At 57.7% G+C, this 56,731-nt stretch carries 56 protein-coding genes (1 of these 56 cut by a window edge); 28 read left to right on the plus strand and 28 right to left on the minus strand.

Translation table 11 applies throughout. The features are described from left to right. Positions 1-344: 344 nt before the first annotated feature. Positions 345-635, minus strand: a complete 291-nt coding sequence (locus tag GOV89_RS14060; protein ID WP_171093500.1) for a hypothetical protein — start codon at positions 633-635, stop codon at positions 345-347. Between the two features lie 221 nt (positions 636-856). On the opposite strand from GOV89_RS14060, the gene GOV89_RS14065 reads away from it, so the two are divergent. Then, a complete protein-coding gene (locus tag GOV89_RS14065) occupies positions 857-1,285 on the plus strand; it encodes an excinuclease ABC subunit B (protein WP_171620930.1) in 429 nt (142 codons plus the stop codon). A gap of 18 nt (positions 1,286-1,303) precedes the next feature. Here the strand turns inward: GOV89_RS14065 and GOV89_RS14070 are convergent, their stop codons facing one another. Then, on the minus strand, positions 1,304-1,726 hold the full coding sequence (locus GOV89_RS14070) for an excalibur calcium-binding domain-containing protein (RefSeq protein ID WP_171179312.1): 423 nt from the start codon (positions 1,724-1,726) through the stop codon (positions 1,304-1,306). A 119-nt stretch (positions 1,727-1,845) separates the two neighbouring features. Between GOV89_RS14070 and GOV89_RS14075 the strand changes: the two genes are divergently transcribed. After that, positions 1,846-2,322, plus strand: a complete 477-nt coding sequence (locus GOV89_RS14075; protein WP_171179310.1) for a pyridoxamine 5'-phosphate oxidase family protein — start codon at positions 1,846-1,848, stop codon at positions 2,320-2,322. Between the two features lie 3 nt (positions 2,323-2,325). Here the strand turns inward: GOV89_RS14075 and GOV89_RS14080 are convergent, their stop codons facing one another. The 5 genes from GOV89_RS14080 to GOV89_RS14100 all read right to left on the minus strand — a co-directional run bounded on the left by GOV89_RS14080 (position 2,326) and on the right by GOV89_RS14100 (position 7,719). Beyond that, positions 2,326-2,733 carry a universal stress protein gene (locus tag GOV89_RS14080; protein WP_171179308.1) on the minus strand — a complete coding sequence of 136 codons (408 nt, stop codon included), beginning with the start codon at positions 2,731-2,733 and terminating at the stop codon, positions 2,326-2,328. 73 nt (positions 2,734-2,806) lie between these two features. After that, complete coding sequence (locus GOV89_RS14085) at positions 2,807-3,124, minus strand: antibiotic biosynthesis monooxygenase (RefSeq protein WP_171179307.1); 318 nt, start codon at positions 3,122-3,124, stop codon at positions 2,807-2,809. A 143-nt stretch (positions 3,125-3,267) separates the two neighbouring features. Continuing rightward, complete coding sequence (locus tag GOV89_RS14090) at positions 3,268-5,556, minus strand: glycosyl hydrolase family 28-related protein (protein ID WP_171179305.1); 2,289 nt, start codon at positions 5,554-5,556, stop codon at positions 3,268-3,270. 138 nt (positions 5,557-5,694) lie between these two features. After that, complete coding sequence (locus GOV89_RS14095; protein WP_171179302.1) at positions 5,695-6,096, minus strand: DUF4864 domain-containing protein; 402 nt, start codon at positions 6,094-6,096, stop codon at positions 5,695-5,697. A gap of 48 nt (positions 6,097-6,144) precedes the next feature. Further along, entirely contained in the window at positions 6,145-7,719 is a 1,575-nt protein-coding gene (locus tag GOV89_RS14100) for a lysine--tRNA ligase (RefSeq protein WP_171179450.1), read from the minus strand. 380 nt (positions 7,720-8,099) lie between these two features. Here GOV89_RS14100 and GOV89_RS14105 point away from each other — a divergent pair, with 380 nt between their 5' ends. The 3 genes from GOV89_RS14105 (at position 8,100) to GOV89_RS14115 (ending at position 9,732) form a co-directional block, all read left to right on the plus strand. After that, positions 8,100-8,837 (plus strand): class I SAM-dependent methyltransferase, encoded by a 738-nt coding sequence (locus GOV89_RS14105; protein WP_171179300.1) that lies wholly within the window; start codon positions 8,100-8,102, stop codon positions 8,835-8,837. Continuing rightward, on the plus strand, positions 8,834-9,208 hold the full coding sequence (locus GOV89_RS14110) for an EamA family transporter (RefSeq protein ID WP_171093518.1): 375 nt from the start codon (positions 8,834-8,836) through the stop codon (positions 9,206-9,208). The genes GOV89_RS14105 and GOV89_RS14110 overlap by 4 nt, the downstream gene beginning before the upstream one ends. Before the next feature lie 101 nt (positions 9,209-9,309). Further along, positions 9,310-9,732 (plus strand): tellurite resistance TerB family protein, encoded by a 423-nt coding sequence (locus tag GOV89_RS14115; protein WP_171093520.1) that lies wholly within the window; start codon positions 9,310-9,312, stop codon positions 9,730-9,732. A 26-nt stretch (positions 9,733-9,758) separates the two neighbouring features. Here the strand turns inward: GOV89_RS14115 and dacB are convergent, their stop codons facing one another. From dacB to GOV89_RS14130, 3 genes are all read right to left on the minus strand, one after another. Continuing rightward, the gene (gene dacB, locus GOV89_RS14120; RefSeq protein WP_171179298.1) at positions 9,759-11,237 is read right to left on the minus strand and encodes a D-alanyl-D-alanine carboxypeptidase/D-alanyl-D-alanine-endopeptidase; all 1,479 of its coding nucleotides are present in this window, start codon (positions 11,235-11,237) and stop codon (positions 9,759-9,761) included. Between the two features lie 66 nt (positions 11,238-11,303). Continuing rightward, on the minus strand, positions 11,304-11,924 hold the full coding sequence (locus tag GOV89_RS14125; protein WP_171179448.1) for a nicotinate-nucleotide adenylyltransferase: 621 nt from the start codon (positions 11,922-11,924) through the stop codon (positions 11,304-11,306). Positions 11,925-11,956: 32 nt separating this feature from the next. Beyond that, a complete protein-coding gene (locus GOV89_RS14130; RefSeq protein ID WP_171179296.1) occupies positions 11,957-12,427 on the minus strand; it encodes an MOSC domain-containing protein in 471 nt (156 codons plus the stop codon). 138 nt (positions 12,428-12,565) lie between these two features. Here GOV89_RS14130 and ettA point away from each other — a divergent pair, with 138 nt between their 5' ends. Both ettA and GOV89_RS14140 read left to right on the plus strand, forming a co-directional pair. Next, entirely contained in the window at positions 12,566-14,233 is a 1,668-nt protein-coding gene (gene ettA, locus GOV89_RS14135) for an energy-dependent translational throttle protein EttA (RefSeq protein ID WP_010442471.1), read from the plus strand. Positions 14,234-14,286: 53 nt separating this feature from the next. Then, a complete protein-coding gene (locus GOV89_RS14140; protein ID WP_171179294.1) occupies positions 14,287-14,775 on the plus strand; it encodes a hypothetical protein in 489 nt (162 codons plus the stop codon). A 583-nt stretch (positions 14,776-15,358) separates the two neighbouring features. Here GOV89_RS14140 and GOV89_RS14145 read toward each other — a convergent pair. Beyond that, positions 15,359-15,748, minus strand: coding sequence for a hypothetical protein (locus GOV89_RS14145; protein WP_171238479.1), 390 nt, complete (start codon positions 15,746-15,748; stop codon positions 15,359-15,361). A gap of 462 nt (positions 15,749-16,210) precedes the next feature. Here GOV89_RS14145 and GOV89_RS14150 point away from each other — a divergent pair, with 462 nt between their 5' ends. Both GOV89_RS14150 and GOV89_RS14155 read left to right on the plus strand, forming a co-directional pair. Then, positions 16,211-16,417 (plus strand): cold-shock protein, encoded by a 207-nt coding sequence (locus GOV89_RS14150; protein WP_050604132.1) that lies wholly within the window; start codon positions 16,211-16,213, stop codon positions 16,415-16,417. 163 nt (positions 16,418-16,580) lie between these two features. Then, entirely contained in the window at positions 16,581-17,135 is a 555-nt protein-coding gene (locus GOV89_RS14155; RefSeq protein ID WP_171179290.1) for a L,D-transpeptidase, read from the plus strand. Between the two features lie 6 nt (positions 17,136-17,141). Here the strand turns inward: GOV89_RS14155 and GOV89_RS14160 are convergent, their stop codons facing one another. Beyond that, positions 17,142-17,804, minus strand: coding sequence for an arylesterase (locus GOV89_RS14160; RefSeq protein ID WP_371810644.1), 663 nt, complete (start codon positions 17,802-17,804; stop codon positions 17,142-17,144). A 27-nt stretch (positions 17,805-17,831) separates the two neighbouring features. Between GOV89_RS14160 and GOV89_RS14165 the strand changes: the two genes are divergently transcribed. Both GOV89_RS14165 and GOV89_RS14170 read left to right on the plus strand, forming a co-directional pair. Beyond that, positions 17,832-18,527 (plus strand): ABC transporter ATP-binding protein, encoded by a 696-nt coding sequence (locus GOV89_RS14165; protein ID WP_171179288.1) that lies wholly within the window; start codon positions 17,832-17,834, stop codon positions 18,525-18,527. Next, positions 18,524-21,052, plus strand: coding sequence for an ABC transporter permease (locus GOV89_RS14170; RefSeq protein WP_171179279.1), 2,529 nt, complete (start codon positions 18,524-18,526; stop codon positions 21,050-21,052). The genes GOV89_RS14165 and GOV89_RS14170 overlap by 4 nt, the downstream gene beginning before the upstream one ends. Positions 21,053-21,054: 2 nt before the next feature. On the opposite strand, the gene GOV89_RS14175 is transcribed toward GOV89_RS14170, so the two are convergent. Next, positions 21,055-21,501 (minus strand): Rrf2 family transcriptional regulator, encoded by a 447-nt coding sequence (locus GOV89_RS14175; RefSeq protein WP_171179277.1) that lies wholly within the window; start codon positions 21,499-21,501, stop codon positions 21,055-21,057. 93 nt (positions 21,502-21,594) lie between these two features. Here GOV89_RS14175 and GOV89_RS14180 point away from each other — a divergent pair, with 93 nt between their 5' ends. Then, complete coding sequence (locus GOV89_RS14180; RefSeq protein WP_171238480.1) at positions 21,595-22,206, plus strand: gamma-glutamylcyclotransferase family protein; 612 nt, start codon at positions 21,595-21,597, stop codon at positions 22,204-22,206. Between the two features lie 26 nt (positions 22,207-22,232). Here GOV89_RS14180 and gltX read toward each other — a convergent pair whose 3' ends face one another. Then, positions 22,233-23,558, minus strand: coding sequence for a glutamate--tRNA ligase (gene gltX / locus GOV89_RS14185; RefSeq protein WP_171238481.1), 1,326 nt, complete (start codon positions 23,556-23,558; stop codon positions 22,233-22,235). A 139-nt stretch (positions 23,559-23,697) separates the two neighbouring features. Here gltX and GOV89_RS14190 point away from each other — a divergent pair, with 139 nt between their 5' ends. Further along, a complete protein-coding gene (locus GOV89_RS14190; RefSeq protein ID WP_171238482.1) occupies positions 23,698-24,630 on the plus strand; it encodes an MBL fold metallo-hydrolase in 933 nt (310 codons plus the stop codon). A 4-nt stretch (positions 24,631-24,634) separates the two neighbouring features. On the opposite strand, the gene GOV89_RS14195 is transcribed toward GOV89_RS14190, so the two are convergent. From GOV89_RS14195 to GOV89_RS14205, 3 genes are all read right to left on the minus strand, one after another. Continuing rightward, positions 24,635-25,966, minus strand: coding sequence for an FAD-binding oxidoreductase (locus GOV89_RS14195; RefSeq protein WP_171179269.1), 1,332 nt, complete (start codon positions 25,964-25,966; stop codon positions 24,635-24,637). Between the two features lie 138 nt (positions 25,967-26,104). After that, entirely contained in the window at positions 26,105-26,380 is a 276-nt protein-coding gene (locus GOV89_RS14200) for a hypothetical protein (RefSeq protein ID WP_171179267.1), read from the minus strand. Between the two features lie 264 nt (positions 26,381-26,644). Then, the gene (locus GOV89_RS14205) at positions 26,645-28,303 is read right to left on the minus strand and encodes an NAD+ synthase (protein WP_171179265.1); all 1,659 of its coding nucleotides are present in this window, start codon (positions 28,301-28,303) and stop codon (positions 26,645-26,647) included. 154 nt (positions 28,304-28,457) lie between these two features. On the opposite strand from GOV89_RS14205, the gene GOV89_RS14210 reads away from it, so the two are divergent. Further along, positions 28,458-29,939, plus strand: coding sequence for an MORN repeat-containing protein (locus tag GOV89_RS14210; protein WP_171179262.1), 1,482 nt, complete (start codon positions 28,458-28,460; stop codon positions 29,937-29,939). Between the two features lie 4 nt (positions 29,940-29,943). On the opposite strand, the gene GOV89_RS14215 is transcribed toward GOV89_RS14210, so the two are convergent. Next, positions 29,944-30,609, minus strand: coding sequence for an SDR family NAD(P)-dependent oxidoreductase (locus tag GOV89_RS14215; protein ID WP_171179260.1), 666 nt, complete (start codon positions 30,607-30,609; stop codon positions 29,944-29,946). Between the two features lie 291 nt (positions 30,610-30,900). Between GOV89_RS14215 and GOV89_RS14220 the strand changes: the two genes are divergently transcribed. Then, positions 30,901-32,469 carry a 2-isopropylmalate synthase gene (locus tag GOV89_RS14220; protein ID WP_171179258.1) on the plus strand — a complete coding sequence of 523 codons (1,569 nt, stop codon included), beginning with the start codon at positions 30,901-30,903 and terminating at the stop codon, positions 32,467-32,469. Between the two features lie 105 nt (positions 32,470-32,574). On the opposite strand, the gene GOV89_RS14225 is transcribed toward GOV89_RS14220, so the two are convergent. After that, on the minus strand, positions 32,575-33,360 hold the full coding sequence (locus GOV89_RS14225) for a 23S rRNA (adenine(2030)-N(6))-methyltransferase RlmJ (RefSeq protein ID WP_171179256.1): 786 nt from the start codon (positions 33,358-33,360) through the stop codon (positions 32,575-32,577). 155 nt (positions 33,361-33,515) lie between these two features. Between GOV89_RS14225 and GOV89_RS14230 the strand changes: the two genes are divergently transcribed. From GOV89_RS14230 to GOV89_RS14255, 6 genes are read left to right on the plus strand one after another with little or no spacing between them, the layout of a single operon-like run. Continuing rightward, on the plus strand, positions 33,516-34,562 hold the full coding sequence (locus GOV89_RS14230; RefSeq protein ID WP_039523195.1) for a rod shape-determining protein: 1,047 nt from the start codon (positions 33,516-33,518) through the stop codon (positions 34,560-34,562). Between the two features lie 58 nt (positions 34,563-34,620). After that, a complete protein-coding gene (mreC, locus tag GOV89_RS14235; protein ID WP_171179254.1) occupies positions 34,621-35,523 on the plus strand; it encodes a rod shape-determining protein MreC in 903 nt (300 codons plus the stop codon). Continuing rightward, a complete protein-coding gene (locus GOV89_RS14240) occupies positions 35,516-36,052 on the plus strand; it encodes a rod shape-determining protein MreD (protein ID WP_171179252.1) in 537 nt (178 codons plus the stop codon). The genes mreC and GOV89_RS14240 overlap by 8 nt, the downstream gene beginning before the upstream one ends. Next, on the plus strand, positions 36,049-37,998 hold the full coding sequence (gene mrdA / locus GOV89_RS14245; RefSeq protein ID WP_171179250.1) for a penicillin-binding protein 2: 1,950 nt from the start codon (positions 36,049-36,051) through the stop codon (positions 37,996-37,998). The genes GOV89_RS14240 and mrdA overlap by 4 nt, the downstream gene beginning before the upstream one ends. Beyond that, entirely contained in the window at positions 37,995-39,134 is a 1,140-nt protein-coding gene (rodA, locus tag GOV89_RS14250; RefSeq protein ID WP_171179247.1) for a rod shape-determining protein RodA, read from the plus strand. The genes mrdA and rodA overlap by 4 nt, the downstream gene beginning before the upstream one ends. Before the next feature lie 15 nt (positions 39,135-39,149). Beyond that, entirely contained in the window at positions 39,150-40,082 is a 933-nt protein-coding gene (locus GOV89_RS14255) for a glyoxylate/hydroxypyruvate reductase A (protein ID WP_171238483.1), read from the plus strand. 2 nt (positions 40,083-40,084) lie between these two features. On the opposite strand, the gene GOV89_RS14260 is transcribed toward GOV89_RS14255, so the two are convergent. The 6 genes from GOV89_RS14260 to GOV89_RS14285 form a co-directional block, all read right to left on the minus strand. Continuing rightward, entirely contained in the window at positions 40,085-42,100 is a 2,016-nt protein-coding gene (locus tag GOV89_RS14260) for a M3 family metallopeptidase (protein ID WP_171179243.1), read from the minus strand. 75 nt (positions 42,101-42,175) lie between these two features. Continuing rightward, positions 42,176-43,225, minus strand: coding sequence for a molybdopterin-synthase adenylyltransferase MoeB (locus GOV89_RS14265; RefSeq protein ID WP_171179241.1), 1,050 nt, complete (start codon positions 43,223-43,225; stop codon positions 42,176-42,178). Then, on the minus strand, positions 43,225-43,680 hold the full coding sequence (gene dut, locus GOV89_RS14270; RefSeq protein WP_171179239.1) for a dUTP diphosphatase: 456 nt from the start codon (positions 43,678-43,680) through the stop codon (positions 43,225-43,227). The genes GOV89_RS14265 and dut overlap by 1 nt, the downstream gene beginning before the upstream one ends. A 15-nt stretch (positions 43,681-43,695) precedes the next feature. Further along, the gene (coaBC, locus tag GOV89_RS14275) at positions 43,696-44,892 is read right to left on the minus strand and encodes a bifunctional phosphopantothenoylcysteine decarboxylase/phosphopantothenate--cysteine ligase CoaBC (RefSeq protein WP_171179237.1); all 1,197 of its coding nucleotides are present in this window, start codon (positions 44,890-44,892) and stop codon (positions 43,696-43,698) included. Positions 44,893-44,955: 63 nt separating this feature from the next. Further along, positions 44,956-45,780, minus strand: a complete 825-nt coding sequence (locus GOV89_RS14280; protein ID WP_171179235.1) for a ChaN family lipoprotein — start codon at positions 45,778-45,780, stop codon at positions 44,956-44,958. After that, entirely contained in the window at positions 45,777-46,655 is an 879-nt protein-coding gene (locus tag GOV89_RS14285; RefSeq protein WP_171179233.1) for an RNA polymerase factor sigma-32, read from the minus strand. Before GOV89_RS14285 ends, GOV89_RS14280 begins: the two co-directional genes overlap by 4 nt. A gap of 100 nt (positions 46,656-46,755) precedes the next feature. On the opposite strand from GOV89_RS14285, the gene cobU reads away from it, so the two are divergent. The 4 genes from cobU to GOV89_RS14305 are packed head-to-tail and all read left to right on the plus strand — an operon-like array spanning position 46,756 to position 50,357. Next, positions 46,756-47,277 carry a bifunctional adenosylcobinamide kinase/adenosylcobinamide-phosphate guanylyltransferase gene (gene cobU, locus GOV89_RS14290; protein ID WP_171179231.1) on the plus strand — a complete coding sequence of 174 codons (522 nt, stop codon included), beginning with the start codon at positions 46,756-46,758 and terminating at the stop codon, positions 47,275-47,277. After that, positions 47,274-47,852 carry a histidine phosphatase family protein gene (locus tag GOV89_RS14295; RefSeq protein ID WP_171179229.1) on the plus strand — a complete coding sequence of 193 codons (579 nt, stop codon included), beginning with the start codon at positions 47,274-47,276 and terminating at the stop codon, positions 47,850-47,852. Before cobU ends, GOV89_RS14295 begins: the two co-directional genes overlap by 4 nt. A 58-nt stretch (positions 47,853-47,910) precedes the next feature. Then, positions 47,911-48,795, plus strand: coding sequence for a glutathione S-transferase (locus tag GOV89_RS14300; RefSeq protein ID WP_171179227.1), 885 nt, complete (start codon positions 47,911-47,913; stop codon positions 48,793-48,795). 47 nt (positions 48,796-48,842) lie between these two features. After that, entirely contained in the window at positions 48,843-50,357 is a 1,515-nt protein-coding gene (locus tag GOV89_RS14305; RefSeq protein ID WP_171179225.1) for a YifB family Mg chelatase-like AAA ATPase, read from the plus strand. Here GOV89_RS14305 and gshB read toward each other — a convergent pair. From gshB to rsmI, 3 genes are all read right to left on the minus strand, one after another. Next, the gene (gene gshB, locus GOV89_RS14310; RefSeq protein WP_171179223.1) at positions 50,354-51,286 is read right to left on the minus strand and encodes a glutathione synthase; all 933 of its coding nucleotides are present in this window, start codon (positions 51,284-51,286) and stop codon (positions 50,354-50,356) included. The two genes, GOV89_RS14305 and gshB, sit on opposite strands and share 4 nt — an antisense overlap. Positions 51,287-51,347: 61 nt before the next feature. Continuing rightward, the gene (locus GOV89_RS14315) at positions 51,348-51,719 is read right to left on the minus strand and encodes a YraN family protein (RefSeq protein ID WP_171179221.1); all 372 of its coding nucleotides are present in this window, start codon (positions 51,717-51,719) and stop codon (positions 51,348-51,350) included. A gap of 4 nt (positions 51,720-51,723) precedes the next feature. Next, complete coding sequence (gene rsmI, locus GOV89_RS14320; RefSeq protein ID WP_171179218.1) at positions 51,724-52,578, minus strand: 16S rRNA (cytidine(1402)-2'-O)-methyltransferase; 855 nt, start codon at positions 52,576-52,578, stop codon at positions 51,724-51,726. Positions 52,579-52,666: 88 nt separating this feature from the next. Between rsmI and GOV89_RS14325 the strand changes: the two genes are divergently transcribed. The 3 genes in view from GOV89_RS14325 to murJ are tightly spaced (each overlapping or abutting the next) and all read left to right on the plus strand, a layout consistent with a single transcriptional unit that may run on beyond the window. After that, positions 52,667-53,839 (plus strand): penicillin-binding protein activator, encoded by a 1,173-nt coding sequence (locus GOV89_RS14325; protein WP_171238484.1) that lies wholly within the window; start codon positions 52,667-52,669, stop codon positions 53,837-53,839. Beyond that, a complete protein-coding gene (locus GOV89_RS14330; RefSeq protein WP_171238485.1) occupies positions 53,799-56,618 on the plus strand; it encodes a [protein-PII] uridylyltransferase in 2,820 nt (939 codons plus the stop codon). Before GOV89_RS14325 ends, GOV89_RS14330 begins: the two co-directional genes overlap by 41 nt. Next, a protein-coding gene (gene murJ, locus GOV89_RS14335; protein ID WP_171238486.1) for a murein biosynthesis integral membrane protein MurJ crosses the window boundary here: on the plus strand, positions 56,615-56,731 show its beginning. Its footprint extends 1,425 nt past the window's final position; only the first 117 of its 1,542 coding nucleotides appear in the window; it begins with the start codon at positions 56,615-56,617; its stop codon lies beyond the right edge, outside the window. The genes GOV89_RS14330 and murJ overlap by 4 nt, the downstream gene beginning before the upstream one ends.

Here is a 56,731-nt window from a genome sequence, read left to right on the forward strand (position 1 = left end):
GTTTTTCGGCCCGTGAATCACGCAACCAAACGGAAATCAATGGGTCCTGAGCCTAGTCCAATTGGCCCGTAAGTAAGAAATCTCTCTAATGCCGAAATCTGATCAACTGGCACGATAATCTCCTTTAAAAAAAGAAAAAGTTTATCACAGACTGAATTTATTTCCAAATTGTGGAGCAAGCTTAAATTTAGGACTCAATAAATTCCACCAATTACGTATATGGGAGCACCAAGGGTAGGGTAGGTTTCCAAACCATTGCTCCGAAGCGACCCAAACGCATGATGTGTTAAAACCCCATTCTGCACTACACAAAAAAATGGGCGGGTAACTCCCCGCCCTAACCTTTACCCCTTATCCCAATGGGCAATCACATCGTATCCGACCGGTGAGGGCGGGCCTTCCATGAATTCGGCGAAATGGCCCCACAGCTCGGCCACTTTGGGCGCGTTTGCGTTCGAGGTCTCTTCGCTTTCCACCACTGAGATCACATAGCCCGATCCGTCCTCGTTCATCACGTTGGTAAAGCAATGCATGCCGGGCATGCCCATGATCTCGGATTTCAATTCGTTCATTTTTGCCGTGGCGGCCTCGCGCGTGCCAGGCTTCATTTTGAATTGGGTAATACGTGCAAACATTACTTTCCTCCCTCACGTGACAGAACTGTCATGCGGCGCACCCAGAACGGCCACGCCGCGCGCATCCTAGCACAGGGGACTGGAATCTCAGATTGATACGTGGGATTTTCGGCCATTTTCAACCAAGCGCCTCACTGCGCGCAAGCATCTGACACTTCAGGGTTGCAACCTAGAGCCCCGCGGAACTTGCCTTGCCCTGTTCGGCGGCTATGTCCCCTCTCATGCGTGCAATCCTGACCTCTCTGATCTTTGCCACCCCAGCCTTGGCATGGGAGGCGACGGTGGGCGATATCTGCACGCTTTCGCATGACACAGGTGCCGCGACGATTTTCCTGACCTATGACCCGTCTGCGCCGCTCTACACGCTGACGGTCACTCGGAAAGATCAGGTCTGGGCCCAATCCCCGTGGTTTGCCATGCGGTTCGAAGGACGAAACCCCATCGAAATCGCCACCCCACGCCATGTCTTGTCCGACGGAGGGTCCGCGTTGACGGTGACAGATACCGGCTTTGGCAATGTGCTGGATGGGCTGGAGTACAATCAGGTCGCCTATGCGTTCACGCAAGACGGGATCGCAGAGTTTCCCCTGAACGATGCAGCGCCGCAGGTACGTATCTTTCGCACCTGTGCAGGCGCACAATTGTCCTGAATGCGTTGAGTAAATCCACTAAGGACGCACAAACTTGGCATTGCCGACCGCACGTTGTTGCGGCTCTGGGCGGCTTTCTGATTGCGCGGCCTGAGGTGCAGGCGTCTCGGTAAACCCACAGGCAACGCCGTCTCCGTCCGGGTCATTGCGCGTGTGGTACCCCGGCTGGCCTTCACGGAACGGCCCGATTCCCATGGCCTGCGTCGCGTCGCACCCCGCCAGCGCGATCAGGTGTATCACGGCCTCGTCCCTATTATACTCGGACACCCGTATGAAAACGCCCACCGCGATCAGTACAGTCGTAAGGGGCAGCAATAGTACCATAACCAGAATGCGCACCGGGGACAGTGCCTGTCGGCGCGCGGCCTCGGCCCGCTGGTGCCGACGGGTTGATCTTGGGTTGAGGTCAGGCGCGCCCTGCGTGGGTTTCTTGAACAGCATGACTGGGTCTTACGATGGATATGTGGCAAAGCCGAGGCAATCGGATCGAAAGGTTGGCGGGCCGCCGACTTACGCTCTAGTGTCACTGCGAAACCCTGACTGTGAGGTCTAGCCAAACCGTGACCAGTCCCTACCAAACCCCAGACGAAACGGTCCGCGCGCAGGCCAGAGAGCTTTTGGAGCAGGCGCGGTTTGCTGCGTTGGCGGTTTTGCACCCTCAGACGGGTTTGCCAACACTGTCCCGTATCGCGCTGGCTACGGATACGGATGGCCGCCCAGTCACGCTGATCTCGTCACTGGCCGAACATACTCAAGCCCTGAATGCCAATCCAAACTGCGCCCTTCTGGTCGGAGAGCCCGAAGAAAAGGGTGACCCGCTGACACACCCCCGCCTGACACTTCACGCGGTGGCGCTTTGGGTACACCGGGACATGCCAGAGTATGCTCCGCTGCGTGAGCGGTATCTAAGCCTGCGGCCCAAGGCAAAGCTGTATATCGATTTCGCCGATTTCAGTTTTGTCAGGTTCACCATCAAGGATGGTTTGCTGAACGGCGGTTTTGGCAAAGCCTATCGCCTAACAACGGTCGATTTCTGATGGTCAACGAACCACGTGGACAGCGCAACTTGCATGTCGCACGACGTGGGAAGCCGTCGAGCCCAGCAAAAGATCCTGCATCCCCGGACGGTGCGACGCCATGATGATCAGGTCGGGTTTATTGGCTTCGGCCCAGTCCAGAATGGTCCGACCAGAATGCCCTTCGATCACCAATCCGCGTGCATTCGGAACCTGCGACGCCAATTCATCCAGCTCGGCCTGAATCGCCTTTCGCGCTTCGGTCAGGTATTCGGGTGGCATGTAGGAAATCGCATAGTTCGGAATATGCTCAACCACATGCAACAACGTCACCTGGGCGTCTGGCGTGGCCAACAGCTGAGCCAGTTTCAAAGGCCCGGATGTGTCTCTTTCAGCGTCGAATGAGATCGGGACAAGAATGTTGTGATACATAGCGTGAGCCTCCGTTTTGCAGGCTCACTTTGAAACATATTGTTGTTGCAGGCTTTGATTCAGGTCAGGAATCTCAGAATGTCTCGGCCACGTCATACATGACCGGCTCAAAGCTTTTGCACAATTCGTTGATCTTGCGATTGCGGTCGCGCATCTCCGGCGTCCTCAACATGGCAAGGAAATCGTCACGACGCTCCCATTGCGAGTAATTGGCGATACGGGTTTGAGCATCGTTCACATGCAACCCTGCAGACACAAAGCCCGGCTGTTTTGAGATGAAATCGGCATAGGCTTCAGTGAGGGCTTCCAACAGATCCTGACAGGTGCCTGGCGTCATTTCAAAGGTTGTGATTACGGTTTGAACACTGGCGTTTTTGGCGATTTTCGGCATTGGGATTCTCCGTTTGTTTTCCTCAGACTAGCACACCCAACAAAAAGGTCGCCTATTTCCTGCCAGCGCAGTAAAGCAACGCCAGTTGTGCCTGGCATAGCACTAAGAATTGACCGCCCTATTCAGGGCGGCCACTGATGTCTTTATTTGTCCATCCGAATCAAAGCAGTGACTTCGCCCTTAACTTGCTCAGGCCATTTAAGGGTCAAATTAACACCAAGAGACCCCTGCTCGGGTAAAACGTGAGGTGCCGCAAAAACCTGGTTATTGAAAACCCCTGTAAGCCCACCGAGCACTGTAACACTATCGCAACTGCGCGCTTTGCCGTTGAACGGCAGTTCGCCATTTGACAAAACCGGCCAAAAACTTGCGGCCGAGTTTTGCTGACGCCGGACTCTCAGAGGATGCGCGGTCTTTTTTGTGACACCGTGATAGGTGTTGTTCTGGAACGTCACATTCGCGTGCTTGTTGTTGTTCAAATCCGCTAAAGACGTGTCGATCCTTTCCGCCCGATCTATTGAACCGCTTGTGGCCCTAAACTTGTTTCCAGTCACAGCCAAACCATTCAGGAAATGCCCGGCCCCATAGGGACGCACAATGAAAAAACTGAACCAGGACGGCGCTTGACTTGAATAAAAGATATTATCGGTGATGCTCATTGCGCTGAACGAGAATCCGCTGGTGAAAGCGGGTGAGGCATCCCGTTCGTTGGTCCATTCGATGAAACAATTGTCGACATAGTTTTCGGCAATAGTGGAACTGTTATACGTGCCGATCATGATCAACCCAGCCGTGCGAACGCCCTGCGGTATGCCATCGCCCTGGAAAAAATGGTTGCCCAAAACCATGTTGTTGTCGCCGCCCAGAACGGCAAAGTGCTTGAAACGCACTGCCTGGTTGTGACGCAGTTTTACGTCATTTGAATTGGTGTTCAGCCCAATCGAAGAACGATCCGTCACATCGAAGGATTCTTCCGCTGACAGGAACTGACAATTGTCGATCAACATCCCCTTGCACCCTGTCGCAATCGAGGTGATCCCCCGGTCTTTGGGGCGACTGACAAAACAATCCTTCAACTGAAATGTGCTGCCCGACGCCGCAAGACGGATGGCGCTGCACCTGCTGTTGCACTGGAATTCAATCTGCTCCATGCCGAACTTGCGCAACGTGTTAAATCCGCTGAAGTCCAGTAGGTATTTGAACGCGTGGAACGTGAAGGTTTGCGTACCCGACGCATCATAGATTGGTGCGTTCAGGATGATCTCACCAGCACCAACGTTTTTTGACCGCACGTAGATTTCGCGGCCAACACCACTGCCCTGCACCAAAGAGCCCACAGGAATATTCGCAACATTGGCGACATTGGTCAGTCGTGTTTTGTCCGTAGGATCATAGGTTGCCACCGATGTGAATGTCTCGGTATCCCAAGCGCTACTGCTTTTGACATCGAACTGACCGTTGCGGATCACGCGGCGTGTGGAAAACCCGCCTTGTTTGTTCGGAACCGTTGCAGCCATGTCAATCGGAGCTGTCACCGAAATTTTGCGACCGCCCAGATCCAGTGATTCATGATCGGTGTTATTCAGCAGCGCCTGAAACGCCTTTTTGAAAGCCAATTCTTCATCGCCAAAGGCCGCTATATAGCTTGGCAGATGGAAGTCTTTGGTCAGCAACAGCATCTTGTCATCTGGCATCGTGACTGTGCCTTCAAATTCCATCTCAGAGGCCATGCTGGTGTTTTCCCCAAGATGATAGGTACCTTGCGGCACATAGACTCGACGACCACCAGCTGCCTGATCTGCGGCCTCAAATGCGGTGGAATCGTCGGTTACACCGTCTCCCACAGCGCCGTAATCCCGAACGTCCACCAGGCTGATCATTTCACGAAGGAAAACACTGGTGACGTCGGTGATCTCAAGATCATCAACACGCACCAAAGCACCATTGGCCCCTTCGATGTCCAGACCGAAATGCCCGTAAAGCGCAGCAAGCTCCCAGGGCATATCAACGCCCGGACGCTGGCCGGTGCCCACAATGGCCGTGATCTCATGTACCGAGCCATAGCCCGATAGCTGCGTAGCCGGTCCTTGCTCGACAACGCCCGCAACGTGCGCGTCCCCCGCACCGCCTGCCCATGCTGCGACCCGTACAGACGGTAACGGGCCGCTAATTGCTTTCACTCGGGCTTTGACCTGCAAATAGCAGCCGGGCAATATCGGCGTCTGCCCCATAAAACGCAGCTGCTGCGTGGTGTTCACCTTCAGAATCTCAAGACATCCGCCAAAATCCGCATCTGATGGTACAAATACGCCGGTGCCGGACCCGCCGTAGGTAGGCGAACCGGGCGTCCCGTCCCCCGCAGACCAGACCGTCAGGCCATTCGCAAACTGAGGTGGCATGAACACGATGCCGTCGGTGATTGCCTTGTTCATAGAAAACCCTTTCTCAATCGCGCCGCGCCAATTTGGCGACGCGTCCAAACCTCGTGTTCAGGTCCGTCCCGAACGCGCCAGTTTGAATACCGAAAGGGGATTAATCACGGTTCATCGCACCGTGACGGTGGTGTTGCGTCAGACCGCAGGATCCGAGTTGCTCAAAAGCTGAACCCCGTTGATCTTCCAGCCACTCTCCAACGGAACCATCTGATAGTCCAGAATATGAACCAGCCCGTTTCCGTCGGTGATCATTACCTTCTGCCACAATGACCCGGCAATCTCGCGCAGTTCCAGAAAGCGTACATCAGCAGGCCGCCAAACCATTGGATACCCATTGCGTACCATCGCTCCGAAATTGTCCGGGTTTCCGAAGAGACGCTGGATATTGGGGCTGGCAAAGGTAAAGGCCGTGGCGAAATCATCCGCCTTGAAGGCCTGCATCTGGGCCGCGATATTGGCCTCGATCTCGGCGCTCTGGGCAAACGCACCTGAGGCCAGACCGGCACTCAAGGACAGGGCAAGTAGTAAACGACGCATGGGGCTACCTCCTGACGGAACGGTAGCCCCTTGCGGGATCAGGTCAAATCAGACCAGCTCTCCGGCCAGGGCCTTGTCGATCAGCGCAATCGTTTCCGGCACGCCATAGAGGGCAATGAAGCCACCAAAACGCGGGCCTTGCGAGGCACCCAACAGCACCTCGTAGAGTGCGGTGAACCAGCCACGCATCGGGTCGAACCGCTCGCGGCCGATCGAGTAGACCACCGACTGCAGCGCCTCATCCTCGGTGGGGCCATCATATGCTTCAAGCGCTGCCTTCAGTGCCTCCAGCGCCTCACGTTCCTGATCTGTAGGCGCGCGATGCTTGCGTGTCGGTTTGACGAAATCGTTGAAGTAGCGCACAGCAAATCCTGCGGCCTGATCCAAATCAGGATGGCTTTCCGCCGTCGCTTCTGGCGCATAGCGGCGAATAAAGCCCCACAGCGTCTCTTTGTCTTCCGCGCCAGACACCGATGCAAGATTCAGCAGCATCGCAAAGGGCACGATCAACGTCGATTCAGGAACGTCACCGCCGTGGATGTGCCAAACCGGGTTGTTCAACTGCGCCTTCAGATCCTGCCCCGGATAGGCCCGCAACTGCTGATGATACTCATCGTAAGCTTTCGGGATCACATCAAAATGCATCCGCTTGGCCGTTTTGGGCTTTTGGTACATGAAATACGCCAAGCTCTCGGTTGGCGCATAGGTCAGCCATTCGTCAATCGACACGCCGTTGCCGGACGACTTCGAGATTTTTTGACCGTTTTCATCCAGGAACAGCTCATAGCTGAAATGCTCGGGCGCACGACCACCCAGCGCACGGCAGATCGAGTCATAGATCTTTTCGTTCGTCGCATGCTCTTTGCCGTACATCTCAAAATCGACGCCCAACGCCGCCCAACGCGCGCCAAAGTCCGGCTTCCATTGCAGCTTCACATGGCCCCCAGTGACGGGAACGGTCCATTCCTTGCCGGTCTCATCGTCAAAGGTCACGGTGTATGTTTCTGCACAGACCTTTTTCATCGGTACATACATGACCCGCCCGCTTTCAGGGTGCAGCGGCAGGAAAATCGAATAGGTCTGCTGGCGCTCTTCACGCAAACTCTTGAGCATGATCGCCATGATCTCATCATAGCGTTCAACCGCACGCTTGAGAATTTCGTCAAACTGCCCGGACTCGTAGAACTCTTTGGCCGAGTAGAACTCGTACTCAAACCCAAATGTGTCCAGGAACCGCCGCAGCATCGCGTTGTTATGCGCACCAAAGCTGTCGTATTCGCCAAATGGATCCGGCACCGAGGTCAACGGGCGTTGTAAATGCTGCTCCAGAATCTCCGGGTTCGGCACATTGCTGGGCACCTTCCGCATCCCGTCCAAATCATCCGAGAAACAGATCAGCTTGGTCGGAATGTCAGAAAGCGCTTCGAACGCACGCTTTACCATTGTGGTCCGAGCAACCTCACCGAAGGTACCGATATGCGGCAGACCCGAAGGGCCATAGCCGGTTTCAAACAACACATACCCCTTTTCCGGAGCACTTTTCTGATAGCGTTTGAGCAACCGGCGCGCCTCTTCAAAAGGCCAGGCCTTGGACGACATCGCGGTTTCACGCAGTTCAGACATTTCAATGTGCTCCATAGGGAAAGGTGCTCTGGTTGCCCCATGCAACCGGACCGGCCCCTCCTATTGTGCCAGTGCAGCATGAGTCAATAAAGCAGTCGCCCGTTTCCTGCCATAACTGACCAGAAACCGGTGTTTCCCCATGCTCAAAGAGCTAAAGTCTCTTGCACTGCTCCGAATACTCGAACGCTTTCTTCAATAGGCCCGAGACGCAGGTTTCACAGCTAAGCCTTACTGAAGCCACAATGCTGGGACGATTGTGCTCTCCGAAACAAAAAAGACACGGGCCGCACGCTCTGGCTTGACCTGCATATTTCACGGGCTTCTCAGGCCATGTATGACTAAGGCAAGATCAGGAAGCTTACCGGACCAGAGGACAGAAGATGCGACGCGAAACCACCAATCTGATCCGCTTTGTGCTTGAGGACATCGTACCGCCAATCTTGCGCGACAGCGCCGCGTTTCACTGGCTCGCACGTCGGGTCTGGGGTGAACATATCACCCGGCTAGCGGCATTCCGCGAACGCGCGCCTTTTCTGACAGACGAAGAATACGAAACCCTGTATCGCGACCATCCGCGCGTTCATGACGGAACCGACAATTCCGAAGCCTGCATAGATCGGATTGCCAAAGACATCATCGGCGACAGCATCTGCGATGTCGGTTGCGGCACCGGCGTTCTTTTGCAGCGTATCCGTGCCCAGCGCCCAGACATAACCGCCATGACCGGCGTGGATTTTGTGGTCGACGACGCGGAAGCTCTGGACAACATCAGCTATGTCGCCGCACGGATCGAGGATCTGCCCTTTGAAGACAACAGCTTCGACACCGTTATCTGCACCCATGTGATCGAGCACCTGTTGGATTATCGCCAAGCGATTGCGGAACTGCGGCGGGTCGCGCGCAAGCGCGTCATCATTGTGGTCCCGCGTGAGAGGGAATACCGCTACAGCTTCAATCCGCACTTTAACTTCTTCCCCTACACCCACAGCTTTTTGCGCGCTGTACATCCCAGCCCGAGCGTACATGTCTGCGAAGATATCGGGCGCGACATCTATTACTGCGAAGACCGCCCTGTGGATCAAAGCAACGAAAAGCCCGTAAAGGATCAGGCGGCATGAGCGCCACCGCGCCAACGGTTCTGATCTGGACGGGCTTGCTGTTGACGCCTGTCATGATCTCCGCCGGTCAGGTGTTGTTCAAGCTTGCAGGCGGGCGGATCGACGGGCGCGACGCCACAGGCTTAGTGGGCGTAGTACACACCCTTTTTGACCCTTTTTTGCTTGTCGCACTTGCGATCTACGGGTCCGCGACGATCCTTTGGATTTACGTCCTCAGACATGTGCCTTTGTCGCAAGCTTATCCGTTCATGGCGCTTAGCTTTGTGCTGGTTCCCCTCGCCTCGTGGCTGTTCTTTGGCGAAACGCTGGGGCTGCGCTATTGGATCGGGGCCGGGCTTTTACTGAGCGGAATGGCGGTGATGAATACCTGACCGGTTTAACCTGCCACACAAACGCGGCAAACAAGATGTTGAACCTGCCCTGCCCCCCTTCTATCCTGCGCCTTTGAAGAACCCCAAGCAGGATGCACCGAATGACCGAGCAAGTTCCCCACCCGATGTCCCCACAGGATTGCCTTGTGGCGATCATGGTTGCGATTTCGGCATCTGACGAAACGATCCGAACCGCTGAACTGGTCAAGATAGAAGTTGCGGTGAACATGCTGCCGGTCTTCGCCGGGTATGACATCGACCGGATGCGCCATGTGTCACAGATCGTTTTTGATCTGTTCGAACAAGAAGACGGCTTGGATGCTCTGTTTGGGCTGATCCGCGACAACCTTCCTGAACGGCTGAACGAAACAGCTTATGCGCTGGCCTGCGATGTTGCCGCCGCAGACGGATCGCTGGCCGAGACCGAGCTGCGTTTGCTGGAAGAAATCCGGTATGAGCTCAGCATCGATCGCTTGCACGCTGCCGCAATCGAACGCGGTGCCCGCGCGCGTCACGCCGTCTGACAACAGGCGTCGTCGGGTTTCACAGCTTAACTGCCATATAGCGAGCCCCACCGTTCAAGCAGTGCGCGTTGCAGCTTTCGCGACCTTCGGTTCCAGCTGCGCGCGCCATCCGGACGTTCACGCTGAGCACGCGGTATTTTCGCGCGTTTCGCCACGTCTGCCGTGAAGATAGCAAAGGCCAGGTCGACCCCGTCTGCTGTTGTCAGGAAACCGCCCAGCCCGGAAACAAAGTTCAGTGTCCCGGTCTTGGCGTCAACCTTAACTGGGTGGTTCTTGACGACTCGACCATTCCGATCGGTCAAGGCAAAAGGTTTCATCAACGGGCGCAATATCCCCGACTTCTGTGCGACCACCAAGGCCGAAACCAGATCTGCGGGTACAATGCGCGAAGCATCACCAAGACCGGAATGATCGACCATGGCGATACCGTTCACACCAAAGCTCTCCAAAGCCCATCGGTTCATCTCGGCCGCCGACTCTGCCAAGTTCCTGGGATAAACACCCCGTGCCTTTGTCGCCGCCAGTCCGACCATCTCAGCCGTCAGATTGGTCGAGTATTTCAGCATCCCACGCAGAATACTCTCCAGCGGATCACTGCGATGCACCACAAGATCCAAGCTCTGCGGGCGCTCTCGTGTCACCTGCACCCGTCCCAGCACGATCCCGTTTGACCGCGCCAGGGTTCGGAACACATCCCCTGCATAAAGCGCGGGTTTACGTACTGGCAACCAGCGGGCTCCGCCATTCCCCAACGCACCTTTGGCCACGGTCCAGCGATCCTGGCGCGCGCTTGGTTGATAGGTATAGATCGGCAGGCTTCGGCTCTCGACGCGCATCGAGGCTACATCCACCGCAGGCACATAGCGCGCGCTGCGCGCGTCCATGCTTACGTCATATCCTTTGCCCGCGCGCTTCCACTCAAAGTGCACCCGGTTGAAATTCAACGAAATCCCGCTGATGGCAGGACTGTACCCCACATGATCGGGCTGTCCAGGGTCGATGCTGAAAACAAATGGCAGTGCCCCGTCGTAGACCTTGAACGCACCACGCACCTCGGTAATCCCAGCCTCTCGCAGGTTGGCCGCCATCGAGGCTAGTGCATCAGTATCCAACAGTGGATCCCCACCGCCCGCCAGGATTAAATCGCCATGCAGGATGCCGTTTTCGATCGGTCCATCCGCCACCAGACGGGTTTCAAATCGGTGATCCGTGCCCAAAACGTCCAGGGCATAAAGCGCGGTCAACGCCTTGCCAACGCTGGCGGGGGGCAAGGCGGCCCCTTCTCCAAACACCTCCAGCTGCGCTCCGGTCGCTACATCCGCAACCGCAAACACAACCTCGCCTTTTAACCCGGCCGCAGCCACCAGGCGTTCGGCCCCGCTTAGCGGCACACCGCGGATCTGCGGCCTGAGAGAAACTAGCGGGGCCTGTGCAAGACCTGCTGCCGGGATTAGAGATGCCCCTAATCCCCCCAGAAACACACGACGTGAAAAACGATCAGCCATAGCTGAATTAAAATCCCACAGAATAAAATCGCACAACCTCTCGCTGAGATTATGCGCCCATAGGGGCTATTCCGGCAACACTTGTGCGCGCCACTCTCCGCGCGTTCGGATTTCGGTCGAGCTGACATCAACCATTGGCACGTTCACGAAACACCAGGCCGGGGCTTGCGCCTGACCCAAAAGATGTCGCGCCTGCCCATCGATGCGATACTTTGCATAGACCCGAGCCGCAGGTGACATCCGCGCCGAAATCCGATCCCCCGGCCGCGCGACGACGCCGACTGGCACGCTATCCATGATCAGCCGCCAATCTTTCCAACGATGAAACTGCGCCAGGTTATCCGCCCCCATCAGCCAGACAAACCGAACCTGCGGGTACAGCCGCCGAAGTGCTGCCAGAGTATCCGCTGTCGCCCGCGTGCCCGTCATCGCCTCGATATCCGTCACGTCGACCTTCGGGTGCTGCATCACGGCTTTCGCGGCTTGCAACCGCCGCGCCATCGGGGCTGGTCCATGCTCCTTCAACGGATTGCCCGGCGAGACCAGCCACCACACCCGATCCAGCCCAAACGCCTTCATCGCCTCGCGCGTGACGTGCACATGGCCTTTGTGCGGAGGATCAAAAGACCCGCCGAACAGCCCGATCACCTGCCCGGGTCGCGCATATGGAATATGATAACGCTCCATCCCCTGCTGATGTTCAGAACTCAAGGGGGTTGTCAATCAACAGGTTGCACCGCATCACCCAGCTTGACACGCCCCGGGCGGAGGACTTCGGCACACCAACCCCCATGCCCGCGCACGGCAGAGTAACCGCCCTGGCCCAGAGCCTCTTCCATCCGACTGCACGGCGCGCAGATCACGGTAAAGCGCAGGATGGCCTCGCCCACCTGCACCTCACGCCCCTTGAGGGCCGCCAGATTGATCCCCGACACCACCAGATTACGCCGCAGGATTTCCGGTGCCACGGGCCTTTGCCCCAGATAAGTGCCAATCGCCGCCAGATGTTCGTGCTGGATCAGAGTCACCGCCCGCGTGCCAGCGCGGCCACGGTCGCCGTCGAGCCCGCCAATGGAGATCACGGCCTCATTCACCTTGACCATTTCCACCCGCCGCTCGGGTCGTAGCCCGATCCATTCGACACGTCCCGGCTGCGCCCAACCGGCAATCAGCTTTGCCAATTCAGACAATTTATACCCCTTGTTTGATCAAGCCTTTTTAGGTGAAGCCGGCACTAAGCGAAATTCACAAAACCACCAGCTTGCCCCGCACGCCGCGCTCAGATATCCAGCGTTCCAACTCAATTTCCCCGACCCAGAGGACGCGACATGGCCGCCTATCAATATGTCTACCACATGCAGGGTGTCTCCAAGACCTATCCCGGTGGCAAGAAGTGCTTTGAAAACATCCACCTGAGCTTTCTGCCCGGTGTGAAAATCGGTGTCGTCGGCGTCAACGGCGCGGGTAAATCGACGCTGATGAAAATCATGGCCGGCCTCGATACCGATTTCACTGGTGAGGCGTGGGCGGCTGAGGGTGCCAAGGTCGGCTATCTGCCGCAGGAACCGCAGTTGGATGAATCGCTGACCGTCCGCGAAAACGTCATGCTGGGCGTGGCCGCGAAAAAGGCCAAGGTCGACCGCTTCAACGAAATCGCCATGGAGATCGCCGAGAATTACTCGGACGAGCTGATGGAGGAGATGACCACCCTGCAGGACGCGATCGACGCGGAAAACCTGTGGGATCTCGACAGCCAGATCGACGTCTCGATGGAGGCACTGCGCTGCCCGCCGGACGATGCCAACATCGCTAACCTCTCGGGTGGTGAGAAACGCCGCGTGGCGCTCTGCAAGCTGCTGCTCGAAGCGCCCGACATGCTGCTGCTCGATGAACCGACCAACCACCTGGACGCCGAGACTATCGCCTGGCTGCAACAGCACCTGATCGACTACAAAGGCACCATCCTGATCGTCACCCACGACCGGTACTTTCTGGATGACATCACCGGCTGGATTCTGGAACTCGACCGCGGCCGCGGCATTCCGTATGAGGGCAACTATTCCGCATGGCTGGAGCAAAAGGCCAAACGGCTGGAGCAGGAAGCGCGCGAGGACAAGTCCAAGCAGAAGACCCTGCAGCGCGAACTGGAATGGATGCGTCAGGGTCAGAAGGCCCGTCAGGCCAAATCCAAGGCCCGGATCAATGCTTATAACGAACTGGCCGAGCAGTCCGAACGCGAAAAGCTGACCCGCGCTCAGATCGTCATCCCCAACGGCCAGCGCCTTGGCGGCAAGGTGATCGAGGTCGAGGGCCTTTCGAAACACATGGGCGACAAGCAACTGATCGAAGGGCTGGACTTCGCCCTGCCCCCCGGCGGCATTGTCGGCGTCATCGGCCCCAACGGCGCGGGTAAATCGACCCTGTTCAAGATGCTCACCGGTCAGGAACAGCCCGACAGCGGCACCATCACGCTGGGCGACACGGTCGAACTGTCTTATGTCGACCAATCGCGCGACGACCTGAAAGACAACGACACCGTGTGGGAAGCGATCACCGGCGGGGCCGAGATCATTCAGCTGGGCGATGCACAGGTCAATTCCCGCGCCTACTGCTCGTCCTTCAACTTCAAAGGCGGCGATCAGCAGAAAAAGGTCTCGCTGCTGTCAGGGGGTGAGCGCAACCGCGTCCACATGGCCCGCTTGTTGAAAGAGGGCGGCAACGTCCTGCTGCTCGACGAACCGACCAACGACCTGGACGTCGAAACCCTGCGCGCACTGGAAGACGCGCTGGTCGATTTCGCCGGCTGCGCCGTCGTTATCTCACACGACCGCTTTTTCCTCGACCGGATCTGCACGCATATTCTGGCCTTCGAAGGCGACGCGCATGTGGAGTGGTTCGAGGGCAACTTCGAGGACTACGAAGAGGACAAAAAGCGCCGTCTGGGACCGGATGCGCTCGAGCCCAAGCGGTTGAAGCATAAGAAGTTTGCAAGATAGACGTTTCTATAGGCGGCAATTTTGCCGCCTTTTTTCCAACCAAAGAAACAGAAATGCAGAAAAAACTTACAGAACTTCGATTTTGGCTGAAACAAGCCCTTTGGTTTGTTCCCTTTGCCTACTTTCTCAACTTTATTTATGCTGTTTACTCCGATCAATCCGGCGGAACTTTTGGAGACACCTTTGGCGCGGCAAACGCCCTCTTCTCAGGAACAGCTTTACTCTTGTTAGTGCTTGCGGTCAGCCTTCAACGAGAAGAGCTCGAACACGTCAAAAAGGAACGAAATGACACTCTAAAACTCCTTGAAGGGCAAGAAGGTATCAATGAAGCGCAAAGAGTTGCTTTAGAAAAGCAATTGTTTGAAAGCTCCTTTTTCTCTCTATTTTCCATGATCAACGAGGAGAAAGCCCGGTTGCTAGAACAAGAGGGCGCAGCCGGAAAAGAAACAGTTCGCTTAGAGCAGTACCGCAGAGCATCCGAGTGTCTCCTCGAAAAAAAGCCATTGAAAGTGAGTTCCATCCCAGTCAGCGGCACCACTTAGATCTAGAAGCAAACAAGATTTTCAACCTCGTTAACTTAATTTCCGCAGCAGTTGCACTAGTCAAAAGCGCAGAAAACAACGAACGCGACACCGAATTTTATACTTCGTTGATTCGAGGCACAGTAGACTACGATACGGCAATTTGCTTCGCTTGGTTTCACGCTTCGATAAATGACAAAAAATCAACCGTGTCATTGGCTTACGAAACTCTTGATATTGAGCAGTCGTTAGCTCCTCTCCACACGAAATGCGTTGACCAAATTTTACGAAAGGAAGAACCGTAATCACATAGTCAGCGAGCGTAGGGTGGGTACTCGCACTCGTCACTCCTCAATTTCCGATAATTCAACCAAATCAAATGACGGGTGAAATCACCCATCTTGGGGTTCTCCGAACGCCCCTTCGTTCACGCCACTGCTCCACTCCGGCCCTACCCAACCCGAACGAATATCTCGATGGTTTGATAAACAGGGTTACGTCGCTGGACGCCATCCAGCCACTTCGAAATGCATCAAGCCCCCTCGAAGCGACCAAACTCCGGCGTCTCAGTCAAAACTCTAATGGATGATAGCAGTTGCAGGCTTTAAGCTGACTGGTTTCTGCGAAATTTGCCCAGACCAAACAGCCCGGCCAACGCGCCAACCAGCAGCAACCAACTGGCGGGAATCGGGACAGCCGCAAGGTTTGCCTGCGCCACGGCACCTTCCGTTACGCCCTGCTCTTGGTTGGGGCGTTCCCGCAATAGCTCCAACTCTTCAAGATGCCGGTCATGTTCAGAGGGTTCGGGTGCTTGGGTCAAACGGAGATTTTCCCATTCCAACTCTTCACGATGTCTTTCGCTATCAAAGCCTGATAAAAGCTCGGATGTAACTTGATCACCATCCGCAGTCGAACGTTCCGACCCTTCTGAAATGGTCAAAGCTTCTGACGCTCCGGCCCAAAACAGAACCGCTAATGTGCAAATAACTCTCATATTGGCCCCCACGACACTGTCTTTAAGCATAGCATCCCAGCGTCATTTTTCAAACATCACAATAATTGAATTAAAATGAAGACTTATGAGATCAAAGGATACCGTCCTATCAAGACACCTCTGATCCTGTGCCTAAAAGGGCCGCAAGCAAAGCTGCGATTCTCAATAGTCTCATTATGCGTTTATTCGGAAACCGGGACGACCACCGGTCGTATGAGCCAGGCACGGCAATTCCCACTCTTTGATCAAAGACCCCTTGAATCACTGCAATATGCTCTGGGGCCGCTGTCCAATTCAGGCGATCATCCCTTGCCACACGGCCACCTCAATGCCATATGAAGGGAGCTTACGTTTTTCTATTTCGACCCACTGTCTCCTTTTACGGCGCTCAGTCTATCGATCCAGACAACGACGCCAGGCTGCCGCATCCACGTGGGCAGCACCAAACAGGAGACAACGGATATGCCTGCAGGCACCGTAAAATGGTTCAACACCACCAAAGGCTACGGCTTTATCGCACCCGAAGATGGCGGCAAAGACATCTTCGTTCACATCTCGTCAGTAGAGCGTTCGGGCCTGACCGGTCTGGCCGACAACCAGAAAGTCACGTACGAGCTGCGCGCTGGTCGTGACGGTCGCGAAAGCGCCGACAACATCCAACTGGCCTAAGCCGGTAAAAGGGTAAGGCGCGTCTTTGCCCTTTTCTATCCGGCCGCCTGCGTGGCGGCCGGAACACATCACGACCACGTGATGTTTGCCCCAGAATTGACCAAATATCATATCATACTGAAACTGTTCTTAAGTTTCCTTGGTCATTCGATGAGGGTTTTCCATGTTTACACGCCGTGTTTTTCTGGCCGGAACAGCAGCCAGCCTGTTGCCGGGAATCGCCAGCGCCAAGAAAGCGGTCGAATATGATCCGACGCCGCAATTCGTGCGCATCAAAAAGCAATTCGTGCCTGGGCAGCTTCTGGTCGCCCCCCGGTCGTTCTATCTCTACTACGTGACCGAACCACGCAAAGCGATCCGCTATGGTTGTGGTGTTGGAAAGGCGGGGCTGGAATTTACCGGATCGGCGACCATCGATGTGAAAAAGGAATGGCCCACCTGGCGTCCGACCGATGAAATGATCGAGCGTGACCCGGTTACCTACGCAAAATTCAAAGACAATGACTATGTGCAGCCCGGTGGCGGAGATAACCCTTTGGGCGCGCGGGCGCTGTATCTTTTCCAGAACGGCGTCGACACATATTTCCGCATCCATGGTACAACGCAGCCGCAAACCATTGGTCATGCAGTGTCAAACGGGTGCGTCCGTATGCTGAACGAACATGTCATTGACCTATACAATCGTGTCCCAATCGGAACAGTGGTCACGGTCGTCTGATCAAAGTCAGGGGGCCGCTGCCTGCCCGACAAGTTCCAGAACGGATGGGCCCAGCGCATCCACGATCCGGGCGACCCCGTCGGCATTTGGGTGAATGCCGTCGGCCTGCATGAACTGTGACACTGCACCAGGATCGCCCTCGGCTGTCAGCCCTTCAAAGAAACTGCTGGCAAACAAGACCCCATAGTCTTGCGCCAATTCGGGGTACATCGCGTCAAATGCCTGTTTGTAGTCCGTTCCGTAATTGCCCGGCGCTTGCATTCCGATCAGCAGAACAACAACGCCGCCATCCCGCGCAACCTCCAGAATTTCGCGCAGGTTGGCCCGTGAGACTGCAGGGTCGATTCCGCGCAATAGGTCATTTCCGCCTAAGGCGACGATCATTCCATCCACATCCGGCGTCAGGGTCCATTCCACCCGCGCAGCTCCGCCTGCCGTTGTGTCACCTGAAACGCCGGCGTTGATCATTTGCACATCCGCGCCCTGCGCCCGAAGCCAACGGTCAAGCTGAGGTACAAACCCGTCTTCTTCCACCAGCCCATAGCCTTGCGTCAACGAATCCCCTAAGGCGGCAATCACCACTTGCTCGGCTGTGGCCGTGAAACCGCAGAAGATAAACAGACCTGTCATCAAAGCCTTGCGCAATGTGGTGATCGCTCCATATCCCAAAGGACCGCTCCTTAATCGGGTAAACCCATGACATCTGCTGTTCTCACCCTCCAAAATGCTGCTTTGTCGCTGGATGGCAATGCCGGGCGGGTCGATATTCTGCATGACATTACGTTGTCTGTGACCAAGGGTGAAACACTGGGCCTGATCGGGCCGTCCGGTTCGGGCAAATCTTCGCTCCTGATGTTGATGGGTGGGTTGGAGCAAGCGACCAGCGGACAGATCACCGCGCTGGATCAGGACCTGACAAGCATGGACGAAGATGCACTGGCCCGCTTTCGCCGCAACAACATGGGAGTGGTGTTCCAAAACTTTCACCTGATCCCGACCATGACTGCGCTTGAGAATGTCGCAACACCGCTGGAGCTGTCAGGGCACAGGGATGCGTTCGACCTGGCCGAGACTGAGCTGGACGCTGTCGGGCTATCGCATCGGCGCGATCACTATCCGGCGCAACTGTCGGGCGGTGAACAACAGCGCGTGGCACTTGCCCGTGCCTCAGCGCCGCGCCCCAAGATTTTGTTGGCAGATGAACCCACCGGGAACCTGGATGAAACCAACGGCGCTGCGATTGTTGATCTCCTTTTTGGACTGCGTCAGAAATTTGATGCGACCCTCGTTCTTGTCACTCACAGCCGTTCCTTGGCGGAACGCTGCGATCGGGTTGTTCGCCTTCGCGATGGACGGATTGCGGAAGAAACTCGGCAGGAGGCCGCCGAATGAGCCTGCGACTGGCGGGGCGGCTCGCCCGTCGCGAGCTGCGCGGAGGCTTGCGGGGGTTTAGGATCTTTCTGGCCTGTCTGGCGCTTGGCGTCGCAGCCATTGCAGCCGTAGGGTCGGTACGGCAAGCCATTCAAACCGGATTGGCGCAAGAAGGTGCTTCGCTTTTGGGCGGCGACGCCCAGCTTGAATTCACCTATCGCTTTGCAGATGAGGCCGAGCGCGCCTGGATGCAGCAAGCATCCGAGCAGGTGTCCGAGATCGTCGATTTCCGCTCGATGGCTGTTGTGCCCCGTGCCGAAGAACCGGAGCGCGCACTGACGCAAGTGAAATCTGTCGACACTGCGTACCCCTTGATTGGTTCGGTCAGACTGGATCCTGACATAACGCTGGATGACGCCCTAAACGGGACATCCGGCTTGCCCGGAGCAGTCATGGAACAAGTTCTGATCGACCGGCTTGGGCTGGCCGTTGGTGATCGCTTCAAGCTTGGGGCGCAGGAATTTGTCCTGACAGCCGCACTGGTGAACGAACCCGACAGCGCGGCAGATGGGTTTGGCCTTGGACCGCGCACATTGGTGAGAACCGAGGCGCTACAGACGTCTGGGTTGTTGGAGCCCGGCACTCTGTTTTCGACCAAATACCGTTTGAACCTGCCAGACACGATCGTCCTTGCCGAAATCGCCGCCGAAGCTGACAAAGCCTTCGACGGCACGGGAATGCGATGGAGCGATGCGCGCAACGGTGCCCCCGGTATTTCCGAGTTTGTCAGCCGCCTGAGCGCCTTTCTGGTTCTTGTCGGCCTCTCGGGCCTTGCGGTGGGCGGCATTGGCGTTTCAGCCGCCGTGCGCGCGTACCTGAGCCAAAAAACAGAAACCGTGGCGACCTTGCGCACCTTGGGGGCTGATCGCGCAACGATTTTTCAAACTTACATGCTTCAGATCGGCGTGCTGTCTGTCATCGGAATTGCGCTCGGCCTGGCGCTGGGCGGGCTGGCTCCGCTACTTCTGGCGCCTCTGTTGGAAAGCCAGTTACCGGTTCCGGCAGTATTCTCGCTCTATCCACAGCCACTGATTGAGGCCGCAATCTATGGGCTGCTTACCGCATTTCTGTTCACGCTTTGGCCATTGGCCAGAACCGAAGACGTGCGGGCCGCAACCCTGTTTCGCGATGCGCTGAGTACGGCCCGAGCGCTCCCACGCCCGATTTATGTCATCGCCACCGCAATTGGTCTCGCATTGCTTGTCTCCGTTGCCGCCTGGTTCAGCGGTTCCACACGATTGACCCTTTGGACAAGCGGCGGGCTTGTAGGTGCGCTGGTTTTATTAAGCCTCTCTGCCTATGCCATTCGCAAACTGGCCCGGGCCGTAGCTCCTCTGGCACGCGGCCGCCCTGCCCTGCGATGGGCCTTGTCCGCCATTTCAGACCCGCGTGAGGGCGCAGGCTCGGTTGTTCTGTCGCTCGGTCTGGGCTTGTCCGTTCTGGCCGCCGTTGGACAGATCGACGGCACGCTGCGCAACGCAATCTCAGGCAACCTACCAGATGTCGCGCCCTCATATTTCTTTGTCGACATCCAAAAGGATCAGATGCCCGGCTTTTCCGATCGCCTGACCTCGGACCCTGCCGTCAGCCGCATCGAAAGCGCGCCAATGCTGCGTGGGATCATCACGCAGATCAATGGCCGCCCTGCCCGTGATGTGGCTGGTGATCATTGGGTGCTCGAAGGAGACCGTGGTGTCACCTATTCTGCCCGACCCCCGGCAAACGCGAATGTAACCGATGGGGAGTGGTGGGCCGAGGATTATTCGGGCACACCTCAGGTCAGCTTTGCCGCTGAAGAAGCCGCCGAAATGGGCCTGCAACTTGGCGATCAACTGACCGTCAATATCCTTGGTCGCGACATAACCGCAGAGCTGACCTCGTTGCGCGAGGTGGATTTCTCAACCGCAGGAATGGGATTCATCATGTCGATGAACCCCTCTGCCCTGTCCGGTGCACCGCATAGTTTCATCGCCACTGTCTATGCAGAAGAGCAGGCCGAGGCTGCCATCCTCAGGGATCTCGCAGGTCAGTTCCCCAACATCACGGCCATTCGCGTACGCGATGCCATCGACCGCGTTTCAGGGCTGCTGGCCGGTATCGCCGCCGCCACATCTTACGGCGCAGGTGTGTCCTTGCTAACCGGATTTCTGGTCTTGATCGGAGCCGCAGCGGCAGGCGAACCTGCCCGCAGATACGAAGCGGCAATCCTGAAAACCCTCGGGGCCAATCGGGGCCGCATCCTGCGCAGCTTTGGCCTGCGCTCTGTCTTATTGGGGGCCGCCGCAGGCTGCGTCGCCTTGCTGGTCGGCATTCTGGGCGGATGGGCCGTTGCCACCTACATTTTCGAGACGGATTTTGCGATCATCTGGTCTTCGGCGTTGGGCATTGTTCTGGCCGGGATCGGCGTCACGCTTTGCGCAGGTCTTGCCTTTGCTCTGCGCCCGCTTTCGGCCCGGCCAGCCCGCATCCTGCGCGCCAGCGACTAAGCTCAGCGCACACAGGCCACGGGCTGCAAAAGCTTCAGCAACGGATCATTGTCACAAACCAAAGCATCCAGCGAAACATCATCGAGAGAGGCGTAAAACACTTCGGCCGCGTCCTGCAGCGCCAACCGCAACCGGCAGGCATCCGTCAAGGGGCAGGTATTGTCCGCATCCGCAAAACATTCGGCAATGGGCAAGGCGCCCTCAACATGCCGGAACACCGCGCCGATCCGAATTTCTTCCGCCGGGCGCGCCAAAGACATGCCGCCATTGCGGCCGCGTTGTGTGCTTAGATAGTCCAACTGGCTCAGTTGGTTGATCACCTGCGCGAGATGATTTTCCGAAATGTTACACACTTCGGCAATTTCCGACTTGGTGACCAACCTGTCCGGGTGCGCTGCGCAATACATCAAAAGGCGCACGGCAATATTTGTCCGTTTCGTAATCCGCATGAGGGCCTCCCTGAATTCAAGATGCAGCCTTATTGCATGTCCGGGAAAAAAGCGGTTTGACATACATCAATCGATCAAAAGGACGCCTTATCCATGCCTGACCCCTATTTCTTTGGCTATGGCAGCCTTGTGAACCTCGCCACACATGATTTTCCCGACCCGCGTCCGGCAAAACTGAAAGGCTGGAGGCGGGCGTGGCGTCATACCGATCTGCGCCCGGTCGCGTTCCTGACCGCAGTTCCCGACCCCGAGGCTGAGATCGAAGGAATGATCGCGCATGTGCCAAAAAACGACTGGGCCGCACTGGATCAGCGGGAATGGGCCTATGACCGGGTTCCGGCAACGAATTCGATTTCACACACCCTGACGCATGATGTCGAAATCGCGGTTTATGCGGTGCCCCATGACCGGCACACCGCGCCCAGCAATCACCATCCCTTGCTGCTCAGTTATATCGATGTGGTTGTGCAGGGATACCTGAGGGCGTTTGGACCAGATGGTGCGGACCGGTTCTTTGCCACAACCGACGGCTGGGACGCGCCTGTTGTGAATGATCGGGCCGAGCCGAAATATCCCCGTCACCAACTGCTCAAACCTGACGAGACAGCATTTGTAGATAACCGCCTGAAGCGCGCATCGGTAAAGATAATCCAGCCACATCAACAAAAAGAGGCAGACGAATTTCCTGCCTCTTTCAAATTATAAATTCATACCGTTTCGGTACGGAGCATTCAGCCCCGTGCGCGGATCACCTGCAGCAAGGGCAGTAGAGCCGCCATTTCCGGCCCCCGCTCCATCCCGGTCAGGGCTTTGCGCAGCGGCATGAACAGGCCCTTGCCCTTGCGGCCTGTTGCCTCTTTCACCGCTTTGGTCCAAGTACCCCAGGTCTCGCCATCAAACGGGCCATCGGGCAACAAAGCGACCGCTTCGGCAATAAACTCTCGATCTTCATCGGCAATCAATGGTTCGGCCCCATCGCGGCACAGTTCCCACCAGCCTTTCAGATCAGCCAGAGTGGTGATGTTTTCGCGCGCCATTGCCCAGAAGGGTTCCGCCAAATCAGCCGGAACTCCAGCGTCTTCCACCGCATCAGCTACATCTGTCAGCGGCAGCGATTGCAGGTGCTTTGCGGTCAGAGGGAACAGGTCCTGTACGTCAAACTTGGTCGGTGCCGCACCAAACCGGTTCACATCAAACCCTTCGATCAGTTCCGCCATGTCCGAGCGCAACTCAACCGGGTCAGACGACCCCAGACGCGCCATCAGGCTCAACAAAGCCATCGGCTGCACGCCCTGTTCGCGCAGGTCGCGCAACGCCAGCGTGCCCAAACGTTTCGAAAGGGCCTCACCCTGCGGGCCGGTCAGTAGCGAGTGGTGGGCAAAACGGGGGCACTGGCCGCCCAGCGCTTCGATGATCTGGATCTGCGTAGCGGTGTTGGTCACGTGGTCCGACCCCCGCACCACATCGGTTACACCCATTTCGGTATCGTCCACAACGGACGCAATCGTGTAAAGCACCTGACCGTCACCGCGGATCAGCACGGGGTCAGAAACTGAAGCAGCATCAATCGAGATGTCGCCCAGAATACCATCAGTCCATTCGATACGCTCATGATCCAGCTTGAAGCGCCATACACCGTTGCCACGTTCGGCGCGCAGGGCGTCTTTCTCGGCATCTGACAGGTTCAGCGCGGCCCGGTCATAGACCGGTGGCTTGCCCATGTTCAGTTGCTTCTTGCGTTTCAAGTCCAGCTCGGTCGGCGTCTCAAACGCCTCATAGAACCGACCCATCTCACGCAGCTTGTCCGCAGCTTCGGCATAGCGATCCAAGCGCTCAGACTGGCGTTCAACCTTGTCCCAGTGCAGACCCAGCCACTCCAGATCCCGCTTGATGGCATCGACATATTCTTCTTTCGAGCGCTCGGGATCGGTGTCGTCAATTCGCAGGATGAATGTACCGCCCGCCTTGCGAGCGATCAGATAGTTCATCAGGGCGGTGCGCAGGTTGCCCACATGGATGTATCCGGTGGGCGACGGGGCGAAACGGGTGGTTGTCATGGGTGTCTCCTGTTGGCGCGGCTCTTGTCATAAGACGCGTGTTTTGTCCAGTCGCAGGCCCGCTCACGCGAACGTGGAGTGGCAGCCGCCCTGTTCCGTCCTATCTATTTGACGCTGGCACCTAAAGGGAGACCCCAAAATGACTTTCAATCTTACACGCCGCGCCGCGTTGGGCGCAGCCGCAGCTTTGCCATTTGCGTCTGCCGCTTCACCGCTTCTGGCTGCAGGCTCGGGCACCAAAGCAAACTCGACCATCGCCAAGTCCTTCACGCTGGGCGACTTTACGGTAACCACGCTGCTGGATGGCAGCATTGCACGCGACGGTGCCAAAGAGATCTTTGGCGGTGGAGCGACAGATGAGGAATTCGCCAAGGTTTCAGCGGACAATTTCATTCCGGCAGATGCAGCCCAGTTTTTCTTTACCCCTTCACTGGTCAACACAGGTTCTGAACTGGTTCTTTTTGACACCGGATTGGGACAAGGTGGCATTCAGGCAGCTCTGGCCGATGCAGGCGTGACGCCGGACCAAATCGACGTCGTGGTGCTGACACACATGCATCCTGATCACATCGGAGGCATGACCACCAACGACGCGCCTACATTTGCAAATGCGCGTTACGTGACCGCTGCGCCCGAATATGATTTCTGGGCGGCGCAGGAGGCGGGCAACCGCGTCGGCGATCTGGTGGCCGCCAAGGTAACCCCACTGGCAGAAAAGATGAGCTTTATCGGCGACAGTGGCGAAGTGACGTCAGGCATCACGGCAGTCGCCGCGTATGGCCACACGCCAGGTCACACCGTGTATCATCTGGAAAGCAACGGACAGCGCCTTATCCTGACGGCAGATCTGGCCAACCACTATGTCTGGTCTTTCGCGCATCCCGAATGGGAGGTCCGATTTGACATGGACAAGGCAGCAGCAACAGCCGCGCGTCGCAACGTTCTGGGGATGCTGGCGGCAGATAAGGTACCGATGGTCGGCTATCACATGCCGTTCCCCGGCGCGGGCTTTGTCGAAACCCGAGGCGACGGTTTCCGCTTTGTCCCGGTCAGCTATCAGATGATGGGCTAAGCCGTTAATACCCCGGATCCGGCCTCACTTTCGAGCCGTCGGTGAACCGCGAAAGGCGAAACGCGGCCGGATCCACGCAAGGCGTCGTTTCAGCGACAAGATCGGCGATCAACCGTCCGGCGCCCGGACCAATGCCAAATCCATGGCCAGAGAATCCTGTGCCAATGAATAGGCCCGGCAACTCATCAACACCTGAGATCACCGGAATGGCGTCAGGCGTAACGTCGATCATTCCAGCCCAACTTTGCACAACTTCGCTGTTCATAAGCGCCGGGAACCCTTTGCAGGCGCGGCTCCAAGCGTGCCGCAACACTTTCTGCGATGGCTCAGGGTCCAAATTTCGGCACTGCTCGAACGGGGTCACATCGGTGGGCAGCCAGTGCCGATCGTGTCGCGCTTCGATCGCCCAGCGTCTGGACAGGCGAAAGCGCAAGGATTTCCACTCCTGCGCAAAGGCAGGCAAGAACCGTTTCGCAAGCCGGAAGCTGTCGGGCACAATGTCCACCGTGTTTTCGTGGCCAGACGCAATGGTATAGCCGCCGTCAGCGCGCTTGCGGATCGCAAAATCGTCGGACCACAACGCGGGTCCAGGCCCATCGTGCACGGGGGATGTGCGAAGCACTGTGTTCAAAACCTTGAGTTGCGGCAGCTCGACGCCCGCGTTGCCAGCAAACAACCGCGACCAGGCCCCACCCGCCAGAACGACGCGTCCGCAAACCACTTTTCCACGCTCGGTAAAGACACCGGAAATGTGCCCATCCTTGGTTTCGACGCTGCGGACTGCACATTGCGTCATGATCACAGCGCCCCGGTCTCGTGCAGCCTCGGCAATAGCCGGAGCAGCCCATTGCGGCTCGGCACGACCGTCCTGCGGCATGTAAAGCGCTGTTGTCAAACCTGTTTGGTGCCCTTGCAGCAAATCGGAAAGCTCACCGCCGGACACTATCCTGGCCCCGGTCTGCAATCCCTCAACATGGCGCATCCACTTTTGCAGGTTGGCTGCGTCTCTTGCGCCAGAGGCCCCAAAAAGGATGCCGGATTGGGTATAGCCTGTTTCGCGCCCCAAACGCTCGTCCAGCGTTTGCCAGATGCGCAACGCCTCTTGCATCAGGGGAATTTCCCTTGGGTCTCGCATACCCAGACGCACCCAACCCCAATTGCGCGAACTCTGCTCTGCTGCAATCTGACCCTTTTCACACAAAAGAACAGAAGCGCCGCGTTCAGCTAGCTCCAATGCCGTTGAAACGCCGATGATGCCACCGCCAATAACAACAACATCCACATGTTTGGGCAGAGCCAGATCAGATTCAACTGGGGTCGGTTTGGGTGCGGTCATCAATAGGTCTTACATCGGTCGCTTGGACCAGTATGGAGACCTGCCCGCCGCGTATAGGCAATGTGAATTCCGAGCGTTGTTGCAGTATTTTCGACACCTGTGGCCCAGTTGCCGAAATCGGTGTCAGCAACGAGCGTATTAGGCCGCGCCGGACAACTCTGCCCATTTCTGGCGCAAGATCGCCGACAACCCGTTTTGTTTGGATGCCGCTTGATTTGTTACTTCCTTTTGCGGCAGCAACCTCGGAAACTCGGTTCGGAAATTGAGTGCAGCAAGCTCATCCAATTCTCGCTGTTCCTCCATTAGATTGGCGATCGCCGCATCCAGCTTTTCTTCATCCAATTCTTGCGGCTGCGTCTCTATAGACCGCCATTTCAAAGGTGTATGAAGCGAATTGTCATATTCCTTGTACATTTTACCACCACACCGTTCACTCAGACATCTAACCCGGGATGCGTCGCTCGTACCGCGAACCAATTTTACGCGTACAGATTAAATTGCGTCGCACCCGCCCCACATCGGGCAACTTCTAAGCAAAAATGTGGCAGAAAAATGTCGCGCAGGCAAGCTTGAGGCAGCCGTAACCGCCTCAAATCACAATCAATTTCTCACACTTGGGATACAATTTTGCCTAATCTATAGACACTGTTTCCAAACTGGCCGTCCGGCCCCTGGTTTTCAGGTCCGATCGCGCCATCGATTCACAATTGGATAGCGCCGATCCAGCCAGAACGCCCGCTTGCTGAGGCGCGTACCGGGGGCAGACTGGAACCGTTTGTATTCACTGATGTAAATCAGATGTTCGACCCGCCGGGCCTCGGCTACGTCATACCCGGCAGCGACGCAGTCGGCGATTGAGCCATCCTGATCGACCAAAATCTCAAGGATACCGTCCAGAACCGGGTAGTCGGGCAAGCTGTCGCTGTCCTTCTGGTCTGCGCGCAGCTCGGCACTTGGCGGTTTGTCGATAATGGACGGGCGGATCACCTCGCACTTGGGACCCATCATCCAGTCACGATGATTGACGTTGCGCCAACGGCAGGTTTCAAACACGCGGGTTTTGTACAGATCTTTGATCGGATTATAACCGCCATTCATGTCGCCATAGATCGTGGCATAGCCCACTGCGACCTCGGACTTGTTGCCGGTGGTCAACAGCATTTCACCAAACTTGTTCGAGATCGCCATCAGCAACAGTCCACGCAGGCGAGACTGAATATTTTCCTCGGTCAGTCCTTCGTCCAGCCCTGCAAACAAAGGCGCCAGAGTATTCGTTACCGCGGCCCGGCCCTCGGAAATCGGCACAAAATCATAGTGCACGCCCAGCGCCTTGGCGACGGCCTCGGCATCATCCAGCGAAGCCTGGCTGGTATATTCCGATGGCAACATCACACAGCGCACGTTTTCGGCCCCGATGGCGTCAACCGCGATGGCCGCCACCAAGGCAGAATCGACCCCGCCTGACAGACCAAGAAGCGCCTTTTTGAAACCCGTCTTGCCCATATAGTCCCGCAGCGATTGCACCATCGCGCGGTAATCCTGCTCCCATACATCTGGCTGAGGAACGATTTCGGCCGGCGTAATCCGCCAGCCATCGTCACCACGCTCAAGGTCCACTTGTGAGACAGTTTCGTCAAAAACAGGCATCCGGAAGGCCAGCTCTCCACCCGGGTTCAGGCCAAAGCTAGCACCGTCAAAAACCTGATCGTCCTGCCCGCCCACCATGTTCAGGTAAATCAGCGGCAGACCTGTTTCGACAACCCGTGCCACCATGTGATTTAGGCGCACGTCATACTTGTTGCGGAAATAGGGCGATCCGTTGGGGATCAGCAGAAACTCGGCCCCGGTTTCCTCGAGCGTTTCTGCGACGTCCGGGTGCCAGCCATCCTCGCAAATCGGGCTGCCTATACGGAAGTTTCCAACTGAATACGGCCCACCCAACGGTCCGGCATCGTACAGGCGCACTTCGTCAAAAACGGTTTCGTTCGGCAAATGATGTTTCAAAACCTTGCTGGTGATCCGCCCGTTTTTGAGGATCAGGTAGGCGTTGAACAACTTGTCCTCTTCCGCCCAAGGCGCGCCAATGGCAATCGCTGGTCCGTCTGCGCATGTTTTGGCCAACGCCTCGACCGCCGCCATGGCCGCACGGTGAAACACTGGCTTCTGGATCAGATCCTGCGTGTTGTACCCGGTGATGAACATCTCGGGGAAAGCCACCAGATCAGCACCGGCCGCCTTGCCTTGCTCCCATGCGGAAACGGCCTTGTCTGCGTTGCCTTCGATGTCGCCCACGGTTGGGTTCAGTTGCGCCAAAGTGATGCGGAAACGGTCGGCCATGCTGCCCTCTTGCCTCGTCAGTCCTATTGCCATTTAGCAGATCACCGCGCGAGTAAAAGGCCAATGCGGCAAAAGCCGTTGCCCTGCCTTCGACGGTATCCTAGTTTTGCTTTCAAAGATGCAACCAGCGATGACCCGGCAGGCAGGACCGAAAATGAACGTGATCCGATACTCGATTTTGGCAGCGGGGCTAAGTCTGTCCGCGGCGACAGCGTTTGCGCAGGACGGAACGGTCATCGTCAAAGATGACGAGGTTGGCGGCGTCTATGAAGGCACCTATGAAAACGGTTTGCGTCACGGGACGGGGACGTACAGGCTGCCCAACGGGTTTGAATACACGGGCCAGTGGGTTGAAGGCGAGATTCAGGGTCAGGGCTTGACCCGCTATCCGGACGGGTCGATCTATGAAGGCAGTTTTGCCAAAGGCCAACCCGAAGGGCGCGGTAAGATCGTTTACGCCAATGGCAGCAGCTATGACGGCGAATGGTCCAACGGGTCGATCAACGGTACGGGAGTTGCAGAATTTGCAAATGGCACGCGCTATGAAGGTGAGTTCAAAAACGCCCAGCGGCACGGCAAAGGCATTCTGACTTTTCCCGACGGATACATCTATGATGGCGACTGGGTTGATGGTCAGCGGCAGGGCAAGGCCAAAGTCACCTACGCGGACGGCAGCGTGTACGAAGGCGACGTCAGTGCAGGTTTGCGCGATGGCACAGGCACGCAAACCATTCCCGACGGCATGATATATTCCGGTGAATGGGCGCAGGATCAGATCACCGGCACCGGTCGCCTGACCTATGCCAATGGCGATGTCTACGAGGGCGAACTGGTAGAAGGGCGCCGTCAGGGCAAAGGCAAAGTGACCCACGCGCAAGGCGACGTGTACGAAGGCGACTTTGTCGATGATCGCCGCCAGGGCAAGGGCACGTTCACCGGCACGGACGGCTTTGTGTATACCGGCGACTGGAACCAGGGACAGATCGAAGGTCTGGGAGAGCTGACTTATCCCGATGGCTCGGTTTATGTCGGCGATTTTGTTGCCGATTTGGCCGAGGGTACGGGCCGCATCACCTATCCTGATGGGTCAACCTATGAAGGTGATTGGATCGCGGGCGTGATCGAGGGTCAGGGCACGGCCACTTATGCCAACGGAATGATCTACAAGGGCCAGTTCAAGAACGCGCAAAGCCATGGCAAGGGCGTCGTGACACGCGCGGACGGTTCGGTCTATGACGGCGACTGGGTCGATGGCGTTCGCCAGGGCAAAGGCAAAGCGACCTATTCCGACGGGACCATCTATACCGGTGATTTTCTGAACGGAAAACGACATGGCAAAGGGGAAATCGTGACCCCCGCTGGCTTCAAATACGTGGGCGACTGGTCCGAAGGTAAGATCGAAGGCGTCGGCGTCGCCACTTATTCGAACGGCGATGTGTACGAAGGCAATTTTGTCGATAACAAGCGCCAGGGCAGCGGAACGATGCGCTATGCCAACGGGCAGGAAGAAACTGGTATTTGGGAAAACGGAGTCTTGCCGGGCCGTGCCTCTGACCAGCAAAGCGAGTCAGACACGCCGGATCCACAGCCCGCGCCGGATGATCAGGCCGAAACGCCCGAGGCCTCCGACGGGTAAACGCTCACCAAGGAACGGGTTGCCCGGCCCAATCAAAGAAACCGCCGGTATCCTCTGGCGTCAGTCCATTGATCACGGATAACAGGTTTTGGGCGGCGACCTCCGGCTCGACGGCGGGATGCCGATTCAAGTACTTCTGAGTGAACGCAGTTTTCACGGTCCCTGGATGCAAGGCGACACAAATCGCCTGCTTATGCGTCCGCGACAGCTCGATGGCTGAGGTATGGACAACCTGATTTACCGCAGCCTTGGCGGCCCGGTAGCTGATCCAGCCGCCCATCCGATTGTCCGCGATGGATCCTACACGCGCTGAGAGAACCGCAAAAACCGACCGCCCCTTGCGGGGCAAAAGCCTGTGTGCCCGGCTCAGCACCAAAGCCGGACCTACCGCGTTGAGTGCAAATTGATCCATCATCGCCTTGGCTGAAACCGCACGAATTGTCTTTTCCGGTGCAGCGCCTTCGATCTCCAACGCTCCGGATGCGACCAGTATCAAGTCAAAGGGATCGGACAGCCCATCAATGATCGGCAACGCATGGTCAGGGTCAGTCAGATCGAACCCATCCATTGACCGCGACAGACCCGTTACCGAGACGCCTTGCGACTCTAAGGTAGTACAAACCGCAGCGCCAATGCCGCCCGAGGCTCCGATGATCAATGCTGTTTTCATCTGCATCCAGCTAGCTGCGCAGAGGGCACAATCAAGTTGGTCTGGAATGAGAAAGCCAGCGCAGGACCCCTCGGGCGCAAATTGGTCTTTTCATTCCTGCCGGGCTCTGTATAACCTCAATCCCATGATCAACCATGCAGATATCCTTTGTGCCGACACCGCCATGCGCGGTGCGTCTCTGCGTGGCCTACTGATCCTAATCCGCCTCTGAGCGTGCCATCCGGCGCGCCCGCTCAGAGGAGGACGCCAGCGCGCCAAGAAGGCTTTAGGACAGACAAGAAAGAGATTCCCATGACAAACGTGACCGACCAAGACCGCGTCTTGATCTTCGATACCACTTTGCGCGACGGCGAGCAGAGCCCCGGAGCGACCATGACCCATGACGAAAAGCTGGAGATTGCCGAGCTGCTGGACGAAATGGGCGTCGACATCATCGAGGCTGGCTTTCCAATCGCGTCCGAGGGTGATTTCAAGGCGGTGTCCGAGATCGCCCAACGCGCGAAAAATAGCCGCATCTGCGGTCTGGCGCGCGCTAACTTCGCCGACATTGATCGCTGTTGGGAGGCGGTGAAACACGCCGAGCAAAACCGGATTCACACGTTTATCGGCACTTCTCCGCTGCACCGCGCCATTCCGAATCTGACAATGGATGAGATGGCCGACAAGATCCACGAAACGGTCAGCCACGCGCGTAATCTGTGCGAAAACGTACAGTGGTCGCCTATGGATGCGACGCGGACGGAGTGGGACTACCTGTGCCGCGTAATCGAGATTGCAATCAAAGCCGGGGCTACCACGATCAACATTCCAGATACTGTGGGATACACCGCACCGGTCGAAAGCGCTGACCTGATCAAACGCCTGATCGAAACGGTTCCGGGCGCGGATGAGGTGATCTTTGCCACCCATTGCCACAACGACCTGGGCATGGCGACCGCGAACTCGCTGGCCGCAGTCGCTGGTGGCGCGCGTCAGATCGAATGCACCATCAACGGGTTGGGCGAACGTGCGGGCAACACCGCGTTGGAAGAAGTCGTGATGGCCCTGCGCACCCGCAATGACATCATGCCTTGGCACACCGGTATCGACACCACCAAGATCATGCATATCTCCCGTCGTGTGGCGACAGTGTCGGGGTTCAACGTGCAGTTCAACAAGGCCATTGTTGGCAAGAACGCCTTTGCGCATGAAAGCGGCATCCATCAAGACGGGATGCTCAAGAACCGCGAAAACTTTGAAATCATGCGCCCCGAGGACATTGGCCTGTCCGGTACTTCTCTGCCGCTGGGCAAACACTCGGGCCGCGCGGCGCTGCGCGACAAGCTTGAGACTTTGGGTTTTGAGGTTGGTGACAACCAACTCAAAGACATCTTCGTGCGATTCAAGGATCTGGCCGACCGCAAGAAAGAGGTGTTTGACGACGACCTCATCGCGTTGATGACGATGGATGATCACGATGATTATCTTCAGCTTGTCTCGATGAAAGTGACCTGCGGTACAGGTGGTCAGGCGGAATCCACGGTCGAGTTGGAAATGGACGGCAAGGACGTTATCGCCACTGAACATGGTGACGGACCGGTGGACGCGACCTTCAAAGCGATACGGGCAATCTATCCCAACACCGCCCGCCTTCAGCTGTATCAGGTTCATGCGGTCACCGAAGGCACCGATGCGCAAGCCACAGTGTCTGTTCGCCTGAGCGAGGATGGAATGATCGCCACAGGCCAGTCAGCCAATACAGACACGGTGGTGGCCTCGGCCAAAGCGTATATCCACGCGCTGAACCGCCTGATCGTACGGCGCGAAAAAGCGGGTCCCGGTGCTGATACGCGTGAGATCAGCTATAAAGACCTGACCTGAACGGCCCAAGGGCTCCCGCACCCGCGGCGGCCCGGCTTCGCCGTCCCTTCTTGGGCTTTGGGCCCGGCAGCGCGCTTATGGCGCGCTGCCGGGCCCAACTTCTTTTCAAAGCTGGTCAAACAAAGTGGACAGACGTTCCACTTCGTCTTCGATGCCAAACGGGGCGTTGATGATGAACATGCCGGAGCCGACCATCCGATGCCCTTGACGAACCGGAGGGAACGTCACCTCGTGACAGACAGCTTTGGGGTAGTTTTGCAACTTCAAAGCACGGGTCATGGGCAGGTGGCGCTTATCCGAAAGGATGGGATACCACAGCGCAATGATACCGACATTCCACTTACGGTGCAGCTTGGCGATGATCCCGGGCAGCCGGTCATAATCGGTTTTCACCTCATAACTCGGGTCGATCAGCAGCATACCCCTGCGAGGTGTGGGTGGAAGCAGGGATTGCGCCAGCGCAAAACCGTCTTGCTGGTAAACCTTGGCCCCAAAGGGCGACATGGCCAAGGCCAGAGCGGCATGTTCTTGTGGGTGAAGTTCCGCAAAATGCAAGCTGTCCTGATCCCGCAGCAGATTGGCCGCAACCAGTGGCGATCCGGGATAGGCAGAGGAACCGTGCCGCGCCTGCACGCGGTGCAAAACGCGCGCCATTGGATGATCATCCCCGAACCAACCCTCTTGCTGTGCACGCTTGATCCCTGCAGCCGCCTCGCCGGTGCGCACGGCTTCGGCCGCATCCAGCTTGTACAAACCCCGCCCGGAATGCGTTTCGATATAGCTGAGCGGCTTGTCCTTGCGTGTCAGATAATTCAGCACCCAGGCCAACAATGCGTGCTTTTGGACATCAGCCAGATTGCCGGCGTGGTAAATGTGTTGATAAGAGAGCATTTTGCCTTCTAAAGTCCCAATCAATAAGGCGGAAAGGTGCTGATTGTCGCGGAATCAGCCCTTTTACCGGGCGTGATGGCACCCTATAAGTCATCCGTCCCGGAACCGTCGAGTCGCGGGCAGTAGAAAAACCGACATACAGGATCAGGGGAAACATGGGGATCTTTGGCAATCTGGGCGGCCTGTTCACAGCGGATATGGCTATCGACCTTGGAACAGCAAACACGCTGGTTTACGTCAAGGGGCGCGGTGTCATCCTGTCTGAACCCTCGGTGGTCGCCTATCACGTCAAGGACGGTGTGAAAAAGGTTCTCGCAGTTGGCGAGGATGCCAAGCTGATGCTGGGCCGGACACCCGGTTCGATCGAAGCCATCCGCCCGATGCGCGAAGGTGTGATTGCCGACTTCGACACAGCGGAAGAGATGATCAAGCACTTCATCCGCAAAGTGCACAAGCGCTCGACCTTCTCAAAACCCAAGATCATCGTCTGTGTGCCTCATGGTGCGACGCCGGTCGAAAAACGCGCGATCCGTCAATCGGTTCTGTCAGCGGGCGCGCGCCGCGCTGGCCTTATTGCAGAACCGATTGCAGCCGCGATTGGCGCAGGGATGCCGATCACCGACCCAACCGGCAACATGGTCGTCGACATCGGCGGCGGGACAACCGAAGTTGCGGTTCTGTCGCTGGGTGACATTGTTTACGCCCGCTCGGTCCGCGTGGGCGGCGACCGTATGGACGAAGCCATCATCTCGTACTTGCGTCGCCAACAAAACCTGCTGGTCGGTGAATCCACCGCTGAGCGGATCAAGACCACCATCGGCACCGCCCGTATGCCCGACGATGGCCGTGGCCAGTCGATGCACATCCGAGGGCGCGACCTGCTGAATGGTGTACCCAAGGAAATTGAGATCAGCCAGGCTCAGGTTGCCGAAGCACTCTCGGAACCCGTACAGCAGATTTGCGAAGCGGTTATGACCGCTCTGGAAACCACTCCGCCCGATCTGGCGGCAGATATTGTGGACCGGGGTGTGATGCTGACCGGGGGCGGTGCGCTTCTGGGTGATCTGGATCTGGCCCTGCGTGAACAGACTGGTCTGGCCGTGTCGATTGCAGATGAAAGCCTGAATTGTGTGGCTTTGGGCACCGGCAAGGCGCTAGAATATGAAAAACAGCTGCGCCACGCGATTGACTACGAAAGCTAAGGCGCGCACCCTTTGCACATAGGGTAAATTCGGCACGAGCAGCACGGGAAGGTAACCTGTGGCAAAAGACCGATCACAGCGCGATGACTACACAACCCCCTTGCGGCGTTTGCTGTTGGGCATCGTTATTATGTGTTTACTGGGTATCTTTCTGGTCTGGCGTATTGATAGCCCGCGCGTGGAACGGTTCCGTGCGCAGGTGGTAGATACGGTCGTCCCTTCGATGGAATGGGCCATGGTGCCCGTTACGGCCGCCGTTAATCTAGTACGCGATTTCCAAAGCTACCAACGCCTGAGCGAACAAAACCGTGAACTGCGCAGCGAATTGCGCCTGATGCGCGCCTGGAAAGAGGCCGCGCTGCAACTAGAGCAGGAAAACGCCCGGTTGTTGGATCTCAACAACGTACGTCTTGATCCGCGCCTGACTTATATCACCGGTGTTGTGATGGCCGACAGCGGCTCGCCTTTCCGGCAATCTGTTTTGCTGAACGTAGGCGAGCGCGACGGCATCGTCGATGGATGGGCCACGATGGACGGCATCGGTCTTGTTGGGCGGATCTCGGGTGTTGGTTCCGATACAGCCCGCGTTATTCTGGTGACAGATGCCACCAGCGCCATCCCTGCTACCATCCAACCATCGGGTCAGACTGCGTTGATCAAAGGCGACAACACGCCTGCGCCTGTGGTCGAGTTCCTTGAGAACCGAGAACTGGTTCGCCCCGGAGATCGCGTCATTACTTCAGGCGACGGCGGCGTGTTTCCGGCTGGCCTGCTGATCGGCCAGATTGCAGCGGATCCGGGTGGCCGGTTGCGCGTGCGCTTGTCGGCTGATTTCGAACGGCTGGAGTTTTTGCGGGTTCTGCGATTCAACTCAGCCCCGACCATTCGGGACCCCGGTGGCATCGTCGGCCCCACCCGCCCCGAAGCCGCTCTATCTCCTGAGGAACTTGGCGATGGATAAGCCAGCCTCACATAACTTGGCCATGCGGGGCCTTTTTGCGGCGCTGGCCGTCTTGGTGCTGTTCCTGCACTTGTTGCCGCTGGATGCACAACCCAACCGCTGGCCCTTTCCTGACGTTCTGATTGCCCTGACCTTTGCCTGGGTGCTGCGTCGCCCAGATTATGTCCCAACCCTGCTGGTTGCGTTCGTGATGTTGATGGCGGATCTTCTTCTGCAACGCCCACCCGGTCTTTTGGCGGCACTGGTTGTCTTTGGATCAGCCTATCTGCGTTCGGCGGCACCCGGTATGAAAGATGCCGGTTTTGTCGGAGAATGGATGTCCGTTGGCGTGGTCATCACGGGCGTCTTTCTGGCGAACAGGGTCATTCTTTCGATCTTGTCTGTGCAACAGGCCGCGTTGTGGCCCGTCATGATCCAGCTTATTCTGACGATCGCCTGCTATCCCGCCATTGTGGGACTCAGCCAAAGCGTGTTCGGGGTCCGTCGCATGTCCGCGTCGGATGCCAGTGCTGTAGGAGGTCGGGCATGAAGCCACGCAAGCCCAAGTCTCAGGGTCTGGCCTATAAACGCCTGCCAAGGCGGGCTCTGCTTCTGGGTGGCCTGCAAGCGGCCTTTGTTGGCGGACTAGCGGCACGTATGCGGTTCATGCAGGTGGATCAGGCCGATCAATATCGCCTTCTGGCCGAGGAAAACCGCATCAACATCCGTCTAATCCCCCCGGACCGCGGGCGGATCTATGACCGGAACGGGCAGATCATTGGCCAGAACTCTCCATCCTACCGTATCGTCATTGTGCGCGAAGACGCTGGTGATGTGGACCAAGTGATCCGCAAGTTATCAGAACTGATCCCGCTGAACGAGGATGAGATCGAACGGGCCATGACCGAGATGCGCCGCTCAGCCCCGTTCTTGCCGGTCACGCTGGCCGATCAGGTCACGTGGGAAGACATATCGAAAGTCGCGGTCAATGCCCCTGCACTGCCGGGTGTCACGCCCGAAGTGGGTTTGACACGACAATATCCACGCTATGAGGACTTCGCCCACATCGTTGGATATGTCGGACCGGTCAGTGACTACGACCTCAGCCAGATCGAAGACCCTGAACCCGTTCTGCGAATCCCCCGGTTTCAGATCGGAAAGGTGGGTCTTGAGGCAAGGCAGGAAATCTCATTGCGCGGCAAGGCAGGCGCCAAGCGTGTCGAAGTCAACGCCACCGGTCGTGTCATGCGCGAGCTGGACCGGCAAGAAGGCCAACCCGGGGCCGACTTGCAGCTGTCCGTCGATGCAGACCTTCAACAATACGCCCAAGCCCGGTTGGCTGGCGAAAGCGCCGCCGCTGTCGTGATCGATTGCGAAACTGGTGATCTGCGCGCAATGGCCTCGGCGCCCAGCTTCGATCCCAACCTGTTCGTACGTGGTATCTCGGTCGCGGATTACCGTATGCTGACACAGGACAAGTATCGCCCGTTGGCAAACAAGACGGTCCAGGGCACTTACCCGCCCGGTTCGACATTTAAGATGGTTACCGCGTTGGCAGCGCTTGAGGCCGGAGTCGTCGGCCCCGGCAACACCGTTTACTGCCCCGGCCATCTGAAAGTTGGCAGCCGTCGCTTCCACTGCTGGAAGCGTGGTGGTCATGGTATGGTGGACCTGAATACCTCGCTTAAACGCAGTTGCGACGTGTATTATTACGATGTGGCGATAAAGGTGGGCATCGACAGAATCTCCGAGATGGCCAACACCCTTGGACTGGGCATCAAGCATGACATTCCCATGTCCGCTGTGCGCGCCGGACTGGCGCCCAATCAGGAATGGAAACAAAGGGTGCATGGCGAAGAATGGCTGATCGGCGACACCGCAAACGCCTCCATCGGACAAGGCTTTATGTTGGCTTCGCCCATGCAATTGGCTGTCATGACCGCGCGGATTGCCACCGGACGCGCGGTCTCACCCCGTCTGGTGCGGTCTGTCAACGGGGTTGAGCAGCCTAGCGGTGCAGGTGAACCGCTCACGATCAGCCCAACCAATCTCAGACACATCCGCGAAGCGATGTGGTCCGTTTCAAACGACCGTCGTGGCACTGCTTATCGCAGCCGTATCATCGCAGATGATCTCCGCATGGCGGGTAAAACCGGCACAAGTCAGGTGCGCAACATTACCAAAGCCGAGCGTGCAGCCGGTGTGATCCGCAACGAGGATCTGCCCTGGGAACGCCGCGACCACGCGCTGTTCGTCAGTTTTGCCCCGTACGACAAACCCAAATACGCCATTGCTGTCGTAGTTGAACATGGGGGCGGGGGGTCCAAGGCGGCAGCCCCGGTGGCGCGGGACATCATGCTTCAGGCCCTTTACAACGGCACGCCGCCACTCGACGCGTATCCCGTCGGCGACCGGGACCGTATCAAGGAACAGCAAAAACGGCTTGAAGGTGACCGTCGTCCCAAAGCGCGTCCTGACGGAAAGGACCGCGCATGAGCTATCTTGAATATGCCGTCAAATCCACACCGTCTGGATTCCGGAAATTCCTCTACATGAACTGGCCCCTGACCCTGCTGCTGATCAGCACGGCCAGCGCTGGATTCCTGATGTTGTATTCGGTTGCGGGTGGTTCGTGGACGCCCTGGGCCGAGCCGCAGATGGAACGGTTCGGTCTTGGCCTGACAGCGATGTTCATCATTGCACTGGTGCCAATCTGGTTCTGGCGCAACATGTCCGTTCTGGCCTATCTGGGCTCGGTCGCTTTGCTGGTGTTTGTTGAACTGTTTGGCACCATCGGCATGGGCGCGCAGCGCTGGATCGACCTTGGTTTCATGCGTTTGCAACCATCAGAAGTCATGAAGGTCGCACTGGTTATGGTGCTGGCGGCCTACTACGACTGGCTGCCGTCGCACAAGACATCCCGACCGCTGTGGGTTTTTATCCCCGTGGCACTGATCATCCTGCCTACCTTGTTGGTTCTGAAGCAACCGGACCTTGGCACATCGATCCTTCTGTTGGCCGCTGGTGGCGGGCTGATGTTTCTGGCGGGCGTCCACTGGGCTTATTTTGCGGCTGTTATCGCTGCGGTCGTGGGTTTGATCGCCGCTGTGTTCAACAGCCGCGGGACGGATTGGCAATTGCTCAAGGACTATCAGTTCCGCCGGATTGACACCTTTCTTGACCCCTCGACCGACCCATTGGGCGCGGGGTACCATATCACGCAGTCCAAGATCGCCCTCGGGTCCGGCGGCTGGAACGGGCGCGGTTTCATGCAAGGAACACAGTCCCGTTTGAATTTTCTGCCTGAAAAGCACACCGACTTCATTTTCACGACGCTGGCGGAAGAGTTCGGATTTGTAGGAGGTATCACGCTGTTGATCCTCTACGCGCTGATCCTTGTGTTCTGTATGGTTACGGCTCTTGCTACCAAGGATCGGTTTTCCTCACTGGTCACTCTGGGCATCGCACTGAACTTTTTCCTTTTCTTTGCCGTCAACATGTCGATGGTGATGGGCATGGCCCCGGTTGTCGGCGTACCACTGCCAATGGTCAGCTATGGCGGATCGGCCATGCTGGTGCTGATGGCTGCGTTCGGCATCGTCCAAAGCGCACATATTCACCGCCCCCGCTGATCTGAAAGGCCCACGATGCCCGCTAACGTCCTGTTTTCCGCACGCTCTGCTCTGTGGCCCGTGTACGAACCGCTGCTGACTCAGTACTTGGCTGACGCAAAAGTCGACGCGCGGCTCAGCACGGAATTTGAACCGGATCAGGTCGACTATGTCGTTTATGCCCCCAACGGCGGAGTACACGATTTCACACCCTTCACCCGTCTGAAAGCTGTACTGAGCCTTTGGGCTGGTATCGAGAAAATCGCGGACAATGAAACGCTGACCGTCCCATTGGCGCGGATGGTGGATCACGGACTGACGCAGGGCATGACTGAATGGGTGGTTGGGCACGTGCTACGCTACCACCTAGGAATAGACCGGCACATCCTCGTGCAGGATGGCGTCTGGGAACCGGAAGCGCCGCCATTGGCAAAAGAGCGTATCGTCTGCATTTTAGGGCTGGGCACGTTGGGCGAGGCCGCGGCCCGAGCCCTGACTGCGCTTAACTTTCAAGTCACCGGTTGGAGCCGCACCGCCAAAGACATCCCCGGCGTGACCTGCTTGCATGGCTCCGAAGGGCTTCGCCAAGCGCTTTCTCAGGCTGAAATCGTGGTACTATTGCTGCCCGATACCCCCGCCACGGAAAACGCGCTGAATGCCGAAACGTTGGCCTTGCTGCCTAAGGGCGCACGGATCATCAACCCGGGACGTGGCCCGCTGATTGATGACGACGCGCTTCTGGATGCGCTGAACTCTGGTCAGGTTGGGCACGCAACGCTGGACGTGTTCCGTGTCGAGCCCTTGCCCGAAGACCATCCCTACTGGACACATCCGAACGTGACTGTGACCCCTCACATCGCGTCTGAGACCCGCCCGGTCACAGCCGCGCAGGTCATTTGCGAAAACATCCGACGTGGCGAAGCCGGTGAGCCCTTTGTGCATTTAGTGGATCGCACGCTGGGTTACTGAATTCAGGCCGCGATCAAGCCGCGGCCTTTCAACAGGGCGTCCACGCCTGGCAATCGCCCCCGGAACGCCAGATACAGGTCTTCCGCCTCTCGCGACCCGCCGGTGGACAGGATGTTGTCTTCCAGCGCCTTGGCGCGTTCGGTATCAAAGGCACCGCCCGCCTCTTCAAAGGCGGCGAAGGCGTCAGCATCCATCACCTCGGACCACATGTAGCTGTAGTAGCCCGAGCTATAGCCATCACCGGCAAAGACATGGGCAAAGTGGGGCGTGGCGTGGCGCATCCCGATGGCATGCGGCATCCCGAGGTCCGCCAGAACTTCGGCCTGTTTTGCCATCGGATCTGCCGGGGCATCCCCATCATGGAAGGCCAGATCAACAAGGGCCGAAGCAACATATTCCACGGTCTGGAACCCTTGATCGAAATTAGCGGCTTTCAACACTTTCTGCAGCATCTCCTGCGGCATTGGCTCGCCCGTTTCGGCATGGGTCGCAAATTCGGCCAGAACCTCGGGCACTTCCAGCCAGTGTTCGTAAAGCTGGCTGGGCAGTTCAACAAAATCACGCGCGACCGAAGTGCCCGAGATGCTCTCATAGGTCACATTCGACAGCATCTGATGCAGGGCGTGGCCGAATTCGTGGAACAATGTCCGCGCGTCGTCATAAGACAGCAGCGCCGGATCACCCTTGGCAAAGTTGCAGACATTGATCACAACCGGCGCCTGATCTTTCGGGAACTTCGCCTGCGCCCGCATCGCGCTGCACCACGCACCAGACCGTTTCGATCCCCGCGCAAAGTAGTCACCGATGAAAACGGCAATATGCTGCCCGCCACGTGTGACTTCCCAGGCCCGGCAATCCGGGTGATAGAGCGGAACGTCCAGCGGCGCGAATTCCAGCCCGAACAGACGGTTTGCGCAGGCAAAAGACGCCTCGATCATACGATCCAGTTGCAGATAGGGTTTCAGGGCCGCCTCATCCAGATCGTGTTCCGCCTTGCGCCGCTTTTCGGCGTAGTAGCGCCAATCCCAGGCTTCCAGCGGACCGTTGATGCCGTCTTCCTGCATCATCTGCGTCAGGATCTCGGCGTCAGCATCGGCACGGGATTTTGCCGGTTCCCACACCTGCATCAACAGTTCACGCACGCGGTCCGGTGTGCGGGCCATTTCGGTTTCCAGCTTGTAGTCGGCGAAACTGTCATAGCCCAGCAGCTTGGCGCGTTGCTCACGCAAACCTAAAATCTCGGCAGCGATGTCGCGGTTGTCAGTGTCGCCCCCATTGGCACCGCGAGCTGCCCAGGCGCGATAAGCCTTTTCGCGCAGGTCCCGACGAGGTGAGAATTGCAGGAACGGTACAATCAGCGACCGCGACAGGGTCACCACTGGTCCCTGTGCCTCTTTCTCTAGCCCCGCAGCGCGGGCTGCATCCAGGACGAAATCTGGCAGGCCCTGCAGATCCTCTTCGGTCAGGTCCATGAACCAGTCCCTCTCATCTGCCAACAGGTTTTGAGTAAAGGACGTCCCCAAAGAGGCGAGGCGCGACTTGATCTCTTGCATCCGTGTATCGTCTTCCCCTGCCAGCGCTGCGCCAGCACGCACGAAACCGCGATGGGTCAACATCAGCACACGCGCCTGTTCTTCGGTCAGGTTCAGATCATCGCGCCGCGCCCACAGGTCGGCCACGCGTTTGAACAGCGCCTTGTTCGAAGAAATGCCGGAAAAATGTGCCGACAGTTTGGGGGAGAACTCTCGCTGCAACTCTTCCCGTCTGGGATTGCTGTCTGCCCCTGCAACCGTGAAAAAGACCGACAGAACCTTGTCCAACTGCTCGCCCGCAGCCTCCAAAGCCTCAATCGTATTGCCAAAGGTCGGAGCGTCAGAATTCTCGGCAATCGCAGCGATCTGATCGTTATGCGCCGTCATTGCCTGATCCAGCGCCGGGGTAAAATCATCGTCCGAAATTTCGGCAAAGGGAGCAATTTCAAACGGGGTGGTCCAGCTGGACAGGATCGGGTTGGTCATTCGGATCTCCTTTGACCCTATAGCTAAGTCGCCTAGGCCGGGTGTTCTAGAACCCACAGCCTGCGTAAAGAAAGGTTAATCGTTCGCGGTGCCGCAGACGGGGCAATCGGCGCGACGGGTCAGGGTAATCTTGCGGCTTTCGCCGTACAGAGCGTCATAGATCAACATCTCGCTACGCAACGCCATGCCCGCGCCCGTGATCACCTTGATCGCTTCGACCGCCATCATCGACCCAACAACGCCGGGCAAGGGGCCGATCACCCCAGCCTCGGAACAGGACGGGGCCAAGCCTGGGGCCGGTGCTTCGGGGAAAATACACTGATAGCAGGGGCTGCCGTTGGCCGGGTCAAACACACTCAGCTGCCCCTCCCACTGCGACAAGGCCCCCGAGATCAAAGGCTTGCCAAGCGCGACGGCCGCGCGGTTGGCAAGATAGCGCGTGTCAAAATTATCGGTCCCGTCAAGAATAAGATCGAAATCGGCAAACAGATCGGCCGCGATCTCATCGTTCAACCTGCGATGATAGGGCAGAACCACCACGTTCGGGTTTTGCGCCTCCATCGCTTGTTGGGCCGAAAAGACCTTGGGCATCCCGATATCTGCGTCACGGTGAATGACCTGCCGTTGCAGGTTGGCGTTCTCGACGATGTCGTCATCTATGACGCCGATTGTGCCCACCCCGGCTGCTGCCAGATATTGCAAAGCAGGGGCCCCCAAACCACCCGCGCCAATCACCAGCACCCGTGCTTTTTTCAGCTTTTTCTGCCCCGGACCGCCCAATTCGCGCAATACGATGTGACGGGCATAGCGGTCCAGCTCGGTCTCGGTAAATCGGTCGGAGGGCATGGTAGGTTCCTGATCTGAAACGGACTCTGCGCGATTGCGCAGGGCTTTCAGCACCCTTCCATACACCAAAACAATCGCGCCGAAACCCACAAGGATCAGCCACATTGCCGCCGAGCCGCCCGTCGCCTGACGCAGCGGATGCCCGTCTGGCAAGATCAGATGAGACAGGATCACTCCGGCCAAAAGCACACTGACCGAAACCACACGCGCTGTTTTTGACGTGCCGGCGATATAGCCAACACCCCAAAGTCCTGCGGCCAGAACAAAAACCAGCAGCATCAGCCGCGCCCGGTTGAGCCAAAGCCGCCGGACCCGCGACCAGTTTCGCCCAATTCCTCAGCCAACTCGAAGGTGGCCTGCACGACAGGCGCGACCACCAGTTGCGCGATGCGCTCACCATGGGCAATTTCGAAGCGGTCCTGACCTGCGTTCATCACGATCACGCCCAAAGGTCCGCGATAATCACTGTCGATGGTGCCTGGCGTGTTGGGCAGTGTAATCCCGTGTTTCAGCGCAAGGCCCGAGCGGGGACGGACCTGAACCTCGTACCCCTTGGGAATTTCGATACGCAGGCCAGTTGGCACGAGCGTGCGTTGGCCAGGTTCCAACACGATAGGGGTGCCACCTGGCAAGTTGGCGCGCACATCCGCCCCGGCAGCACCAGCCGTTTCGTAAGACGGAAGCGCGACAGCGGGGTCTGCACCGTCTTCTCGGATCACTCGAATTGCAACCATGCCCATGCCTTTCCTTCAGCCTGCCAATGCGTCCGCGATCTTTGCCGCCAGACGCCGGGCAACTTCGTCCTTGCCCAAGCGCGGCCATTCTTCGGTGCCACTGCCCGAGATCAGAATGACCGCATTCTCGGACCCACCCATGATGCCGGTTGCCGGGCTGACATCGTTCGCAACGATCCAATCGCAGCCTTTGCGAAGGCGCTTGGCGGTGGCGTGTTCAACCACATCGTCTGTTTCAGCCGCAAAACCAACCACCAGCGGCGGGCGGCCCACTGCCAACTGGGATACACGTTTCAAAATGTCCGGGTTTTCGGCAAATTCCAGAACCGGCAGGCCATCTCGGCTTTTCTTCAGTTTCTTGTCCGATGCGCTTGCCACACGCCAATCCGCGACCGCCGCCGCGAATACACCCGCATCGACGGGCAGAGCGGTATCGACCGCGTCAGACATCTGTTGCGCCGTCTCAACGGGTACGACCTGTACACCTGCCGGAGGGGGCACGTCGGCAGGGCCAGTGACAAAAATCACCTCGGCCCCCAAATGCGCCAGTGCCCGCGCCACAGCAGCACCCTGCGCACCGGACGACCGGTTCGCGATATAGCGCACCGGATCAATCGGTTCATGCGTCGGGCCAGACGTCACCAGCACGCGTTTGCCAGCCAAAGGTCCCGCAGTCAGCTGTGCCTCAATCGCCGCGACAATTTCCAGCGGTTCAGACATGCGTCCCGGGCCGAATTCGCCGCAGGCCATGTCACCCTCATTTGGCCCGACAAAGCGTACCCCATCGGCTTGAAGCTGCTTGAGGTTGCGTTGCGTGGCCGGGTGGTCCCACATCCGTACATTCATCGCGGGCGCGCAAAGAACGGGCGTGTCCGTCGCCATCAAAAGGGTCGACGCCATATCGTTGGCCAGCCCAGAGGCCATCTTGCCCATAAGATCTGCCGTTGCGGGGGCGACAACGATCAGATCGGCCGAGCGCGACAATTGAATATGCCCCATCTCGGCCTCATCGGTAAGATCGAACAGATCGCGATAGACTTTCTCTCCGGCCAACGCAGACACTGACAAAGGCGTCACAAATTCTTCCGCTGCACGGGTCAGAACCGGTGTCACAGCAGCCCCACGCTCTCGCAGCCTGCGGATCAGATCCAGCGACTTATAGGCCGCAATCCCGCCGCCGATTATCAGCAGAATACGTTTGGATGACAGCATGTTCAGCCCTTCCTGTGCCGGTCGGCCCTGACATTAGGCAAGGCCAGCAGGTAGTTCCAGCGATTAATTCTGCACCTGAAACGCCGCACAGGGGTCTTCACGCTCTATCGACGGGCTGTCGATTACCAAGTCGAAGTCGCCATCGATAATGCCATCTTCGGATTGCCCTACCGCAACCACTTTCCATCCTGGCTGAAGGCGCGCAAGATAAGTCGGGATACCCCGATCTGTCCGCGCGTGGCCATTGCCTGTGATCACCGCAACCGGCCCTCCGGTTTCCTCCATGGCGCGCACCACCGCACGGGCCAAAACCGCATCGCGCAAGCGTTGGATCGCAACCATCTGCGGCAGCATTTCAACTGGCAAAGCATCGCAATGAGCGGCCAGTTGATCCGCCTCCCGCGCGGATTGTTCCTCGGGCGACAGCGGCACGGTCAGACCATACCGTGCCGCGTCTGCGCCCAAAGCCGTCGCCGCACCGCGTTCCATCGCTGCGCGCGCAGCTGTGCGGGGCACCATTGCCCCATAGACGGGCGCACTTGAGGCTTGGAAAACCGGGTAATACATACTGAGCGGAGGCCACCCGCTTTCGGCCCATTTAAGGATGCGCCCCAGTTCATCAGGGTCAGACACTGCCTTTTGCGACAGCCGCTGAGCACCCTCTTCTGTCACCATCTCCCATACAACGGCCGAGGGTGACAGCGCTTCAAGTGCTTCGGCCTGTATGTGGTGGTGCCTGGGGTTGTCATGTACTTCGCCCAAAATCACCACATCGACGCCCCGCATCGCTGTCAGAACGTCATCAGGGATCAAATCCTTCGCCGCGCCTGAACGCGCGGCGAAAACCGTAAGGCCAAGAACACACACAAGAATCGCAACATGTTTCATGCGATGAAGTGTTGCACCTCGCGCGACTGGGCTTCAAGGTTCTTACGCATTTTTGAAAACGCCGCGGCTTCTAGTTGGCGCACGCGCTCCTTGGACAATCCCAGTTCATCGCCCAAGCTCTCCAACGTTCTGGCGGGTTCGCGCAACTTGCGTTCGCGCACGATGAAACGTTCGCGGTCGTTCAGCGCATTCATCGCGGTCAGCAACCACTCGCGCAGTTGAGCTGTGTCATGGCTGTGCTCAACAGAATCCGCAGCCTGTTCGCGATCATCCTCTAACGCATCGATCCACTCGCGCCCGTCTTCGTCCGCAGACTGAACCGCGTTCAGCGAAAAATCCGAACCGGACAAACGCCCTTCCATCATTTCCACGTCGCGCAGAGGAACGCCAATCTCGGTAGCAATCATCTGATGCAGCTGGTGTCGATCCAACTCCAAGCCTTCGGTCGCCGCCTCACGCTCTAGCCGTGCCTGCACCCGCCGCATGTTGAAAAACAAGGACTTTTGGGATGAGGTGGACCCAGTCCGCACCATGGACCAGTTCCGCATCACATAATCCTGGATGCTCGCCTTGATCCACCACACGGCATAAGTCGAAAAACGCACACCACGGTCCGGGTCGAACTTGTCTGCCGCTTTCATCAGGCCCAACCCGGCCTCTTGAATAAGATCATTCATCGGCGCGCCATAGCGTTTGAATTTGGCTGCCATCGAAATGGCCAGACGCATATAAGCGGTAATTAGACGGTGCAAAGCCTGTTCATCACGGTCATCCCGCCAGGCGTACGCCAGTTTGAGTTCTGTTTCCGCATCCAGCAGCTCGGCCTTCATCGCTTGCCGGGACATCGAAAAGTCTGTCGCATTATCCAGTGCCATAAACCTCTCCCCTGTTTTGCAGGCGCTGGCCGGACTTGCTTTGCCGACCTATGACCTTTACGCAAAACAGCACCAATCGGATCAACTAAAGGTAAGAATTGTGTCTCCAGATTTAACCTTGGTTCTGGGTGGAGCCTCCTCGGGCAAGTCGGTTTTCGCTGAGGAACTAGTTGTTTCCGCTGGGAAAAGCCGCGTTTACCTCGCGACATCACAAGTGTTTGATAACGAGATGCGCCAGAAGGTTGATCGCCATCTCGTGCAACGCGGCGACGGCTGGAGCACGGTTGAAGAACCCCTTGATCTGGGGCCGGTTCTGGCCCGCTTGTCCCAAGATCAGATTTGCCTGATTGATTGCGCTACAATGTGGCTGAGCAATCATCTGCTGGCGGACACGGATCTGGAAACGGCACAGACCAACCTGCTGGATGCCCTGAACGACTGCCCAGCCCAGGTTGTGATTGTCTCGAACGAGGTAGGTTACGGGATCGTCCCGGACAACGCCCTCGCTCGTCAATTCCGCGAGGCGCAGGGGCGGCTGAACATCGCCTTGGCGGCGCAGGCGGATCTGGTCGTACAGGTGACAGCCGGATTACCATCTGTTCTTAAAGGCCAATTGCCATGACACGCCTGCATCTTGTCCGCCATGGGCCGACACATGCAAAAACCATGGTCGGTTGGTCAGATCTGCCTGCGGACCTGAGCGACACAGCAGCCTTGAGACGCCTGCATGATCATCTGCCGTCCGAGGCACTTGTGATCTCTTCCGACTTGTCTCGTGCCGTGGACACTGCCTCAGCCATTCAGGGCCCGCGCCGGCGCTTGCCTCATAACCCTGACCTTCGTGAGATTCATTTTGGCAGCTGGGAACTGCGTGGTTTCGCCGATATCGAAGCAGAAGATCCGGAGCTGGCTTTCGCTTATTGGGATAATCCTGGGGATGTCCGCCCTCCGCAGGGCGAAAGCTGGAACGATGTCCGATCCCGGGTCGATGCCGCAATCGACATGCTTTTAGCCGAGTACACGGGGCGCGATCTGGTGATCGTCGCGCATTTCGGCGTGATCCTCACGCAAGTGCAACGCGCTTTGGATCTGGACGGGCAGCAGACCTTTTCGCACCGGATCGACAATCTGTCTGTCACGGACATCGGCTTGGAAGACAACACATGGTCGGTCGGCAAGATCAATCACCTTCCGTGAACTGACCCCGCACAAATCACTGTTTTACTGTGCCACCGGCCTGCGGCATCGTTCAAGCATGACTTATGATTTGTATATCGGTGACCGCCTCTTCTCCAGCTGGTCGATGCGCGGCTGGTTGATGCTTGAGAAGTTCAAACTGCCTTATCGCAGCCACATGATCGGCCTTTATTCGGGCAGCATGAAACAAGACATGGAACCGCTGACCCCGGCCCGACTGGTTCCCGCGCTGCGTCTGCCCGAAGGGACGGTTGTAGGCGAAAGCCTAGCCATGGCCGAGACGCTGGCCGAGCGTCACCCTGAAGCTGGGCTGTGGCCTGCAGATCCCGCAGCGCGGGCAACCGCCCGCTGGCTTTGCGCTGAGATGGTTGCAGGGTTCAGCGCCCTCCGCGGCCAATGCCCGATGCAATTACAGCATGTGTGGCAAGGATTTGCCCCGTCATCCCAGACGTTAGCCGATCTTGAACGGATTGAGACGCTCTGGGCGCACGCGCGGCGTATCTCTGGTGCGCAAGACGGCCCGTTGTTCGGTGATTATTCGCTGGCGGATGTGTTCTATACGCCTGTTGCTGCACGGATCATCGGCTACGGGCTGCCAGTGTCCGAGGCGAACCGGATCTATTGTTTAGACCTCCTGTCGGACCCAGCCGTCAGACAATGGCGCGCAATGGGTATGACAGTTCAATACAATCCATTCCCCTATCCGCAGGAGTTGTCATCAATGCCCTGGCCGGTCGGAGGGGACTCGAACGCCAAACCGGTATCAGGCGGCCCTTCCCTCAACGAGGCTTGTCCGTACTCCGGCAACCCGGTTGCGGATTTTATGGAATTGGATGGCCAATGCTGGGGGTTCTGCAATCCGTTCTGCCGCGACAAAACCGTGGCTGATCCCGGCGCATGGCCCAAATTCACCGCCTTGCGCATGTCCGTTAACGACTCTTAAACCACACCCATGGCAGCAACGTCCTGTTAACCAAGAACAGGACTGCCATGGTCGCCCGTGCACATACCGTTGCCTTCCAAGGGGTCGATGCCCGCCCGGTCGAAGTGCAATGCGCCGTATCCCCCGGCCTGCCCGCCTTTTCCATCGTGGGCCTGCCAGACAAGGCGGTATCCGAAGCCCGCGACCGCGTGCGCAGCGCGCTGAGCGCGATGGCAATCGCCTTGCCCTCAAAGCGGATCACCATCAACCTGTCCCCCGCCGACCTACCCAAGGAAGGCAGCCATTTCGACCTGCCCATAGCCGTCGCGCTGTTGTCGGCCTTAGAGATCATTCCAGCCGACGCCGCAGAAAGCACCGTAGCGTTGGGAGAGCTTTCGCTCGACGGATCTTTGGTCCCGGTGGTCGGTGCTCTGCCTGCGGCAATGACTGCGGCATCTGATGACCGGATGTTGCTTTGCCCCCGCGCCTCCAGCGCCGAGGCGGCATGGGTTGACGCAACGCAGGTGATCGGCGCGGGATCTCTGGGCGACGTTGTGCGCCATTTCTCGGGCCAATCCCCCCTACCAGCCGCACAGCCCGGCGAGGTAAACCTGACGCCCAGCGCGCGGGATCTGCGTGATGTAAAAGGGCAGGAGCGCGCCAAACGCGCCCTGGAGATCGCTGCCGCAGGTCGTCACCATCTGATCATGATCGGAACGCCGGGATCGGGTAAATCCATGCTGGCCGCGCGGCTTCCCGGCATCCTGCCGCCCCTGACCGCAGTCGAAGCTTTAGAGACCTCGATGATCCAGTCTTTGTGCGGTTTGCTGGACGAAGGCGGCATCAATCGCACGCGCCCGTTTCGCGAGCCCCACCATACGGCCTCGATGGCCGCAATCGTTGGGGGCGGCAAAGGCGCGAAACCCGGTGAGATTTCGCTGGCTCATAACGGCGTGCTGTTCATGGATGAATTTCCTGAGTTTCCACGCACCGTTCTGGAAACGTTGCGCCAACCCATCGAAACCGGTGAAGTTATGGTGGCGCGCGCCAATGCGCATGTGAAGTATCCTTGCCGGCTCATGCTAGTGGCCGCTGCCAACCCTTGCAAATGCGGTTATCTGACAGACCCCTCTCGTGCCTGCTCACGCGCGCCGGGCTGTGGCGAGGACTATCTGAACCGCATATCAGGGCCGTTGATGGACAGGTTCGACCTGAGGATTGAAGTACCGCCGGTGGAATTCACTGATCTTGACTTGCCGCCATCCGGCGACAGCTCTGCTACGGTTGCTGAACGGGTCGAAAACGCCCGCGCCATTCAGGCGAACCGATTTCAAGACACCCCACATATGCGCCAAAACGCGGATGCAGAAGGGAAGGTTCTGGAAGAGATCGCAACACCCGATGCAGAAGGTAAAGAGCTGTTGCTGAAAGCGGCAGACCGGTTTGGCCTGTCCGCCCGCGCGTTTCATCGCATTCTGCGCGTGGCGCGCACAATTGCCGATTTGGAAGGATCCGCAAACGTCCACAGATCGCACGTAGCCGAGGCGCTGAGCTTTCGCATCAGCGCCCGGGTCATGGCTTAGATTTTGGCTTCGATGGCCTGCCAGATTTTTTCGGCAATGTTGACGCCGTCAAAGCGCTCAAGCTCTTGAATGCCGGTGGGTGAGGTCACGTTGATCTCGGTCAGATAGTCGCCAATCACGTCGATACCGACAAAGATCTGACCTTTTTCTTTAAGCAGGGGGCCGATGGCCGCGCAGATCTCAAGATCACGCTCTGACAAGCCAATCTTTTCCGGACGCCCGCCTACATGCATGTTGGATCGCGTTTCACCTGCGGCAGGAACCCGGTTGATCGCACCAACAACTTCGCCGTCGACCAAAATCACCCGCTTGTCGCCATTGCTGACGTCCGGCAGAAATTTCTGCACGATCAGAGGCTCACGCGAGAAGCCCGTGAACAACTCGTGCAGAGACGTCAGGTTTCGATCATTGGCATCCAAACGGAACACGCCTGCGCCGCCATTGCCATAAAGCGGTTTGAGGATGATATCGCCATGCTTTTCCTTGAACGCTTTGATCGTTTGCAGATCACGCGCGATCGTTGTCGGCGGTGTCAGGTCAGGGAAATCCAGCACCAGCAGCTTTTCCGGATAGTTACGCACCCAGAAAGGGTCGTTGACCACAAGCGTCTGACCCTTGAGACGATCCAGCAAATGCGTGGACGTGATGTAGTGCATGTCAAACGGAGGGTCCTGTCGCAACCAGACCACATCGAAATCAGCCAGATCAACCTCGCGTTCGGGTCCCAAGACGGCCGGATCACCTGCGACCCGCTGCACTGTCATGTCGTGGCCACGCGCTGTGATGCGGCCTTCCTGATAGACCAGTTGATCCGGCCCGTAGAAAAACAGCGAATGCCCGCGCGCCTGCGCCTCTTCCGCCAGTCGGAATGAGCTGTCGGCGTTGATGTCCACGGCCCCGATCGGGTCCATTTGAAAGGCGATTTTCATGGCGTGTCCCTCAGTTTCACGCCAGATACATGGCCCAGCAGGCCCTGGGGTTCAATGGGGCTTAGGCGTGACCAAAGGCGTTTTCGATGATTTGAACTGCGCCAGACCCATCCACCAGAGCCGCGTCAAAGCGCGCTTCGGTGAGTTGCCCGTTTGGTTCTTTTTCTAGAAACTGAGCAGCCGAAGCGTAGATTCGATCAATCTGTCTGGCGCTGATCCGGGCCGCCGCCTTTTCAAAACTACTGCTTTTCTTGACTTCGATGAACACAAGCCCAGCCCCGTTGCGCGCGATCAGATCGATTTCACCGCCCGGGCCGCGCCAGCGTCTATGCAGAATGGTCAAGCCGCGGCGCTCATAATCCTCAGCAACCCGAAGCTCTGCCGCCTGCCCGGCGTGGTAGGAAACAGAGCCCTGATTTGTCCGCCGACCCATGTCATCATTTTCCCAGTTTCAGAGCTTTCTGGTAAATCGGTCGGCGCGGCAGGTCATACATTTTTGAAACAAGATCTGCCGCATCCCGAACCGAGTGGCTTTCCAACGCTCGCTTCAAAGCCTCTTCTACGTCAGATTCATTAACGCTTTGCGAATGGCTACGATCCACAAGCACAACGATTTCACCTTTGACTGACTTGCCTTGGTACTCCTCGGCCAAATCGGCCAGGGTTGCTCGGCGAATCTCTTCGAATTTTTTGGTCAATTCGCGGCACAACGCCGCCTGACGGTCTGCCCCCAGCACCAAGGCCAGATCTGACAAGCTGGCGGATACACGTTTTGGGGACTCATAAATCACAAGCGTGCCCGGAATGTCCTTCAATGCCTCAATCCGGGCGCGGCGTGCGCCGGCTGCATTGGGCAGAAATCCTGTAAAAAAGAAGGCATCTGTCGGAAGACCCGCCAATGTCAGCGCTGTCAAGGCAGCCGACGCGCCGGGGGCGCAGGTCACCGTGTGCCCGGCCTCAGCCGCCTGCTTGCCCAGATCATAACCCGGATCCGCAATAAGCGGCATTCCGGCCTCGGACGCATAGGCAACCGATTGCCCTTGAGCCAGCGCCTCCATGATTTTGCCGCGCGCGCCTGCACCGCTGTGGTCGTGATAGGCTTGAATCCGGCGCCCCTCGAGCGGGATGCCGTGGATTTCCATCAATCGGCGCAGGCTTCGGGTGTCCTCCGCTGCGATCACGTCGGCAGATGCCAGAACATCCAAGGCCCTGAGCGTAATGTCGCGCGCGGTTCCGATCGGAGTGGCAACAAAATACAGGCCCGCAGTCAATCTGATCTTTTGGAAATTCAAAGCTGGACCCTCACAGCGTGACGTTTATTATCGCGGCTCGACAGAACAGAAGCATTCATAGCCGTCGGATCAGGGAGTTTTCATTTAGATGTTCACCGTTTGCAAGCCCGTTAGCAAGTTGGCGAAAGCCGCCGCTGCCCTGACAACCGCGGCGTTTCTGGCCGCCTGTGAACCCGGCGGCCTTGGGGGTGGACCTTCGATCAATACTTCTGCTCCGGTTCCGGTGGCCCTGCTTGTCCCCAGCGGGTCTGGCCAGTCAGGCGATGCGGCATTGGCGCAAAGTCTGGAAAATGCCGCGCGTCTGGCAATGTCTGATCTGCCCAATGTGACAATTGACCTGCGCGTTTACGACACTGCCGGAAACCCGAACACGGCAACGGCCGTGGCCCAGCAAGCCGTTGCGGATGGTGCCAAGATCATTATCGGCCCGGTCTATGCGCAGGCCGCAAATGCCGCCGGGTTGGCGGTGTTGAGTAACAACGTCAACGTTCTTTCGTTTTCGAACAACACCAGCATCGCAGGCGGCAACGTCTTTGTCCTGGGCCCAACATTCGACAATACGGCCAACCGGCTGGCGAGCTTTGCGGGCAGTCAGGGCAAGGTCAACACGGTGATCGTGCACAGCAACGACGCCGCAGGCCAATTGGGCCAAGCTGCGATTGCCAACGCGCTGGCCAGCAGCCCGGTCAACAACGCCGGCACTGTTGGCTACGACCGCTCGCAGCAGGGCGTTATCAACTCGGTGCCCACAATCAAAGCAACAGTTGATTCGACCGGAGCCGATTCGATTTTCCTAACTGCTACGACGGCGGGTGCCCTGCCATTGTTCTCGCAATTGTTGCCCGAGGCCGGAGTTTCTCAGGCCACGACGCAATTCATCGGTCTGACACGCTGGGATATTCCTCCGCAAACATTGGAACTGCCGGGTGTACAAGGCGGCTGGTTTGCGCTGCCCGATCCGTCCAAGGCACAGGCATATCGCCAACGTTACAACGCGACATATGGCGAAGCGCCCCACCCGATCAGCGGTTTGGCCTATGATGGTATTGCTGCCATCGGGGCTCTGGTCAGCCAAGGCAAATCCGACGCTCTGACCACTGCGGCCCTGACTCAGAACGCCGGCTTCCAGGGCGTCGGCGGCATCTTCCGTCTGCGTCCGAACGGCACCAACGAACGCGGCCTGGCGGTCGCCACGATCCAGAACAAACAGGTGGTTGTTATTGACCCTGCCCCACAAAGCTTCTCTGGCGCCGGCTTCTGATCAGCCGGGCGTCAGCCCTTTGCCTAAGAGCTCATTAATCTGCCCCGCCGAAGACATCTTCGACAGTGCCAACGTCAACGACGCGCTGGCGCTGGCGTTTGAATCATGCACAGACAACAGCAAAGTACGGGCCGAAACGGTGCGTATCCTGCGCGATGCGCAAAAAGCCGGGCGCGCGGCGATTGCCGAAGCCTTTGGCAAACAGCCTTTCGAGGCCCGCGCACTGACACGGTCCTACACCTATCTGACGGATCAGTTGGTCGGAACGGCAATGCAGGTGTCCAGCACACGCCTGCATCCGCTTGCGACACCCACCCAAGGTGAAAAGATCGCGGTTCTGGCGGTCGGCGGTTACGGGCGTGGGGAAATGGCGCCATCGTCGGATGTCGACCTGCTGTTCCTGACCCCCTATAAAATCACAGCCTGGGCCGAAAGCGTCATTGAATCGATGCTATACATTTTGTGGGACCTGCGGCTAAAGGTCGGGCATTCGTCGCGTACGATCAAAGACTGCTTGCGGCTGGGCTCCGAGGATTTCACGATCCGCACCGCCATGTTGGAACAACGCTATCTGGCAGGCGACAAGGCGCTGGCGGACGATTTGGATCAACGCCTGAAAAACGAGTTGTTCAAAGGGACCGAACGTGAATTCATCGAAGCCAAGCTGAAGGAACGGGACGAGCGGCACCTGAAACAAGGTGAGCGCTACATGGTCGAACCGAATGTGAAAGAAGGCAAAGGCGGTTTGCGTGACCTTCAATCGCTCTATTGGATCGCAAAATATGTCTATGGCGTGCAGGACGTGGCCGAATTGGTTCCATTAGGTCTGTTCACCCCAGAAGAGTTTGAGACCTTTGTTCAGGCCGAAGAGTTCCTGTGGGCCGTCCGGTCTCATCTGCATTTGGTGACGGGCCGCGCCACCGAACAGCTGACTTTCGACATGCAGGTCGAGGTGGCCGCACGCATGGGCTATGAAGACCGCGCCGGTCGCCGCGCAGTCGAGGTGTTCATGCAGCGCTATTTCCGCGAGGCCACCCGTGTGGGCGAACTGACTCGGATTTTCCTGACCAAGCTCGAAGCGCTCCACATGAAAAGCGCACCGTTGCTTGAGCGTATTTTCCGCAGAAGCCCAAGAGTAAAGGCCGGGTACAAAGTGATCCACGGACGTCTGGACGTGGCGGACCCGGAAACATTCCTGCTGGACAAGGTAAACCTACTGCGTCTGTTCGAAGAAGGGCTGCGCACCGGCATGTTGATCCATCCCGACGCGATGCGGCTGGTTAGCGCCAACCTGCATCTGATCGACGATGAAATGCGCAACGACAAAGAAGCCAAACGCATTTTTCTGGATCTGATGCTGAAACATGGCAACCCGGAACGTGCCTTGCGCCGGATGAACGAACTGGGCGTCCTATCAGCCTTCTTGCCCGAGTTCGAACACATCATAGCGATGATGCAGTTCAACATGTATCACAGTTATACGGTGGACGAGCATACCATCCAGTGCATCGTCAATCTGGCCCAGATCGAACGCGAAGAACTGGTGGAATCCCTGCCTCTTGCCTCTTCGATCCTTAAACGTGGTGTCAACCGAAAGGTGTTGTACGTCGCGTTGCTGTTGCATGACATCGCCAAAGGTCGCCCCGAGGATCACTCGATTCTGGGCGCGCAGATCGCACGCAAGGTGGCCCCGCGGCTGGGGCTGAGCAAATCGGAATCCGAAACCGTTGAGTGGCTGGTGCGGTATCACCTGCTGATGTCAGACATGGCGCAAAAACGCGACATTTCAGACCCACGAACCGTTCGGGACTTTGCCAAGGCTGTTCAGACGGTCAAACGGCTGGACCTGCTGACGGTTCTCACCGTTTGCGACATCCGCGGCGTGGGCCCCAACACTTGGAACAATTGGAAAGCCACATTGCTACGCGCCCTTCATGCGGAAACCAAGCGCGCGCTGGAAACCGGTATGGAAGATCTCAACCGCGCCAATCGCGGGGCTGAGGCAAAGAAAGCCCTACGTGCGGAACTGGCGGGATGGACCAAGGCGGACCTAAAAACGGAAACAGCGCGCCACTATGATCCCTATTGGCAGGGTCTCAACTTGGCGACGCATGTCGAATTCGCTGAGATGCTGCGCGCACTGGAACACGGCGGCGATCCGGGCGCGATGGAAATCAGGCTTGAACCAGACGAAGATCGTGACGCAACGCGAGCCTGTTTTGCGATGGGCGATCACCCTGGCATCTTTGCACGTATTGCCGGGGCTCTGGCTCTTGTCGGCGCAAACGTCGTGGATGCCCGCAGTTACACAACCAAGGACGGATACGTCACAGACGCGTTCTGGATTCAGGACGCCGAAGGACGCCCCTTCGAAGCCGCGCGCCTGCCCCGTCTGACACAGATGATCCACAAGACGCTGCGCGGGGAAGTGGTTGCCAAGGAAGCCCTGAAATCACGCGACAAGATCAAGAAACGTGAACGGGCTTTTAACGTGCCGACCCATATCACTTTCGACAATGATGGGTCCGAAATCTACACGATCATCGAAGTTGATACGCGCGACCGCCCCGGCTTGCTGTATGACCTGACCCGGACGCTGGCGGCGGCGAATGTCTATATCGCAAACGCCGTGATCGCGACGTATGGAGAACAGGTGGTTGACGCCTTTTATGTCAAGGACATGTTCGGACTGAAATACCATTCGGAGAGCAAGCAACGCGGGCTGGAGGCGAAGCTGCGCAAGGCGATCACCGAAGGCGCTGAGCGTGCGGCCTCATGAAGCAAATCCGGTTGATTTCGGGCTTTTTCACAGTTGGCTTCTGGACACTCGCCAGCCGCATACTGGGGTTTTTGCGGGAAATTCTGCTGACCGCCCTCATTGGCCCTGGGCCG

The organism is Ruegeria sp. HKCCA5763, from assembly GCF_013034545.1.
In the GTDB taxonomy this organism is placed as follows: Bacteria; Pseudomonadota; Alphaproteobacteria; order Rhodobacterales; family Rhodobacteraceae; genus Ruegeria.

Bases quoted from the DNA above. Each gene is read 5' to 3' on its own strand.
- GOV89_RS14060 (WP_171093500.1), bottom strand. From the start codon at position 635: ATGTTTGCACGTATTACCCAATTCAAAATGAAGCCTGGCACGCGCGAG.
- GOV89_RS14065 (WP_171620930.1), top strand. From the start codon at position 857: ATGCGTGCAATCCTGACCTCTCTGATCTTTGCCACCCCAGCCTTGGCA.
- GOV89_RS14070 (WP_171179312.1), bottom strand. From the start codon at position 1,726: ATGCTGTTCAAGAAACCCACGCAGGGCGCGCCTGACCTCAACCCAAGA.
- GOV89_RS14080 (WP_171179308.1), bottom strand. From the start codon at position 2,733: ATGTATCACAACATTCTTGTCCCGATCTCATTCGACGCTGAAAGAGAC.
- GOV89_RS14085 (WP_171179307.1), bottom strand. From the start codon at position 3,124: ATGCCGAAAATCGCCAAAAACGCCAGTGTTCAAACCGTAATCACAACC.
- GOV89_RS14090 (WP_171179305.1), bottom strand. From the start codon at position 5,556: ATGAACAAGGCAATCACCGACGGCATCGTGTTCATGCCACCTCAGTTT.
- GOV89_RS14095 (WP_171179302.1), bottom strand. From the start codon at position 6,096: ATGCGTCGTTTACTACTTGCCCTGTCCTTGAGTGCCGGTCTGGCCTCA.
- GOV89_RS14100 (WP_171179450.1), bottom strand. From the start codon at position 7,719: ATGTCTGAACTGCGTGAAACCGCGATGTCGTCCAAGGCCTGGCCTTTT.
- GOV89_RS14105 (WP_171179300.1), top strand. From the start codon at position 8,100: ATGCGACGCGAAACCACCAATCTGATCCGCTTTGTGCTTGAGGACATC.
- GOV89_RS14110 (WP_171093518.1), top strand. From the start codon at position 8,834: ATGAGCGCCACCGCGCCAACGGTTCTGATCTGGACGGGCTTGCTGTTG.
- GOV89_RS14115 (WP_171093520.1), top strand. From the start codon at position 9,310: ATGACCGAGCAAGTTCCCCACCCGATGTCCCCACAGGATTGCCTTGTG.
- dacB (WP_171179298.1), bottom strand. From the start codon at position 11,237: ATGGCTGATCGTTTTTCACGTCGTGTGTTTCTGGGGGGATTAGGGGCA.
- GOV89_RS14125 (WP_171179448.1), bottom strand. From the start codon at position 11,924: ATGGAGCGTTATCATATTCCATATGCGCGACCCGGGCAGGTGATCGGG.
- ettA (WP_010442471.1), top strand. From the start codon at position 12,566: ATGGCCGCCTATCAATATGTCTACCACATGCAGGGTGTCTCCAAGACC.
- GOV89_RS14140 (WP_171179294.1), top strand. From the start codon at position 14,287: ATGCAGAAAAAACTTACAGAACTTCGATTTTGGCTGAAACAAGCCCTT.
- GOV89_RS14145 (WP_171238479.1), bottom strand. From the start codon at position 15,748: ATGAGAGTTATTTGCACATTAGCGGTTCTGTTTTGGGCCGGAGCGTCA.
- GOV89_RS14150 (WP_050604132.1), top strand. From the start codon at position 16,211: ATGCCTGCAGGCACCGTAAAATGGTTCAACACCACCAAAGGCTACGGC.
- GOV89_RS14155 (WP_171179290.1), top strand. From the start codon at position 16,581: ATGTTTACACGCCGTGTTTTTCTGGCCGGAACAGCAGCCAGCCTGTTG.
- GOV89_RS14165 (WP_171179288.1), top strand. From the start codon at position 17,832: ATGACATCTGCTGTTCTCACCCTCCAAAATGCTGCTTTGTCGCTGGAT.
- GOV89_RS14170 (WP_171179279.1), top strand. From the start codon at position 18,524: ATGAGCCTGCGACTGGCGGGGCGGCTCGCCCGTCGCGAGCTGCGCGGA.
- GOV89_RS14175 (WP_171179277.1), bottom strand. From the start codon at position 21,501: ATGCGGATTACGAAACGGACAAATATTGCCGTGCGCCTTTTGATGTAT.
- GOV89_RS14180 (WP_171238480.1), top strand. From the start codon at position 21,595: ATGCCTGACCCCTATTTCTTTGGCTATGGCAGCCTTGTGAACCTCGCC.
- gltX (WP_171238481.1), bottom strand. From the start codon at position 23,558: ATGACAACCACCCGTTTCGCCCCGTCGCCCACCGGATACATCCATGTG.
- GOV89_RS14190 (WP_171238482.1), top strand. From the start codon at position 23,698: ATGACTTTCAATCTTACACGCCGCGCCGCGTTGGGCGCAGCCGCAGCT.
- GOV89_RS14195 (WP_171179269.1), bottom strand. From the start codon at position 25,966: ATGACCGCACCCAAACCGACCCCAGTTGAATCTGATCTGGCTCTGCCC.
- GOV89_RS14200 (WP_171179267.1), bottom strand. From the start codon at position 26,380: ATGTACAAGGAATATGACAATTCGCTTCATACACCTTTGAAATGGCGG.
- GOV89_RS14205 (WP_171179265.1), bottom strand. From the start codon at position 28,303: ATGGCCGACCGTTTCCGCATCACTTTGGCGCAACTGAACCCAACCGTG.
- GOV89_RS14210 (WP_171179262.1), top strand. From the start codon at position 28,458: ATGAACGTGATCCGATACTCGATTTTGGCAGCGGGGCTAAGTCTGTCC.
- GOV89_RS14215 (WP_171179260.1), bottom strand. From the start codon at position 30,609: ATGAAAACAGCATTGATCATCGGAGCCTCGGGCGGCATTGGCGCTGCG.
- GOV89_RS14220 (WP_171179258.1), top strand. From the start codon at position 30,901: ATGACAAACGTGACCGACCAAGACCGCGTCTTGATCTTCGATACCACT.
- GOV89_RS14225 (WP_171179256.1), bottom strand. From the start codon at position 33,360: ATGCTCTCTTATCAACACATTTACCACGCCGGCAATCTGGCTGATGTC.
- GOV89_RS14230 (WP_039523195.1), top strand. From the start codon at position 33,516: ATGGGGATCTTTGGCAATCTGGGCGGCCTGTTCACAGCGGATATGGCT.
- GOV89_RS14240 (WP_171179252.1), top strand. From the start codon at position 35,516: ATGGATAAGCCAGCCTCACATAACTTGGCCATGCGGGGCCTTTTTGCG.
- mrdA (WP_171179250.1), top strand. From the start codon at position 36,049: ATGAAGCCACGCAAGCCCAAGTCTCAGGGTCTGGCCTATAAACGCCTG.
- rodA (WP_171179247.1), top strand. From the start codon at position 37,995: ATGAGCTATCTTGAATATGCCGTCAAATCCACACCGTCTGGATTCCGG.
- GOV89_RS14255 (WP_171238483.1), top strand. From the start codon at position 39,150: ATGCCCGCTAACGTCCTGTTTTCCGCACGCTCTGCTCTGTGGCCCGTG.
- GOV89_RS14260 (WP_171179243.1), bottom strand. From the start codon at position 42,100: ATGACCAACCCGATCCTGTCCAGCTGGACCACCCCGTTTGAAATTGCT.
- GOV89_RS14265 (WP_171179241.1), bottom strand. From the start codon at position 43,225: ATGCTGCTGGTTTTTGTTCTGGCCGCAGGACTTTGGGGTGTTGGCTAT.
- dut (WP_171179239.1), bottom strand. From the start codon at position 43,680: ATGGTTGCAATTCGAGTGATCCGAGAAGACGGTGCAGACCCCGCTGTC.
- coaBC (WP_171179237.1), bottom strand. From the start codon at position 44,892: ATGCTGTCATCCAAACGTATTCTGCTGATAATCGGCGGCGGGATTGCG.
- GOV89_RS14280 (WP_171179235.1), bottom strand. From the start codon at position 45,780: ATGAAACATGTTGCGATTCTTGTGTGTGTTCTTGGCCTTACGGTTTTC.
- GOV89_RS14285 (WP_171179233.1), bottom strand. From the start codon at position 46,655: ATGGCACTGGATAATGCGACAGACTTTTCGATGTCCCGGCAAGCGATG.
- GOV89_RS14295 (WP_171179229.1), top strand. From the start codon at position 47,274: ATGACACGCCTGCATCTTGTCCGCCATGGGCCGACACATGCAAAAACC.
- GOV89_RS14300 (WP_171179227.1), top strand. From the start codon at position 47,911: ATGACTTATGATTTGTATATCGGTGACCGCCTCTTCTCCAGCTGGTCG.
- GOV89_RS14305 (WP_171179225.1), top strand. From the start codon at position 48,843: ATGGTCGCCCGTGCACATACCGTTGCCTTCCAAGGGGTCGATGCCCGC.
- gshB (WP_171179223.1), bottom strand. From the start codon at position 51,286: ATGAAAATCGCCTTTCAAATGGACCCGATCGGGGCCGTGGACATCAAC.
- GOV89_RS14315 (WP_171179221.1), bottom strand. From the start codon at position 51,719: ATGGGTCGGCGGACAAATCAGGGCTCTGTTTCCTACCACGCCGGGCAG.
- GOV89_RS14325 (WP_171238484.1), top strand. From the start codon at position 52,667: ATGTTCACCGTTTGCAAGCCCGTTAGCAAGTTGGCGAAAGCCGCCGCT.